The sequence below is a fragment of the Guopingia tenuis genome (assembly GCF_014384805.1).
Classification (GTDB): Bacteria; Bacillota; Clostridia; order Christensenellales; family Christensenellaceae; genus Guopingia; species Guopingia tenuis.
On the sequence record NZ_JACRSS010000004.1, the window covers coordinates 113,840 to 171,510 of the forward strand.

Here is a 57,671-nt window from a genome sequence, read left to right on the forward strand (position 1 = left end):
CCGCGGCATTGCCCATGAATCCCAGGGGGAAGGAGCAGAGGTCCGGGCGCTCCCCGGCGGCCAGCTTTTTTTCCGCCTCTTCGGGCGTCAGGGGAACAAGATCGATAAAGACATAGGGATGCTGTTTTTCAAAGGAGCGGATCTGGGAGCGGAGGAAGGAGACGCCGCTGGTCCCGCCGGTTTTGAAGGAAACGATATGCCAGAGAGTGAGGGAGCCGCGATACTGCTCCCTCTGCTTCTGCTCCCGGATGGTATAGGTATTTTTATGAACGCCGCCCACGATAAAGGCGGGAGACAGCACGAGGAATGCCAGACAGGCAAAGCATAAAAAAAGAGTAAAAGCTTTTTTCACGAGGACTCACTCCCAAGAATCAGACTTTTACTCTAAATATATTGGCTGGTTCTGTTTTTTAGACGCGTCAGCCCAAAAGCTCCAGCATCTTCTGGTCGAGATTGGCCGTGGCGTCGTGGCCCAGGCTCTTCAGGCGGAAGTTCATGGCCGCCACTTCCAAAATGATGGCGATATTCCGGCCCGGCCGCACGGGGATGGTGATTTTGGGCACCTTGACCCCGAGAAGGGTCACATAATCTTCTGCCATGCCGATCCGGTCGATATCTTTCACATCGCCCAGCTCCAGATGCACGCAGAGACTGATGGTTTTGTCAACCATGACGGCGCCCATGCCATAGAGCACGGAAACATCGATGAGGCCGATTCCGCGGATTTCCATGAGATGCCGGATGACATCCGGCGAGCTTCCCACCAGATGATTGTCGGAAATTTTGCGGATTTCCACCACGTCGTCCGCCACCAGACGGTGGCCGCGCTTGACCAGCTCCAGGGCGGTTTCGCTCTTGCCCACGCCGGATTCGCCGGTGATGAAAATGCCGATGCCGTATACGTCCATCAGGCCGCCGTGGCGGGCGATGCTGGGAGCCAGCTCATTATCCAGAAACAGCGTCGTCATATGCGAGAGCTTTGTGGTGGTGAGGCCGGACATAAGAACAGGAACGTCATAGGTTTCCGCGATCTCGAGAAAATCGTCGGGCGGCGTCAGGTTCCGGGCAATGAGCACGCCGGGAATGGGATAGCTGAAATACGTTTCCAGACGCTCTCGCCGCACTTCGGGGGAGAGATCCTGCAAATAGGTCATCTCGGCCATGCCAAAAAGCTGGATCCGCTCGACGGCGAAATATTCAAAGAAGCCGCACATCTGCAGGCCCGGCCGGTTCAGATCGCTGGTGTCGATCTCCATATGCTCCCGGTCGCCCAGATAGAGGGGCGTGAGGCCCAGCTCATCGATGAGTTTTTGAATTTTGATGGATCGCTTCATGATTGGCACTCCCTATTTTTCAAAGATGAATTTGTCGATGATTTCCTTGATGGCGTCGTGGTCGTTGTCTGCCGCGGCGACATAATCGGAAATTTCCTTGATCTCGTCGATGGCGTTGCCCACCGCCGCACCTACGCCGGCATATTTGATCATGCTGGCGTCGATCTGGTTATCGCCCACGGCGATCATCTGGCTTTTATCGATGCCATAGTATTCCGAAAGGGCCTTCAAAGCTCCGCCTTTGGTGGCCGCCGGGTTGTTGAACTCCAAAAAGATGGGTTTGGAACGCCCAATGTTCAGATGCGGGAACCGTTCCCTGAAGATCGGCTGAATGCGGGCGGTTGTGGCCTCGTCGTTGATCATGAGGATTTTGGGAGTATAGATGTCTTTCATCTCCCGCAGGTTGGGAACCAGACGGTCGCCAAAGCCGCAGACGCTCTTGTAGTAATCCGAATATTCCGTGTGCTTTTCGTAGCAGAAGTGGTTGTCGATATAGACGTGCACATACACGCCCAGCTCATGGGCCAGCTCCAAGATTGCGGAGGTATCCTCTGGCTCGATGGGGCAGGAGGAAATCTCCCTTCCCTGATGATCCACCACCTGGGCGCCGCTGCAGCAGATGCTGGCGTCCTGAAGGGCCAGCTCGTCATAAAGCCGTTTCAGGCTGATAAACAGCCGCCCGGAGGCCAGGATTACCTTCACGCCCGCCTTCATGGCCCGAGCGATGGCCTCGGCATTGCCCGGCGTGATCTTGCGGTCGTTGTTCAGTAAAGTGTCGTCGATATCCAATGCAATGAGTTTATAATCCATAGGTTCCTTCCATCCATATATCCTTGTTCATTGATGCTTTCATTATAAACGCGGGGGGCAGGGAATGCAAATACTTTTTCGCGGGGGGCTGGAAAAAAAACTGGTTTCCGATATAATAGAAAATAGAGAAATATGGAGGAGACGAATTTGAAGGATTTTGTGCATCTGCATGTTCATAGCGAATACAGCCTGCTGGACGGCGCATCCCGCATCAGCGACCTGATCTCCCGGGCGAAGGAGCTGGGGCAGAAGGCCATTGCCATCACGGATCACGGCGCCATGTACGGTGTGGTGGATTTTTACCTGGAGGCAAAGAAGCAGGGCGTGAAGCCGCTTCTGGGATGCGAGCTTTATATCGTCCAGGGGGATCTCCATGAAAAGTCGACGGCGGCCCGGGAATATGCCCATCTGGTGGTTCTGGCAAAAGATAACGAGGGGTATAAAAACCTGATGCGCCTCTGCTCCATCGGATTTGTGGAGGGCTATTACTATAAGCCCCGGGTGGATTACGACACGCTCCGCAAATATGCGGGAGGGCTGGTCTGCCTTTCCGCCTGCATTGCGGGCGATGTGCCCGCGCATCTGCTGCGGGGGGAGAAAAACGAGGCATACCGCATTGCCGGCGAACTGAAGGACATGTTCGGCGAGGATTTCTATATTGAGCTTCAGGATCACGGCCTGGCCGAACAGAAGCGGGTGAACCCGCTGCTGATCGAGTTGGCGCGGGATCTGGGCATCAAGATGGTTGTCACCAACGACCTGCACTATGTCCGCAAAGAGGACGCCAAGGCGCAGGATATCCTCATGTGCCTGCAAATGGGGCGGACGCTGGACGAGGGCGGCCTGTTCGAAACCCAGGAATTTTATCTGAAATCGGCGGACGAGATGGAGGCGCTGTTCCCCCATATGCCCGAGCTGATGGAAAACACCCTGGAGGTGGCGGAAAAGTGCAATGTGGAGCTGGAACTGGGCAAAACCCACCTGCCGAATTTTGATGTTCCGCCGGAGTTTCCCTCCCATGAAAGCTATCTGGAGCATCTCACCCGGCAGGGCATTGCCGAGCGGTACGCCGATCCGGCGGCGGTGGAGGAACGGCTGCGCTTCGAGTTGGATACCATCAACAACATGGGGTTCACGGATTATTTTCTCATCGTCTGGGACTATGTCCATTTTGCCAAGACCCATGGCATCGTCGTGGGCCCGGGTCGGGGCAGCGCGGCGGGAAGCATCGTCGCCTATGCCCTCAAAATCACGGATATTGACCCCATTGAATATAACCTGCTGTTTGAACGGTTCCTGAATCCGGGGCGTGTGAGCATGCCGGATATCGATATTGACTTCTGCATTGAACGCCGCGGCGAGGTCATTGACTATGTCGTATCCAAATATGGGGAGGACCATGTGGCCCAGATCATCACTTTCGGCACGCTCGGGGCCAAGCAGGTGGTGCGGGACGTGGCGCGGGTCATGCGCATCCCGATCCCCGAGGCCAACCGGATCGCCAAGATGATTCCCTTTGCCCTCAAAATGACCATCGCCCGGGCGATGAAGGAAAATCCCAAATTAAAACAGGAATATGACAACAATCCCGAAGTCCGGGAATGGCTGGATATGGCTATGAAATTGGAGGGGCTGCCCCGCCAGAGCTCGACGCATGCGGCAGGCGTGGTGATCTCCAAGGATCCCATCACGGAATATGCGCCGCTTTCCCGCAACAAAAAGGATGAGTCCATTACCACCCAGTATACCATGAACAACATTTCCGATCTGGGCCTTTTAAAGATGGATTTTCTGGGGCTTCGGACGCTGACGGTGATCCGGGATACCGTTGCGATGGTGAAGGAAAACCGGGGCGTTGTATTGGACATGCAGAATCTGCCCATGGACGACCCGAAGGTATATGAGCTGATTTCCTCGGGAGAGACGGACGGCATTTTCCAGCTGGAAAGCGACGGCATGCGCTCCCTCATGACCCGGCTCAAGCCGGAAAACCTGGGGGATATCATGGTGGGGATTTCCCTGTTCCGGCCGGGCCCGATGTCCAAGATTCCGGATTATATCGAATATAAAAACCACCCGGAGCGGGTGAAATATGCCCATCCCATGCTGGAAAAATCCCTGAAGGATACCTATGGCTGCATGGTATATCAGGAGCAGGTCATGGAGATCGTCCGGGATATGGCGGGATATTCCCTCGCCCGAAGCGACGATGTCCGCCGCACCATGTCCAAAAAGAAGGTGGAGGCCATGGAGCGGGAACGGAAAATCTTTATCTATGGCGGCGACGGCGTGGACGGCGCCATCAAACGGGGCGTCAGCGAAAAGGTGGCGACGGAAATTTTCGACCAGATGATGGATTTCGCCCAATATGCCTTCAACAAGTCCCATGCCTGCGCCTATGCCGTGGTGGCCTATCAGACGGCTTTTTTGAAATGCTATTATGAGGCCGAGTTCATGACGGCGCTTCTCAACAGCTTTATCTCCAATTCGGATAAGCTGGCCCACTATATGCGCTATATCAAGCAGACGGGCATTAAAATTCTTCTGCCGGATATCAACCGCTCAAAAAAGCTGTTTTCCGTCGAGGGGGAAAATATCCGTTTTGGTCTTTCGGCGCTGACCAATGTGGGGGATTCCATCGGTGCGGTCTATGAGGAGCGGGAGAAAAACGGGGATTATGCGGATTTCGAGGACTTTGTCCGCCGCAATACCCACGCGGTCAACAAATCCCAACTGGAATCCCTGATCCTCTCGGGCTGCTTTGACAGCACGGGGGCGCGCCGCTCCCAGCTGATGGCGGTGTATGAGACGATTTATAAAAACGCCCAGGCGGACAGCCGGCTGGCGGAAAGCGGGCAAATGAGTCTGTTTGCCTTTGGGGATGAGCCGGTGCAGGCGGCCAAAACGGCGCTGCCGGATATCCCGGAATACGACATGAAAACCAAGCTCACCCTGGAAAAGAACAAGGCGGGGCTGTATCTGAGCGGCCATCCTCTGGAGGAATATGCCGGGGCGCTCAAGGGCCGGCGGGGAATCGGCGATATCCTGGAGGCTCGAAACAGCGAGGAAAAGGCGGAATACTACGACGGGCGCAGCGTGGAGGTGCTGGGGATTTTTACCAGCCTGCGGGTGCGTTCCACCAAGCAGACCCGCCAGCAGATGGCCAGCGGGAACCTGGAGGACATGGAAGGAACCATCGGCGTCACGATTTTCCCGCGGATCTATGCCAAATATGAGGAGCTAGTGCGCACGGACGAGCCACTCATTGTCCGCGGACATGTGGCGATCAGCGAGAGCGTTCCCGAGATTGTGGCGGATGAAATTCTGGAATACGAGGAAGGAAGCCTTTCCGGCGGCGAAACCGGCGAAAAATGCTTCTACCTGCGGGTGTGGGAGGAGGACCCGGCGCTTCTGGCAGTGATCCGCCGCTGGGCCGAGCGGTATCCCGGGGAGCAGGAGATCCGCATTTTTGCAAAAAAGAGCGGGAAGCTCTATGCCCTGGGCCGGGAATACCTGGCGGCCAACACCCGGGGCGCCTTGGAGGAGATGCGCACGCTGCTGGGCGGGGAGAACGTCCTGGTTGTGTGAAATGTAAAGCAGTTTTCTGTTGCGCGAAAAAAAGCGATATGATAGAATGAAAAAAACAGGATAAAAAGGAAGGAGTGTGGTTGCCATGGGGCCTGAAAATGGGGAGTTCATCGTCGTGAAGGCATTGGAAGACGGCGTGAACTTTATCGGCATGACCCGGGGGCGCGACACTCGCCTGCAGCATACGGAAAAGCTGGACGCGGGGGAAGTGATTCTCGCCCAGTTTACGGAAAACATTTCTGCAATCAAAATCAAGGGACGCGCTATGATCTTGACCAAACATGGCTCCCTGCTTGCAGGGAGAGAGGAGGAAGGAGAATAACGAAGTCCCGCCGAGGAAAAATAGAAGAGGGGGCGTCGTTTATGTGGATCGTTATTCATATGGCCAAAACCAGCGCGGTGACCGATGGGATCCGGGCGCTGCTGGAAAATGAAGGGATTCTGGTGAAGGTGAAACCCGTCTATAAAAAGATGAGCAGGGAAGAGAATTACTATGAAATTCTCGTTCTGGAAAGCGAAGCGGAAGAAGCCCGGGAGATTATCATTGAAAACGGGCTTTGAGATAAATTTTTAAGTTAGGGAGAAAATAGGTATGAGAAGAATTGCAATATTGACAAGCGGCGGCGACGCCCCGGGCATGAACGCGGCCATCCATGCCGCCGTGCTCACGGCCAAGGCCAACGGTTTGCAGGTCATTGGCGTGTATAAGGGCTATGCGGGCCTGATCGAGGGCCGTTTGGCGGAGATTCGCTCCAAGCAGGTCCGGGGGATCGTCAATCAGGGCGGAACGATTCTGAAAACCGCACGCTGCGCCGCGATGAAAACAGAAGAAGGACAGAAGCAGGCTGTCAAAGTATTGGAGGCCTTTGGAGTGGATGGGCTGATCGTCATCGGCGGCGACGGCAGCTTCAAGGGCGCGCAGATTCTTTCCCATATGGGAATCCCTGCCATCGGCCTGCCGGGAACCATCGACAACGACCTGGCCTATACGGAATTTACCATCGGTTTTGATACGGCGGTCAATGGGGTTACGGATGAGATCGCCAAAATCCGTGAGACCATGCTTTCCCATGAGCGTATCGGTGTAATTGAGGTCATGGGCAATAAATGCGGCGATATCGCCCTGCATGCCGGTGTAGCCGGCGAGGCGGAATATATCCTGCTGCCGGAGGTGGAATTCGATGTGGACGCCATCTGCGAGAGCTTGCAGCACCGCCGGATCAAGGGCAACATGACCAGCATCATCGTTATTTCCGAGGGCGCCGGCAAGGGCGAAGCCCTCTCCAACTATATCCGTGCGAAGACGGGATTTGACGTGAAAGCCATCGTCCTGGGCTATGTGCAGCGGGGCGGGACGCCTTCCGCTTTTGACCGCTATATCGCCACCAAGATGGGCACAAGAGCGGTGCATTTGCTGATGGACGGTGTGGGCGGCCGCGTCGTGGGCATCCGCCAAAATCAGATCGTGGATATGGATATCGACGAGGCTCTGTCCATGGAGAACCAGTTCGACCAGCAGATGTATGACGAACATAGTGTCATCTATAACTATTGATCTCAGCTTATAAAGACAGAGGGAGGAAGCGGCATGGCGACATTTGATCTGCGCGTCCGGTATAGTGAAACAGGGGCGGAGGGCTTTGCCTATCACGCCAATTACTATAGCTGGTTTGACATGGTGCAGACCCAGTTTCTGGAGGAGAACGGACTTTCTTACCAGGAGATCGCAGAAAAAGGGGTGCATTTTCTGCCCATCGATGTGAAAAGCCGCTATCACGCGCCGGCCTATTTCGGCGATACGCTGACGGTGGAAATGAAGGTGGAGGCGCTCTCCAATGTAAAGACTACCCTCAGCTACCGGGTTACCCGCAAGAGCGACCAGGCGCCCATCGTGCAATGTCGGATTACCTATGCCTGCATGAGCCGGGATTTCCGGCCGCTGGTGCTGAAAAATGCACTTCCCGCCTTATACCGGGCGCTACAAAGCGAACTGGATAAAGCATAAGCCATGAAAAGTAAAAAGCCCGCTGCGCAAAAAAGCGCGCGGGTTTTTTTCGTAAAAATTATATTATTTGTGAAACGAAACCGGAAGCTGCGGCGAATATAAGGAAAACGATGCGAGGACGGGCGGGCATGGCCGACGATACCAGATGGATAGAAAAAGCAAAGAGGGGGAGCCGGGCGGCAGCGGAGGAGCTGATTCGCCGGTACTATGATGAGATCTACCGCTATGCCTTTCGGCAGACTGGGCAGAAGGAGACGGCGATGGACATAACGCAGGAAATCTTCATCGCCGTGCTGCAAAGCCTTCCCTATTATGACGAGAAAAAAGCCGGAGTCCGCACCTGGATCTACCGTATTGCCACCCACAAGATCATCGATTCCCGGCGGCGGGCGCCGATCCCCGCCCTCGATATCGGGGAAATGGTGCTGGCGGATGAAATGGATGTGGCGAAACTGGCGCAGGATCGGTTTTTGCTGGAAAAAATACTGCGTTATATTGAAAGCCAGCCGGTTGTCCTTCAGAAAATTGCGCGGATGCGGCTCTATGGCGGGTGCAGCTTTCCCGAGATCGCCCAGGCCCTGGGGGAGCCGGAAGCCGCGGTGAAATCCAGATATTACCGCCTTCGCGCGGCGCTTAGAAAGGAGTTTTGGGATGAATATACCCATGCCGGAGGAAAATGAGAAACGGGCGGCGGTGGCGGCCATTCTGAAAGAGGGATGGCGTCCGCGGCGGATGCTTCCCGAGCTTTGGCGGATGCTGCGGCGCATGGGGCTGCGCTATATGTTCTATGGGGCCCAGGACGTGCTGTTCCTGGCGGCCTGCGGGGTTTTGGCCGTGTTCCTCCTGCTCCGGGAGCAGGGAGATGTGGCCTATGCGGCCCTGTTTGCCGGAGCACCTCTCTGTTATATGCTGTTTTGTGGGATTGCGGCATGGAAGGAGCGGCAGATTGGAGTGATGCAGTGGAAAATGGCGTGTACTTATGACTTGCGCCAGCTTACGGCCTGCCGGATGCTGCTTCTGGGCGGTCTGGGGGCGGCCCTGGAGGCGCTGCTGGGCCTGTTCCTGTCGGCGGGAACCGGCGGGGAAGTGGAGGTTCTCCGGGCGGTTGGTGTGTCGCTCTGCGGCCTTTTTGCCTATGGCTGGGCACAGCTGCTCCTTCTGCGCAGCGCCAAATGGGCGCGGAACGGATGGCTCCTGCCCTGCGCCTGGATTATGGCACAGGCGGCGCTGCTGGCAGCGGTCGATCCCCGCCGGCTCAACGGATTTTTCGTGCAGGTTCCTCTGGCTGTTTTGGGGACCGGGGTACTGCTGCTGCTGGCGGCGTTCTTATGGGCGCTGCGGGGTTACTATTTCTATGGAAACCGGGGAGGGATACGCTTTGCTGCAAATCGATAATGTCACCAAGCAATATGGAAAATTTACGGCTCTTTCAGAAATCGATCTTTCTCTGGAAAACGGGGTATACGGCCTGCTGGCGCCCAATGGGGCGGGAAAGACGACACTGCTGAAAATGCTGGCGACGCTGCTCTTTCCCACCTCCGGGCAGATCCGCCTGGACGGCGAGGATATTTTCCAGATGGAGAGCCGCTACCGGGAAAAAATCGGCTATCTGCCCCAGGAGTTCGGCTATTATAAAAACAATACGCCGCGCCAGTTTCTGCGCTATATTGCCGCGCTGAAAGGGATTCCTGCGAAGCGGGCAAAACTGCGCATCGAGGAGCTTTTGGAAACCGTGTCTATGACCGAACATGGGGATAAAAAGATGAAAAAGTTTTCCGGGGGGATGATCCAGCGGATCGGCATTGCCCAGGCGATGCTCAATGACCCCGAGATTCTCATTCTCGATGAGCCGACGGCGGGATTGGACCCCAAGGAGCGGGCACGGTTCCGCAATCTTCTGCACGGTTTGGCGGAAAACCGGATTGTACTGCTCTCCACACATATCGTTTCGGATGTTGAAACCATCGCCCATCAGGTGATTCTGCTGCGGGGGCACCGGCTCCATGCCTGCCAGCCGCCTGGCGAAATCTGCCGGACGCTTTCGGACAGGGTATTTGAACTGCCTCTCGGCGAGGCATTGCCGGAAGGGGCTGTATTCCTGTCCGAACGGCAGACCGGGGCCGGCGCCGTGCAGCGCGTGGCCTGTGAAACCGCTCCGGAAGGGGGCATGCCGGTTCCCGCCGGCCTGGAGGACGTGTTCCTATATCTATACCGGGAAGAGGGGGTATAGGGACATGCGCTGCCTGGGGTGGGAATTGAAAAAAATTTTCTCGATGCCCATGCTCTGGATCTTTCTGGCGGGGTGTATCCTGGTCAATGGCTGGATGGCCGGCAGCGGAGTCTCTCAGGAGGAGAGGGAACGACTTGTCTACCGGCAGACCGTGCAGGAAAAAAACGGCGGGCAAATGGTGCCGGATTTTTGGGAATCGCTGGCGAAAGAGCCGCCATCTGCCCTTCGGGAGCAGCTTCTGGAGGAGACGGCAGGGGCGGAGAATACCTTGGAAGACCTGAACACGGCGGAACTGGCCCGACTCTATCTCGGGCTTTACCAGCCGGGCGGCGGCCTCGTGGGATTGCTGGAGAAAAAATACGCTGCATTGCAGGACGCGGTGGATGCGTTGGGAGGGGAAGGAGCGGCTCTCAGCGTCTATGCGGCCCGCGATACAGACCGGCAGTTTCAAAGGCTATATGACGGCCTGCATGCGGCACTGACGGAAAGCGCTTTTCTCGCCCTGCTCCTCGGCATCTATACCATGGGCATGGAGCGGCTTTGCCGGACGGAAAGTCTTCTCCTGAGCGCCAAACGCGGCAGAAAAACCGCCCTGGAAAAGGGGGCGGCGGCCTGGATTGCGGCGGCGGGAAGCTATCTTCTGTTTGTTGGTTTTTTTCTTGCGGTTTATGGGATTTTCTGGGAGGGGACATTTTTCTGGAATGCCAACGTGGCCAGCCAGTTTCATACCGTGCAGGAGGCGGTGTTTACCAAGCCGTTTCTCACATGGGGTTCCTTCACTCTGGGAGAATATTTCGCGGCGCAGATGGGCCTGAGCCTGGGACTTTTGCTGGTGTTTTCCCTCATGGGGAGCGCAGCGGGCCTTTGGCTGAAAAACAGCTATATCGCGTTCCTGGCGGTCTTTGCGTTTCTTTTCGCCCAATTTGCGGCGCCCATGTTGCTTTCGGATGCAGGATGCTGGAACGGGTATATCGCGGCGACCTTCTTCCCGGCGGTGCTTTGGCATACCCAGCCCCTCTGGTTTACCGATGGAGGCATCAGCACGGTCATCCCCTGGCAGGAGAGCTGGGGAATCTGCCTGAACCTGGTGCTGTGGGCGGGAATTTTTCTCCTGGCCTATCGGCGTTTTCGAAGAAAGGATGTGGCCTGATGCGGGTTTTTGGATGGGAATTGAAAAAGATGGCGGATTTCCGCATTCTGGGGATCCTGACTGTGGCAGGGCTTCTCCTGTACCTGATGTTTATGGAATTTTATACAGTGTTTGGCGGCTATCCCAACGGCCATCCTCTGGAGGAATACAATAACACTGCGATTCAGTGGGTAAAAACCTATGGAAACACCATGGAGCCGGGGGAATATGAGCAGGCAAAAGTGGAAATGGATGATCTCCTTATGGAAGCCGATGCGTTTATTGCCTCCCATCCTGCCTTTGCCGCGGCGGGAATCCAGTCCTATGCGCAGTTTATAGAAAAATATGATCGCTGGGCTGGGGAAAATTCAAGCGAAGAGGATGCGCGGTTTTGGGCGGCGGAGTCCCTGCTTTTTGGGGAGGAGAGCGGTTGGCTGGGATATCGGATACAGGCGCTGGAGTTTTGCCTGGGGGCATATGAGCTGGACCCTGCGCACCCGGATATACTGTCTGACGAATTGTTAGAAGCTGGCTACCATTACTTTGCCTATGGCACGGGCCTGCTGATTCTGGGGGTGTTTCTGGTGACGGCGCCCTTTGCCGTCCGGGATTCCATGAACCGGATGCGCCCGATCCAATGGAGCGGCAGGATGGGCCGGCGGATGGAGGGCCTGCGGTTTCTCGCCTGCCTGGCGGGAGCGGTTCTTCTGGCGATGATAGGGTTGTGGATTTTTGCCGCCATATTCTCGCAAAACGGGGTTCGGGTTTTCTGGAACAGCCGCCTGGATTCCTTTCTGACTGGTCTAGACGCCGTTTTCCCTATGACCTATGGCCAGTATTTTTTGAGCAATATGGGTCTGTCGCTTTTGCTGGCGGCAGGGGCGTGCCCGCTGTTTTTCTGCCTGTCTCAAGCCAGCGAGCACTATATTGCCATGCTCCTGAAGGGTGTTCCGGTGCTGATCGTCTATGAGGCGCTGTCGGCCGCCGTCATGTTTCAGGCATTTTATAGGGAAAATACCGCATACCGGCTGTTTCGGATTCCGGGAGCGGAATGGCTGGCGGCGGGCCTGCTGCTGGCCGCGGGGCTGGCGGCGCTGCTGATCCTTCAAATGCGGATGCGGAAAAAGGACCTCTTGGATTAGCAAAATGAAAGGAATGCGGGAAAGCCCTTGTGAGAAAAATTGCAGGGGCTTTTGCCGTTTTGGGAAAAAAACCAGTTGACTTTGCTATTCGTCTGCGGTAAAGTGATAGTAGCCAAGGAAAGTCATTTCAATAGGAACAGAACTGCGGCAAATTTTTTTCGGATAAAATGTAAGGGCTTACATTTCAAAAAAGGAGAGTGGAAAAACGATGGAAACGATGAAAGGTGTAGTTGTAACGGCGCCGGGCCAGGTCTGCATCCGGGACGATATCCCAAAGCCGGTCTGCGGGGATTATGAGGCGCTGGTCCATGTGAAATACTGTGGTTTCTGCAACGGAACCGACCTGCATATCATCGACGGGACCATGACCAAAGAGGCGGGACTGGGGGAATACCCTACGGTTCTTGGGCATGAAAGCTCGGGCGTCGTCGTGGAAGTGGGAAAAAAGGTAAGGAACATCAAAATCGGCGACCACTATGTGCATATCAATCTCTATCCCGAGGTGGGCGGCGGCTATACCCGCACCTATGGCGGCATGGCAGATTATGGCCTGGTGGCCGACTATGAGGCCATGCGGGAGGACGGCATTCCCGAAGAGGAATTTCCCTTCTTAAATCCACAGCTTCCCCACTATGGGAAATTCGGCAAGATCCCGGAAGATATCGACCTGGAAGGCGCGGGCGCACTGCTCTCCATGAGCGAATGCCTGAGCGCGGCCAAGAACGTGGGCGTGGATGAAACCAAAAAGGTTCTGATCTATGGCGCCGGTCCCATGGGCCTGGGCGTAGCCCTCTATTGCAAGGCTCTGGGCGCCAAAAAAGTGGTTGTGGGCGATTTGCAGCCCGGCCGGCTGGAGCTGGCAAAGAAGATCGCCAAGGTAGACCAGGTGGTTGACCTTTCCAAAGCCACCATGAAGGAGGCTCTGAACGGCGAGCTCTTTGATATCGTCATGGACATTGTCGGCCTCACCAGCATCCTTCTGGAGGGCTCCCAGTTCCTGCTGCCCTTCGGGCGCGTGTGCTCCATGGGCGTGCTGCGGTCCAACGACTTACAGATGAACATTCAGGCCCTCAAGAACAACACCATGCTGCAGATGCTCAATCTGCCCTATCAGGAATATAAAGCCATGGATGAAAACGTGGAGCTGATCCGGGCGGGAAAAATCAGCATGAAGGATTTCTATTCCCATGTGGTAGACCGGGAAAACATCCAGGAAGCCATCGACCTGGTGCGCCGCAAGGAGGCGCTGAAGGTCATCATCAAGGTGAACGATTGAGAAATGCCATGAGCGCGGAACGGGAAGGAGGGAAGCGCGTTGACGACCATATATGACATTGCCGTGGCGGCTAAGGTGTCGACGGCGACTGTTTCCCGGGTGATCAACACCCCTGAGCTGGTTTCGGAAAAGACGCGGGCCAAGGTGGAAGAGGCCATTGAAAAGCTGCACTATGCTCCCAACGCTCTGGCGCGCGAGCTGGTGACCAAAAGCACCAACCTCATTGGCCTGCTGATTCCAGACATCGCCAATTCCTTTTCGCCGGCGGTGGTGGACAGCTTTGTGGGCGAGATGGAGCGCAACGGCTATAACATCTTCGTGAGCATCACGGACGCAGACCCGGAAAAGGAAAACAAGTGCATCGATATCATGCTGAAAAAGCGGGTAGAGGGCATTGTTCTTTTGGGAACACGGCGGATGGACCGGCTGGCCAATGAACGCATCGGCATTCTGGCGCGGCGCATCCCCATCGTGGCCATCGATTATATGCCCGGCGCGGAAGGCGTCTGCTGTGTGCGGTGCGACGAAATTTTGGGCGCCTTTTATGCCACGGAATATCTGATTCAGCTGGGCCATAAGCGAATCGCCCTGCTGAACGGAAACGAGGAATACACGACCTATTACTATAAGCGCAAGGGTTATCGGCAGGCAATGGAGAAATACGGCCTGCCGGTGCGGGAGGAATACTGCATTGCGACAACCCCCTATTTCCGAGGCGGATATGAAGCCTGCATGCAGCTCCTGTCCCTTCCGGAGCCGCCCACGGCCATGTTCATTTCCGGCGACCAGATGGCGGTCGGCGCCTATAACGCGATTCTGTCCTCGGGCCTGAAAATCCCGGACGATATGTCCGTGGTGGGATTCAGCGGTTCGCCGCTTTCCAAAGCGGTCTATCCGCCGCTTTCGACTGTTTCCCAATATGCCCGGGAAACCGGCAGCGCGGCGGCGGGAATCATGCTGCAAAAGCTCCGGGGAGAAGAGACAAAAGAGCGTGTGGTTTTTCAGCCCACGCTTGTGAAACGGGCCTCATGCGGCCCGGCAAAACAATAGAAAAATTTTTTTAGGAGGAAACAAACATGAAATTTGTAGTTGGTTCGGACAAAATGGGTCTGAAAATCAAGGATGCCTGCGTGGCGATGCTCAAGGAACAGGGACACGAGATCGAGGATGTGGGAACGCTGAGCGAAGATAAGCCCATGCCGCATACCCTGGTGGGCGCCGCGGTTGCGAGGAAAATTCAGAGCAAGGAAGCCGATCTGGGCCTGCTGTTCTGCGGCACGGGAATGGGCGTTTCCCTGACGGCCAACAAATTCAAGGGCGTCTATGCCGGCGTTGTGGAAAGCGTCTATGCGGCGCGGATGTGCCGCCAGATCAACAACTGCAATGTGCTGGCCATGGGCGGATATATCATCGGCGAGACGATGGCCAAGGAAATGGTGGAAGCCTTCGTGAACACGGATTTCCACCCAGGCTTCGCTCCTGCGCGGGTTGAGCTGCTGGAAGGCCAGTTCAAGATCATGCAGGATATTGAAAACGAAAACTTCAAATAAACCAGACCGGCGCCGCCCGGAAGGGCGGCCCTGCCATACATAAGGAGGACCAGTCAATGATGCTTCGGGCAGATGCGGATACCAAGCTGTTTTTTCTGGCAGGTGATCCCATGGATTTCAGTTGCGGCGCGGCAGTCAGCAACGCAGTTTTCGATTTTGCGAATGTCAATGCGGTAAATTTAAGCCTTACCGTGAAAAAAGGCGAACTCGGCCCGTTTGTCAAGGCGGTGCGCACGTTGGGGCTGGCGGGATTTTTCGTCACCATGCCCCATAAGAGCGACATCATTCCCTACCTGGATGAGGTGGACCCGCTTTCCCGGGCATTTCATTGTGTCAACCATATCAAAAACGACCATGGCAAATTGATCGGAACAGCTCTTGACGGCGTGGGCATGCGCATGGCCATTGAAGGGGCGGGCGTGAGCCTGCCGGGAAAGAGCGTTCTCATCCTGGGCGCGGGAGGCGTCGCAGGCCCCATTGCGGCGGAGCTGGCAAAACAGGGGGCCAGGCGGTTCGCCATTTTGAACCGGACGGTGGAAAAGGCAAAATTTATCGAGCAGGTTCTTCATGAGCATTTCGATGTGGAAACCGCCGTTGCGGAGATGACCCCGGAAAACCTGCATATATATGCAAAGGACATGGATCTGGCCGTTCAATGCACCAGTCTTGGGATGAACGGCGGTCCGGCAGACTATGCGGATGTGACCTTTGTGGATGAAATGAAGGATGGCGCTCTGGTGGCGGATGTATTGTATATCCCGGACCGCACCAAACTTCTCAGCTATGCAGAGCGGCAGGGGCATCCGGTGGTCAACGGCATGGGAATGATGATCAGCCAGCAGAAGGCCTGCCTGAAATTTATGCTGGATATAGATATGGACGAGGATTTGACAGAAGCGGCCGAAGAGGGCCTCATGGTTGCGGTGGCGCGGCGGCAGGCGCGCAGAAACCGGATGGAACGGAAAAAGAATCAAACGAATCATGGAGGAAAAGAATGAATTTAAGAGCGGATGCGGATACACAGTTATATTTTCAGATTGGATATCCCCTGGATTTCAGCTGCGCGGCGTCGCTGCATAACGCCATGTTTGAATATGCCAATGTTAACGCGGTGAGCCTGAACATCGAGGTGGAACCCGGCCATCTGGGCGAGTTCTGCGAGGCGGTCAAGGCGCTGAAAATCGGCGGCTTTGATATCACTATGCCCCATAAGAGCGCCGTCATCCCCTTCCTGGATGAAGTGGACGACATCAGCCGGGATTTCAACTGCGTCAACCATGTCAACCTGCGGGACGGCAAGCTCATCGGGATCTGCCTGGACGGCACTGGCATGTGCATGTCCATCGAGGATGATGCCGGCGTGAAGATCGCGGGCAAAACGGCACTTATTCTGGGCGCGGGCGGCGTGGCCGGACCGATCTCTGCGGAGCTGGCGCGGCGCGGGGCGAAAAAGATTATCATCTTGAACCGCACGGTTTCCAAGGCTGAGTATATCGAAAAGGTTCTGCATAAATATTATGAAATTGAAACTGAATCCGGCGAGATGAACATTGAGAATCTGAAAAAATATGCCAGCGAGTCTCAGATTGTTGTGCAGTGCACCTGCTTGGGCATGGATGGGCACGATGGCGACTATGAGGACGTCACCTTTGTCGACAATCTCCCCAAGGGAGCGGCCATTGCCGACGTGCTGTATACGCCGGACCGCACAAAGCTCCTGGCTTATGCGGAATCCAAGGGATACACGGTCATCAACGGGCTGGGGATGCTCATCAACCAGCAGAAGGCCATGCTGAAATTCCACTTTGATATTGACGCGGGCGACGACGCCTATGATTTCGGCGAAGAGGGCCTGATGGTAGCCCGGGCCATGCGGGAAGCGCGGGCCAACCGCCGCAAACGCGCCGCGGAGAAAAAATAAAGGGAATCACAACAAAATAAAAGGCGGGGGAAAAGACATATGGTATTTCGAGCGGACAGCGACACGCAGATCTATTTCCAGATTGGCGATCCGTTGCGCTTTGCGACAGCGGCAGTGCTCCATAACGCCATGTTCGCCTATGCCAACGTGAATGCGGTCAGCATCAACAAGGTTGTGAAAAAAGGGGAGCTGGGCCGGTTTATCGAGGGCGTGAAGGATCTGGACATCGATGGCTTTGACATCACCATGCCCCATAAGCAGGATGTTATCCCCTTTTTAGACGAGATGGACGACATCAGCCGGGAATTTCAAAGCGTCAACCATGTCAATTACCGGAATGGGAAACTCATTGGAACGACGCTGGATGGCATCGGCATGCGCCTGGCCATCGAAGCAGAGGGCGTCGATCTCCGGGGAAAGAATGTTTTGATTTTGGGCGCCGGAGGCGTAACCGGCCCGGTGGCGGCGGAAATATGCAAAGCAGGCGCATCGCGCATGGCGGTTTTGAACCGGACGCCCGAGAAAGCGGAGACGCTTGCGGGTCAGCTGGAAAAGCATTTTGCGGCAGAGTTTATGCCGGATGCCATGACGCCGGAAACGCTTTGCCGGTATGCCCGGGAAGCAGATGTCGTCGTCCAGTGCACCTGTCTGGGAATGCTGGATAAGCATGTGGACTTCGAGGATCTGTCCTTTGTGGGGCAGCTTCCGCCGCATGCGTTTGTGGCGGACTGCGTGATCTTCCCGGAGCGGACGAGTCTGCTTCGCGCGGCGGAGAGCCGGGGGATCCGGGGCATCAACGGCTTTGGAATGCTGATCTGGCAGCAAAAGGCCATGTTGAAGTTTCACTGCGGCGTGGACGTTGACGACGGGTTTTATGACGCGGGAGAAGAGGCAATTTACACGGCCCTGGCCCTGCGGGCCGCCCGGGACCAGCGGGATGCACGCCGCGCGGCAGGAAAATGAAGGAAGATAAAGGAACAGCGTCTTTCATAAGACGCTGTTTTTCCATGGCAGGAAGCGGGTATATATAGTTAGAAAAATGCAGGTTTTATGAAAAACGCATGCAAAATTTTCGAATATTTGAAAAAATCCTCACTCTCCAAGGGGCGTTTGCCTTGCAAATGGAAGAGGCGTTCTATATAATGGGGAAGAGGAAAAATATTGGCAAGGAGAGAATGGCATGTATCGGATTTTAGAGAAAAAGGTTTTGGGGCCGCAGGTGACCAAAATGGTGATCGATGCTCCGGCCGTTGCAAAAAAGGCGGAGCCTGGCCAATTCATCATCTTCCGGATCGATGAAAAGGGAGAGCGCGTTCCCCTGACTATCGCAGATTATGACCGGGAGGCCGGAACCGTCACGATTATTTTCCAGATCGTCGGCAAGACGACAACGCAGCTGAACGAGCTGAATGCGGGCGACAGCCTGCTGGATTTTGTGGGGCCGCTGGGAACTGCCTCGCATTTTGATGAAAACGTGAAAAAGGTTGCCGTCATCGGCGGCGGGCTGGGAACGGCGATCGCCTATCCCCAGGCAAAAAAACTGTTTCATATGGGCAAAGAGGTGGATGCCATCATCGGCTTCCGCAACAAGGATCTGATCATTCTGGAAGACGAGATGCGGCAGAACTCCACCAACCTGTTTGTGGTTACGGATGACGGCAGCAACGGAAACCAGGGCTTTGTCACCGACGCGCTGAAAAAGCAGATTGAAGCGGGGGCGAATTACGATCTGGTTATCGCCATCGGTCCCCTCATTATGATGAAGTTTGTATGTCAGCTCACCAAACAATATGGCATCAAAACCATCGTCAGCATGAACCCGGTTATGATCGATGGAACCGGGATGTGCGGCGGATGCCGTGTAACCGTGGGCGGAAAAACCAAGTTTGCCTGCGTGGATGGCCCGGATTTTGACGGCCATGAAGTGGATTTTGACGAGGCGATGCGGCGCCAGCAGATGTATAAAACCGAGGAAGCCGAGAGCCTGCGGGATCATAAGTGCAGATTGGAGGGCATGGCGAACAATGGCTAAGAATATGGCGAAAGAAAAGGTGAAAATGCCGGAGTTGGACCCCAACGTCCGCAATAAAAACTTTGAAGAGGTAGCCCAGGGCTACACGGAAGCGATGGCCCTGGAAGAGGCGGCCCGCTGCCTGAACTGCAAGAACAAGCCCTGCGTGTCCGGATGTCCAGTGAACGTCCGCATCCCGGAGTTCATCGAAAAGGCAGCGGCGGGGGACTTCATCGGCGCCTATGAGATCATTAAGACGACCAACGCCCTTCCGGCGGTCTGCGGGCGGGTCTGCCCCCAGGAAACCCAGTGCGAGCAGAAATGTGTGCGCGGGATCAAGGGGGAGCCGGTGGGAATCGGCCGGCTGGAGCGGTTCTGCGCGGATTATGCCATGCAGCATGGCTATAAGCAGAATACCGACGTGACCAAAAACGGCAAAAAGGTCGCCATTGTGGGCTCCGGCCCGGCGGGTCTTTCCTGCGCGGGTACGCTGGCGCGGATGGGATATGATGTGACCATCTTTGAGGCATTCCATGTGGCGGGCGGTGTGCTGCAATACGGCATTCCCCAGTTCCGGCTCCCCAAAGAGCTGGTGAAGGCCGAGATCGACGGCTTGAAGGAACTGGGCGTAAAAATCGAAACCAACATGGTCATCGGCAAGGTAGATACCATCGATGAGCTGAAAGAGATGGGATATGAGGCCATCTTTATCGGAACCGGCGCGGGCCTGCCCAAATTCATGGGCATCCCTGGTGAAAACCTGAACGGCGTTTATTCCGCCAACGAGTTTTTGACCCGGATTAACTTGATGAAGGCCTATAAGTTCCCGGAATTTGACACCCCCATGAAGCACTATAAAAAGGTGGCGGTCATCGGCGGCGGCAACGTGGCTATGGACGCGGCCCGCTGCGCCAAACGGCTGGGCGCGGAAAAGGTATATATCGTCTATCGTCGGGGCGAGGAAGAAATGCCCGCCCGGAACGAGGAAATTCATCATGCCAAGGAAGAGGGCATCGAGTTCCATCTGCTGACGGCGCCCCTGGAGGTTGTCGGAGATGAAAACGGATGGGTTACCGGCCTCAAAAACATCAAGATGGAGCTGGGCGAGCCGGATGCCTCCGGGCGGCGGCGGCCTGTGCAGATTCCGGGCAGCGAATACATCATGGATGTGGATGCGGTGGTCGTGGCCATCGGCCAGAGCCCGAATCCTCTCATCAAGAGCGTAACGCCGGATCTGAAAACCCAGCCCTGGGGCGGCATTGTGGCGGAAGAGCCTTCCGGAAAGACCAGCATTGAAGGCGTATATGCCGGAGGCGACGCGGTCACCGGCGCGGCAACAGTCATTCTGGCCATGGGCGCGGGCAAAAACGCGGCGGCGGCCATTGACGAATATTTGCAGAACAAATAAAGAAGAATAATAAAAAAGGACGGGGGCATCCCGTCCTTTTTGCGTGAAAAAGTGTTTTTTCGGGCGAAACAGCGGTTATATTGCAATTTAAGGGGTTGTATAGTACAATCAAATAGCCCTGAAATTTAGGAAATGGGGAATGAAAAATGAAACCGACAAAAAATCAACAGGAAATTCTGCGGCGCATGGAGCAGGTCTATGCGGACGCCAAGCCGGCGCTGCATTTTCAAAACGCCTATGAGCTTCTGGTGGCGACGATTCTTTCCGCCCAGTGTACGGATGTGCGGGTAAATAAGGTTACAAAAGATTTATTTGTGCATTATAAGAATGCAGAGGAGCTGTCCCGGGCGGATTATTCCGAGCTGTGCGACGAGATCCATAGCTGCGGATGCTATGCCGTGAAGGCGAAAAACCTCATCAACACAGCCAAACTTCTTATGGAGCAGTTTGGCGGCGAGGTGCCGCAGACCATGGAAGAACTGACGACGCTGCCCGGCGTGGGGCGGAAAACCGCCAATGTGGTGCTATCCAACGCCTTTGGGATTCCGGGATTTGCCGTGGATACCCATGTATTCCGGGTTTCCAACCGGCTGGGGCTGGCCCATGCCAAGGATGTGGCCAAAACGGAAGAACAGCTCTGCGCTCTGGTGCCCCGGGAAAAATGGGGCAATGCCCATCATTGGCTGATCTATCACGGGCGGCAGATCTGCAGCGCCCGCAAGCCCAAGTGCGGCGAATGTTTTTTGAAGGATATCTGCCCTTCCAGCGAGGCGGAAATACAGGATAAGGCAAAAGAAGCATGATTGTAGATAAGGTCAAAATTTATATCAAAGCCGGCAACGGCGGCAACGGAGCCGTTTCCTTCCGGCGGGAAAAATATGTGAATGCCGGCGGCCCGGACGGCGGAGACGGCGGCAACGGCGGAAACCTGGTATTCCAGGCCAGCGAGGACCTGCGCACGCTGATGGATTTCCGGTTCTCCAAAAAGTTTATTGCGCAGAACGGGGAAAACGGCCAGAAGCGGAATATGCGGGGCAAGACCGGGGAAGATCTTGTCATCAGGGTTCCCATGGGAACGGTGATTATCGACGAGGAAACCGGCCGCGTTGTGGCGGATCTGCATGACGATGCGCCGCGGGTAATCCTGCGGGGTGGGCGCGGCGGAAAGGGGAATACCCGGTTTGCCACCCCCACCCGCAAGACCCCCCGGTTCGCTACGCCCGGGCGGAAAACTCTGGGGCGGAATGTGATTCTGGAGCTGAAATCCATTGCGGATGTGGGCCTGGTGGGCTTCCCCAATGTGGGAAAATCCACGCTGCTTTCTGTCGTATCCTCCGCAAAACCCAAAATCGCCGACTATCATTTCACTACGCTTCGGCCCAATCTGGGCGTGGTAAACGCAGGCGACCAGAGTTTTATCATGGCGGATATTCCCGGGCTGATCGAAGGCGCCAGCGAAGGCGTGGGTCTGGGTCATGATTTTCTCCGGCATATTGAGCGGACGCGCATGCTGGTGCATGTGGTGGATGTTTCAGGAACCGAGGGCCGCGACCCGGCGGAGGACTATGAAAAAATCCGCGGGGAGCTGGAAAAATACAGCCAGGAATTGACAAAGCGGCCGGAAATTGTCGCCGCCAACAAGACGGATATTCCCGGCGCGGAGGAAGGCCTTGCCCGGCTGCGGGCGGCGCTGGAGCCCAAGGGAATCCCGGTCTATGCTATCTCCGCCGCTGCGCACCAGGGTATCACGGAGCTGCTGCGGGCCGTGGCTGCCCAGCTGGAGACGCTGCCCAAGGCCCAGCCCATCGAGGAAGAAGGCGTTATCGAGGAATGGGAGCTTGCGTCGGAGGACATGTCCTTTGAAACCAGCCGGGGCGAGGACGGCATTGCCGAAGTCAACGGCCGGGTCATCGATGAGATTTTTGCCCGGATCGATCCAAACGACCCGGATTCCATGCGGCATTTTGAAAAGCTGCTGAACGATTTTGGAATTATCAAGGCCCTGCGGAACATGGGCGTAAAGGATGGAGAGGAAGTCCGCCTGAACGGCGAGACATTTGACTTTGTGGATTAAAAGAGAGGAAAAACCATGACAAGTGCAACGCGGGCAAAGCTGCGGGGAATGGCCAATACATTGGAGCCCATTCTCCATATTGGAAAAGAGGGCATCACGGAAAATATTGTGACCCAGGCGGATGAGGCGCTGGAAGCCAGAGAGCTGATTAAGGGAACCGTGCAGAAAAACTGCGACGATCCCGTGCGGGAGGTATGCCACGCCCTGGCGGCCGAACTGGGGGCGGAGCCTATCCAGGTGATCGGGCGCAAATTCGTCCTCTATCGCCCTTCCGAGAAAAATCCCAGAATTGGATTATAGGGGCTGAGTGAAAAAGAAACCAGCGACGGAGATGCGGACGAGTTAAAAAAGCAAAAAGCGCCGGGACAGGCTGTCCGGCGCTTTTTACATGGGAGAATAGACAGAAAAGGCGCTTTTGAGGAAAAGGATTATGCGGCGCTGTTCTTTTCCTTTTTTTCACTGATATACGAATAGAAGGAGAGGAACACGCAGAGCGCCGCCAAAATGGGATAGAGGAGATTGAAACCGATAAAGAAAGACCAGGCGATGAGAAGGAGAGCGCAGAGAAGATATGCCCGCTGTTTGTTTTCCGCGAGAAAGGAGCGCTTGACCTTTTCCCGGGTCAGTTGCGCAGACATCCGGGCATGAAGGGCATCCATCACCTGTTCATCGCTGATAGACTGGGGCGGGACAGCCTCCAGCAGGGCCTCTTGGCCCAATATATGGACCGGAATCCCCAGCCGTTCGGGCATGGCGCTGGCATCCTCCTCAAAAGGGGCGGCGGAAAGCAGCAGGGCGGAGCGGGCATGCAGCCGCTTGATTTTGCGGTAGAGCAGCAGGATCTGCTGGATGCCGACGGGGTTCTGGGGATGGTTGGGAAAGGCATAGCAGAAAATTTTCTCTTCAGGGAGAAACAGTCCGCCCAAAACACTCTGAAACTGGGAACGGCCTGTCTCCTCCGCAAAAATTTCCCGGCTCAGGGAGCGGAACTCCCCTTTGGAGAGAAGCAGAATCTTTTCCAGGGCGCATTCCCTGCGGATTTCTTCCAGCTGGGCGGAAATAAACCGTTCCCGGCGGTATTTCGCCACCATCAGCCATAGGATCTCCAGCGTGAGGGAAGCTGTCAGCGCAAGGATCAGAGAAGAGATCAGCCGCAGATGCAGACTCCAAAATACGGAAAATAAAAAGACGGTCAGGGCTGCGCAGCCCAAAACGCGGTCCAGGATCCGGGCAAAGCAGTTTTTGCCGTGGTGGAATTTGCCGATGAGATAGCTTCGTGCTTTTTTATCCAGTGTCATATCGAATTTCCTCCTGTTTCCAAAAAGTATGGGCAGAATTTACAATTCTCATACGCCGCCGGGGTTTGGAATCCGGAAAAAATGTAGTATAATATGGATAAATCATATCGTGAGGAATGCTATGCAACTTGGCAAACTGCCCCAAACCGGCCGCCCGGTGATGGATTTTGAGAGAAACAAGAAAATAGGGATTTTTGGGGGGACTTTCAACCCGCCCCATAACGGCCATTACTATCTGGCAAAAAAGGCATTGGAGGAATTTTCCCTGGATGAAGTCCTGCTCCTTCCCGTGGGTCTGCCGCCGCATAAGATGCAGGACCCTGTCCTGGGGCGGGAGCTGCGCAGGAGGATGGTGGAGCTGCTGGCAGAGATGGATCCGCGTTTCCGCCTCTGCACTATGGAGCTGGAGAGGGATGGCTATACCTACACCATCGACACGCTGCGGGCCATGCGCAGGCAGCTGGGCCCCGGAACCGAGCTGTATTATATCATCGGGACGGACACGCTCTTTGAGCTCCCCACCTGGAAGGAATATGAACAGGTGTTTTCCTATACAACCTTCCTATGCTTTCCCCGCCCCGGGGATTCCATGGCGCGGGTGCGGCGGCAGATCGCCTATTATCAGGAGAAGTTTCAAAAGACGGTTTTGCTGTCCCGGCATTTGGGGCCGGAGATCTCTTCGACGGAGATCCGGGAAATGTTTGTAAACGGCGAGCCATTGGATGGGCTGGTTCCGGATGCCATACTGGAATTTATGGAGAAAAATCATGTGTTTAGATGAAAAAAAGCGGCAGGCCTATCTGGCCCTTATTGAGTCTCGGCTGGACCGCAAGCGGGTGCAGCATACGCTGGGGGTGGAAAAAGAGGCGATGCGTCTCGTCCGCCGCTATGGCGGGGATATGGAAAAGGCACAGATTGCGGCTTTGCTGCATGACGTTGCAAAAAAGATAAAAAAGAAGGAAAAATTGAATTTAGCGCAAATATATAATATAGAGATAGATCCTGTTTCCCGGCAGGATCCCGGCCTGCTTCACGGCCCGCTGGCCGCGGAGATGATGCGGCGGGAGCTGGGGATCAGCGATCCGGATATTTTAAACGCCGTGCGCTATCATACCACCGGGCGGGAAAATATGAGCCGCCTGGAAAAGATCATCTATCTGGCGGATCTGATCGAAGAAGGCCGGGATTTTCCGGGCGTCGAGGAGCTCCGGGAACTGGCGGAGGAGGATTTGGATACGGCGTTATTGGAGGGGATGCGGCATGTGCTTCTATATCTTGTGGAAAACCGGTCGCCGGTGCAGCTGCTGTCGATTGAGGCGTATAACGATCTATTAAAAAAGAAGGAGAAATAGCGTGGAGAAAGATACGAGATTTGATCCGGTTGTGTTTGAAATGGCGAAGGTGCTGGATCGGCGAAAAGCCGAGGATATCATCCTCCTGGATGTAAAAAAGGCGACCATTCTGGCAGATACCTTTATCGTATGCAGCGGGCGGTCGACGCCGCATGTGAAAACCCTGGCCGACGAGCTGGATGAGGCCATGGGCAGGGCGGGCGTAGAGCGCAGGCGCATGGAAGGCTATGCCGCCGGGCGATGGATCGTTATGGACTTTGGGGACATCCTTGTGCATATTTTCCATAAGGAGGAGCGGGAGTTTTATAACATCGAGCGCCTTTGGAAAGACGAGGGGAACTTCCTGGAATACGAAGGAACGCCGGAAACCGACGCGGAATAACAGGAAGGGGCAGAGGCGGTCTCTGCCCCTTTTTCTATGGAAAAATAAAAGAATGGGGGAGAAGCTATGCTGAAGCATTGGATCGCGGCTGAACGGCCGCAGGAGGACGACCTGAAAGCACGGCTGGAGGCGGCGAAGCAAAAGCTGGCCAGCCTTCAGATGCAGCTCAAGGAACATAAGGTTCCCGTGCTGGTTCTGGTGGAGGGATGGGGCGCCGCCGGGAAGGGGAGCACCATCGGGCGGATCATCCGCAATATTGATCCGCGGTTTTTCAAGGTGGCGACTATGGCGGCGCCCAGCGAGGAAGAACGTCGCAAACCTTTTTTATACCGCTATTTCGCCCAGCTGCCGGAAGCCGGGAAGTTCACATTGCTGGATTCGGGATGGATGGACGAGATCACGCGCAGCCGCCTTCATGGAAAAATGGACGACCAGGAATATACCGCGCGCATCGACAGCGTCAAACGCTTTGAGCGGCAGCTCACGGACAACGGCTACGTTGTTGCCAAATTTTTCTTCACCATCAGCCGGAAGGAGCAGGCCGCCCGCATGAAGAAGCTCCAGAGAAAGAAGGACACAGCATGGCGGGTGAGCGAAAATGATATCTGGCAGAGCACCCACTATGAAAAATGCCGGGATGTGTTCTCCCAGTATATGTCGGATACCAACACTTCCAACGCGCCGTGGTATATCGTGGACGCGGAGGATAAAAAGTGGGCCGAGCTGCAGGTGCTGGAAACGCTGGTGAGCGGCATCGAGGTGGCTCTGCAAAACCAGAGCCTGGCGGTCCCCATCCTGCAAAACGTCTTTCCCCTGGTGCGCATGCCCAAACTGGCGGAAATTCCTCTGGATAAGCAGGTAGACGAGGCGGAATATAAGGAAAAGCTCAAAGGACTGCAAAGCCGGCTGGGGGCGCTGCACAACCGGCTTTACCGCAAGCGCGTGCCGGTGGTCATCGCCTATGAGGGCTGGGACGCTGCGGGCAAGGGCGGAAACATCAAGCGGGTCACGGGGGCGCTGGATCCCCGGGGTTTTGAGGTGCATCCCATCGCCAGCCCCGAGCCCTATGAAAAGGCCCGCCATTACCTCTGGCGCTTTTGGACGCGCCTGCCCAAAACCGGGCATATCGCCATTTTTGACCGCAGCTGGTATGGCCGGGTGATGGTGGAGCGGCTGGAAGGTTTCTGTTCGGAAAATGACTGGCGGCGGGCCTATAACGAGATCAACGAATTTGAAAAGGAGCTGGCGGACTGGGGTGCGGTCATCATCAAATTCTGGGTGCAGATCGACAAGGATACCCAGCTGGCCCGGTTCACGGAACGGCAGAACACGCCGGAAAAGCAATGGAAAATCACCGACGAGGACTGGCGCAACCGGGAAAAATGGGATGCCTATGAGCAGGCCGTGGATGAAATGCTGCAAAAGACCAGCACGGTCTATGCGCCCTGGCATATCCTGGAATCTGTGGATAAGAAATATGCCCGGCTGAAGGCGTTGGAAATCATCATTGCCGCATTGGAAAAGGCGCTGGATTGATATGGAAAGCACGCGAAGGAAAGACAAATGAAACGGGAAATCATCATTGGAGCATGTGAGGGAAGATGCGCGGATGCCGAAAAAGGGCAGACCATCACAATAGTAGATATGGAGGGAGGACAGGTTCTTGATTTTTTTGCGGAATCGAGGAAAGACCCGGATGAGTTCCTGTCCCCAGGCGTCACGATAGACTGCAACGATTCCCTGCGGCTGAAAGTGGGAGACAGGATATATAGCAATTTATACCAACCCATGTTTTTGCTGGCAGCGGACGATGTGGGGGAACATGACCTGCTGCATCCCTGCTGCCGGCCGGAGATGTATGACTTTTTCTATCAAAACGGTGAAGGGCACCCCAACTGCCTGCAAAATATCAATGTTGCTTTGGGCCGCCGGCGGCCGATGATCCATCCTGTCAATTTCTTTATGCACACGGAAATCCGGCCGGATGGGAGTATATCCGTAAAGGCGCCGCTTTCTAAACCGGGCGACAGCGTCACGCTGCGGGCACTGATGGATGTGCGCTTGGGCATGGCGGCATGCAGCGTGAAAGAGAGCGAATGCAACAGCGGAAAATGCTCCCCGATCAAGGTGATTATTTCCGAATGAGGCTATGGCGCAAAGCAAACAACACCGGCAATATTGCCGGTGTTATTTATTTCTGTAAAAATCGCCAACAGAGCCAATGAAAGTTTCCCGAAAATGACGGATGGATTGTTAAAAAAACACCATCATCCGGGGGATTTTTCCGTGTGTCTTTGGATGCCCGCTGTTGTCTGCACTTTTGGATTATGATTTTATAGATTGACAGACTGCAAGAATCCCTGCAAATCCTTTCCATAGGGTTCCGGCAGGACCGATAAACTGCCTGTCAGGGACTCTCTGGCATAGCGGCAGCCGCGGAACGCCTTTTCTATGGCAGCGGGCAGCTCGGGGTCCAGGGCATCGGAATAGACGCGGACGGCTTCGATATAGCCTTCCCGCAGGGATAGATGAATTTCCACACCGCCCCAGGGAAAGCGGGCCTCCCATTCCAGGGAAAAGCGCGGCGCCTGCCCGAGCCGCCATTCCCAGGACGCATGTTTCTCTTCAAGGGCGGAAACCTCCTGTTCCCAGGAGGAAGGGAAGGGATAGGGGGCCAGCGGTTCTTCATAGGTCTCCTGGAGCGATTCCCGCAGAAGATGGAGCATTGTCTCCCCGGCATCCTCCCGGGAAAGGGCAGGGGTCCATTCACTGAGGTTGCAGACCCGCGCCCGCACGGAATCGATGCCCTTGGATTGGATTTTCTGAGGGGAGACATGGAGATAGCGGGAGAGGCGGGAAAGATCCGAATGGAGGAGCAGCGTGCCATGGTGCATGCGGTTATCCCCCCGGGCACAGAAGGCGTTGCCCGAAAATTTCTTTTCTTCCACGGTGATATCGTTGCGCCCGCTGAACTGCGCATCGATCCCCAGCTTTTTTACTGCTTGGAGAATCACATTCATCTGCTTTTCCAAACAATAGACATCCTTTGCGGCGAGAAAGGAGAAGTTCAGGTTCCCCAGGTCGTGATAGACGGCGCCGCCGCCGGAAACGCGCCGGGCCAGCCGGACGCCGTCCCGTTCCATGGCGGGAAGGTCGCATTCCTTCCAGGCATTCTGGTTTTTTCCGATGATAACGCTGGGCGCATTGACATAGCAATAGAATAGCAGGGTATCCGCGGGAAGATTCGCAAGAAGCCACTCATCCTGAGCCATGTTGCGCCAGGCATTGTTGGAAGGGGAAAGATAGAAATAGATATGCATGGAAGGAAATACCTCTCTGATAAATGTATGCCGCGCGCTATGCGAACAGGCGGAGAATCGTCTGAATCACGGCCTCTATAGCGCCGCTGTCAGCATATGTGTCGCTTTCGCTGCGATAGGCGCCGATGGAATAACCGATGGGACTTTTCCCGACGCAGGAAAAACGCAGAAGAGCGAGATCCGCCGGACGTTTCCGCTCCCAGAAGACGGGCGCCGGTTCCTGGGACTCAGATTCCAAAAGCTGGGCCATGGGGGCCGCCTTTTTGGTATATTCCACAAACACCGTGTCTCCCCGCCCGGAAAAATCGAGATATATCATGTTCTTTTCCGCGAGAAGCGAACCGTATTCCTTGAAAAAGGCACGCCGGCCCAAAGAGAATAGATCGCTGTTATCCAGAAGGACGACGGCAATTCCGGGATTTTGGGGCATGCGCTCCAGGCAGGCGTTCAGAACCAGAAGGGGCGAGGAGGCGTTATAGTTATTTTTGTTGTTTACCAGATAATAAAGGGCGAATGCGGACCCTAATAAGAGCAGTTCAGCCGCAAGAACGGGCAGGCGCAGAAAAACCACCAGAAGGGCGGCGATTCCCGCCAGAAGCAGCATGGGAAGAAGATTCAGGAAAAATTGAAGGCCGGGCCGCCCGGGCAGCCGGAACTGAGGAACGAAACGAGTTTTGGGCGTGTCATAAGAAAGAAGAAATACGGTTTTGCAATGCCGGAGGCTGCCGCCGATAAGGTTGTTGCTTTCCACGCCCATTATCCGGGCGGACTGCACAATAGGCTCATATCCATAGGACTGCAGAACCTTGCTGAAATAAAAGCGGAAGGAACGCTTTTCTGCATAGGTATTCCGGACGAGATATTGCGTATAGACGGCGTCTCTGATTTCCATAGCCCATTCCCCTTTTTGTTAAAATCATATCATTTTTAACTTTTTTTTGCAAGATATATGGGAAAAGGGAATATCGGCCTCCCGGCGCACATAGATTAGACAAAAGGAGGATAGAATATGGACAAGAGCATTGTGAATCCCCTGGTTCCCTATGCCTATGAGAATTTGATGCGGGAAGCCCTGCTGCTGCGGGAACGGTATCCGGAGCTGATCCAGCTGGGGAGTATCGGAAAATCCTCCGAAGGAAGGGAGCTGACAGTTCTCCGGCTGGGAGAAGGAGAGCGGCATGTGCTGCTGGTGGGGGCGCATCATGGCCGGGAATATATTTCGAGCGCCCTGCTCATGCGTATGTGTGAGGAATATGCCGGGCGCGCCGGTCTCCGGCCGCTTTGGAGGCGGGTTTCCCTATGGTTTGTGCCCATGCTGAATCCCGACGGCGTGGAAATTTCCATTTATGGGAAATCGGCGCTTACGGAAGAAAACAGGGATTTTGTCTGCATTTTGGGGGACTATGCCACATGGAAGGCCAATGCCCGGGGGGTGGATCTGAACCGCAACTATCCCTGTCTGTTTGAAGAAAAGCGCAGCACTGTGCTGGTTCCGGCTTCCGAGATGTATAAAGGGGAAAGACCGGCCAGCGAATGCGAAGTGCAGGCTCTCATGGCATTTACCCGACAGATTCCTTTTTGTTTTGCCGCGACCTTTCATGCCAAGGGAGAGGAAATCTTTTACGGCGACAGCAATACGCCCGAGACGACGGACATTTCTTTTGAGATCGCAAAAACCCTTCAAAGTGAATGCGGCTATGCCCTGGCCCCGATTTCCCAGGACCCCGGGATCTTCGCCGCCGGCTTTGAAAACTGGTTCCGGCAGGAATATAAACGGCCGTGCCTGCTGCTGGAGCTGGCGCCTTTTGACGGATATATCCCCCATAATATGAAAAATTTCGACCGGCTGGTTTGGCAGAAGATGCGGGAAACGGGGAAAATTTTGGCAGAATGGGTCGATAATAAATGAATACATTTTGTTAAATTTTACAAAATTGTTGCAATTCTGGGAAAATATCTTTTTTTTTGCCATCCCGTATGCTATAATAGCTTTCATGTATGCGGCTTGGTGGAGCCGTTGCTTTATGATATATATTGGGAGGAAATTTCTCTTGAAAAATAAAGTCCTGCTGCGTGTTATTGCCGTCGCATTTGTCGTTGTGTTGATTGTATCCTGTATTTGTTCTGTGGTCCTTGCGGCGGCTCCGGCCATGGATGAATCTCTTATAACGGCACCGGCGGCCATGCTTTTGGACCGCGATACGGGAAGAGTTCTCTATGCCAAAAATATTGACAAGCAGCTTGCCCCCGCCAGCACGACAAAGCTCATGACGGCGGTTTTGGCGCTGGAGCACTGCCAGCTGACCGACGAGGTGACCGTGGGCAATGAAGTACAGCTTTCCGGAACGTGCATGGGGTTGAAGCCGGGAGATACAGTGACAGTGGAAACTTTGCTTTACGGCATGTTCCTGGTGTCGGGAAACGATGCGGCAGAGGCGCTTGGTGTGCATATTTCAGGTTCCAGGGAAAAATTTGCCGAGCTTATGAACCAGAAGGCACAGGAGCTGGGAATGGAAAATTCCCATTTTGTCAACGCCTGCGGGAAGGATGCGGAAGGGCACATGGTCACTGTGCGGGATATGGCGGCTCTGGCGCGCTATGCCTGCCAATATGACCTGCTGTTTACCATTGCGCAGATCGGCAAGACCACGCGGACTACGGTAAACGGCGAAAAGACATATGAATTGGAAAACACTAACCGGCTGATTTATAAGGGCGCGGAAAAAGAGGGCGTCACGCTGCCGGATTATACCTATGCCTATGCGACCGGGCTCAAGACGGGTTCTACCCCCAACGCCGGCAAGTGCATCGTCGCCACGGCGGAAAAGGACGGCCAGCGCCTTATCGCCCTTGTTTTTGGGGATACTTCCAACGAGGGAGTCGAGCGATGGAAGATGGCGGCCAATCTGTTTGATTATGGCTTTGCGAATTATAAAAATGTGGAAGCGTCCAGCCTGGTGGATGCAGCGCAGATGCGGATGGAAGTGCCTGGAGCGGCGGTTTCTGCGCAGGAGGGCCTGGATGGAACCGTGGAATGCGTGCCTGCCACGGGCAATGGCCAGCAGCTGATTACCGTAGACCGGAATATGCCGGAGGATCAGCAGGTTCAGGCAACCCTGACGCCGAAAGAGGGTCTGGCGGCGCCTGTTCAAAAGGGAGATGTGATCGGAACCGTAACATATACTTTGGGGGAAGAGACGCTGTATACCAGTGAGGTGACGGCCGCTTCGGAAGTGATGAGCCAGGAGGAATACGATAAGCTGATCGTAAAACCCCTGGATCCGGTGGACTTGGAAGAACAGAACAGCCAGAAGCTCCCCTCAAAATATCTTTGGATCTGGCTGATCGTTCCTGTTGGCCTGATCGTGTTTCTAATTCTGCGGGCGATAGTTGTCCGGCGCCGCCGGCACCGCTATATACGCGGCCGCCGGAGAGGAAATTCGCGGGCCGCGGTTTATCGGCGGAGAAGAAGACGGCGCCGGTATTGAGAATTTATGCCGGAGAAGTAAATATTGTCTTGTAATTGCAGGGGATTTTTGATACAATAACTCTTGTGATTGCGGGGAGGAGTATCGAAGAGGTCATAACGAGCTCGACTCGAAATCGAGTTGGCGTGATGAGCGCCACGTGGGTTCGAATCCCACCTCCTCCGCCACGTCGCGAAGGACTTCGCGATCACAATCCCGTCCGGGAATCCGGGCGGGATTTTCTATTGCTCCGTCATCGCTCCTTTCCGCAAAAAGTCACGCTTGCTGCACTTGCTCGCTTGTAAACGCGCGCGACGGCTTCGCAGCGCGCTATCAACTTCGCGGGTGCGCGCGACTATAGCACGCTTTGTAGCGTGCGAGAAGGGGTAAATTTGGCAGGTTACTCCATGCCGGAGCAAAGTTCGCTTTGCTCCGGCTTTTTTTGTCTGCGGCGGGAAATAGTTGTTTTCACAGAGGAAGAGCATGGGAAAAACGCCTCCCTTGTATTTGAACATTCAAATAGAAAGGAATGATAAATGAAATACATCTGAATAAATTTTCGGCCAAAGCAGCGAAAAATGCGGCATGAAAATAAAAATATGCAAAGCAGCTTATTCTTTTTGCATAATCACAGAATGAACATTGGTACGTCCGGAAATCGAGAGATAAGGCAGAAAAGAGAAAGGGAATGGATACATATTTCCCGGTTTTTTGCGGAAGCTAAAGGGGAAAGGAGATGACGAAAATGTTTAAACACGAAAAGCAATTATTCCATCCCGTTTCTGTGGAGCGGCCTAACCCGCAATATGCGGCCCTTTTGCAGGAACAACTGGGCGGCGGCAACGGCGAATTAAAGGCGGCTATGCAATATATGTCACAAAGCTTCCGCATCAAAGATCCAGAGATCAAAGATCTGTTTTTGGATATCGCGGCGGAGGAGCTGGGACACATGGAAATGGTGGCGCAGACAATCAACCTGCTCAATGGGCATGATGTAGATGCGGGCGCAGTTGTGGCGGGAGAGATCGAATCTCATGTGCTGTTGGGGCTGAATCCCGGCCTGATCAATGCCTCGGGTTATTCCTGGACGGCAGACTATGTGACAGTGACAGGGGATCTTTGCGCGGATCTGCTCTCGAATATCGCATCGGAACAGCGGGCAAAGGTGGTCTATGAATATCTATACCGGCAGATTCAGGATAAAAAGGTCAAAGAAACCATAGACTTTTTGCTCAACCGGGAAGAGGCTCACAATGCCATGTTCCGTGAGGCCTTTAACCGGGTGCAGGATACGGGTTCCAATCGGGATTTTGGGACGACAAAGGCGGCGCGGATGTATTTCAGCATGTCCAACCCCTCTCCGGGAGGCAACAGCTTTGCGGATACGCCGGTTGCCCCGCCGGCATTTCGTCAATAGCCTTTTGGGGAACCCCACAGGGATAGCCCCAACCGCCGGAATAGTTCCGGCGGTTTTTTCTGCCATTTTTTCTTATGCTGCGATTACAGATTGCGCGAAAGGCAAATGCAGGATATAATAGATAAAAACGCTGTGAAATGAACATATGGTATGACAACGGAGGAAAAGTGATGAAACTGTATGTATTGAACACGGGATATTTGGAAACGGATAAAAACGGGGTGGTGGCTTGCGCGACGATTGGAACCAAAAGCCGGCCGCATGTTTCCAACGAATGGATCAAGCTGCCGGTAATGGCGTTTTTGCTGGAGACAGAGGGGGGCTATATTCTCTTTGACACCGGCAGCCATCCGGACGCCATGAAGGGATATTGGCAGGAGACGATGCAGGAGACCTATCCTCTCTATCAGAAAGAAGAGGAGCGTTTGGAAAACCAGCTGGCTCTCTGCGGTGTGAAGCCCGAGGATATCCATACGGTGGTCATGTCGCATATGCATCTGGATCACGCCGGCAATCTGCATTTGTTCCCCCATGCGGACGTCTATGTTCCCAAGGCGGATTTCATGTATGGACAGACGATGGTTCGCCTGAATCCCGATCCCAATACCCATGGCGGATATATCAAGGGGGATATGGACTGCCAGGTGAAGCAATATCACCTGGTGGAAGAAGATTTCACTTTGGCGCCGGGCGTCGAGGTCGTCAATCTGCCCGGGCATACGCCGGGGCTTTTGGGCCTGGTGGTGCATTTAAAGGGTGGCACGGTGATCCTGCCCCAGGACTGCGTCTATACGAAAGAAAACTATGGCCCGCCGGCCAAGGCTTCGGGATTTTTATACGACAGCCTTTCCTTTTTCTCCTCCATTGAGAAAGTGCGGCGGCTGGAAGAGAAATATCAGGCAAAGGTGATTTTTGCGCATGACTATGAATTCTTTCAGACCCTGAAGCTGGCGCCTGCGTATTACGAGTAAAACCCGGGCGGCCTTCGGGAAACTGTTTTTCAGAAAAAGGAAATGAGAAGGGAGAGATTGTTTTGCACATAAGGGAATCGGCGGAGAATTACCTGGAACGGATTTTGATGCTGCAAAGGTCAAAGGGCTATGCCCGGTCTATCGATATCGCCCGGGAACTGGGTGTGAGCAAGCCCAGTGTGAGCGTTGCTATGAAGAACCTGCGGGAGAATGGCTATATTGAAATGGATCCGGAAGGGTTGCTGTCCCTGACGGACAAAGGGATGGAGATTGCGGAAAAGATGCTGGAGCGGCATACATCCCTTTCCCGGTTTCTCATCGCGCTGGGAGTGGAGGAAGAGACGGCCTATGAGGACGCCTGCAAAATCGAGCACGATATTTCCGAAGAGAGCTTCCAGGCAATCTGCGCGCATATTGAGAAAAACGGCGGGCTGAAATAGGAGCAGGAAACGCATTCGGCAAGTTATTGAAAAAATACTATCAAAACAGGACAGGCTTGGGCGCTGTTCTGTTTTTGATTTTCAGGATATGGGCGTGAATTTCCCTGGCCGCTATTTCTGGCCATGCAGCGTTGTGGTGTCATAAAGAAAAATCAAAAGATGCGTATTCAAAGCATAAAAAATCAACGCCTGAATATCACAATATCTGCGATATTCGGGCGTTGTTCATTTATATATGCTAATGCAACAGCGGCGGATTTCACTGCATGTCTAAAAGACCCCGTCCCGTTTCGGACAGACATAATTTCTTGATGCAGATTTCTTCCTGATTCCGGTTTTATCGAATGCCTTCTTCTGGCTGTCATACACCGCTTTCCGCATTGCCTCAGAATTGCCTGCATGGATGGCCCAAGCCGACGGAAAGCAATTCTCGGTTCTCTTTACTAATTTAAACGAAAGATTCGCCGGATGCATAGAACAGGCCGTTGTATTCCTTTCTGCGGAGGAATGTCATGCCGGGAGCGTGTTATAGACTGCCCCCGGAAAAACACCCCGCGAGCCATAGGGAATCAATCGCCAAACTGGCTGTTATACAACTTCGCATAGAACCCATTCTTTGCCATCAGGGTTTCATGGCTGCCCTGCTCAATGATATGGCCGTCCTTCATGACAAGGATCACATCCGCTTCCCGGATGGTAGAGAGCCGGTGCGCCACGATAAAGCTGGTTCGCCCCTCCATCATGCGGGCAAAGGCCGCCTGGATCTTGATTTCCGTCCGGGTATCAATGCTGCTGGTAGCCTCATCCAAAATCAGCATCGGGGGAAGGCAGAGGATCACACGGGCAATGCAGAGAAGCTGCTTCTGGCCCTGGCTGATATTGCCGCCGTTTTCCGTGATGACCGTGTCATAGCCCTGGGGCATGCGGCGGATAAAGCCATGGGCATGAGCGGCCTTTGCCGCCGCGACGATTTCCTCCTCCGTGGCGTCGGGTCTGCCATAGGCGATGTTGTCTCGGATAGTTCCGGCTTTGAGCCAAGTATCCTGGAGCACCATGCCATAATTTCCCCGCAGGGAATGTCGGGTCATATGCCGGATATCCGTGCCGTCGACGGCAATGCTGCCTTCGTTGACGTCGTAAAAGCGCATGAGAAGGTTAATCAGCGTGGTTTTTCCGCAGCCTGTCGGGCCGACGATGGCAATACGCTGCCCGGGCTTGACATCGAGGTTGAGATGATCGATCAGCGGTTTATCCGGAACATAGCGGAAGGCCACGTCCTTAAGCTGCACATGCCCGGAGCTGGAAAAGGAAACGGCATCCTCCGCATCCGGCACCTGGTCGGGTTCATCAAGGAGATCAAAAATACGGGCCGCACACGCCAAAGCATTCTGAAGCTCGGTGACAACGCCGGAAATTTCGTTGAACGGCTTGGCATATTGGCTGGCATAGCTGAGAAAAACGCTCAGCTGGCCGATGGTGATTCCGCCGGAGACGGCAGATAACGCGCTGATCAGGCCAACGGCGGCATAGACGATATTATTGACAAGACGGGTGCTGGGATTTGTGAGGCTGGAGAAAAACACGGCTTTGAGGCTGACCTTTCCCAGTTTTTCGTTCACTTCATCAAAATCCCGGAGGCTCTGCTCCTCGTGCCCATAAGCCTGGACGACCTTTTGCCCCTCAATCAGCTCGTTAATAAGGGCGGTTTCCTGACCGCGGACCTCGGTCTGTTCGCGGAAATACCGATAGGTACGTTTGGCGATGAAGGCTGCCAAAAATAGGCTGAGAGGCGTGAGAACAACCACCACCATCGTGATGGCAAGGTTCAGATAGAGCATGATCCCCAGAGTTCCCAGAATAGTGAGAATCCCGCTGAACAGCTGAGTAAATCCCATAAGCAGGCCATCGGCAAAAACATCCACATCCGCAATGATGCGGCTGACCAGATCACCGGAGGGATGAGAATCCAGATAAGAGAGAGGGAGCTTTTGGATCTTCCGGATGGCGGCATTCCGCAGATCTCGGGATACGCAGAAGGTGATGCGATTGTTGCATGCGGCGAGAATCCATTGGGCGACGGCAGAAACCGCAACGACGACCGCAATGGCAATGGCAAGCCGCAGGACGGAGGCAAAATCCACCTGTCCCCGGCCGATCATATAGTCGATGGCATCCCCGCAGAAGATGGGGACGATCAACTGGGCGGCCACGCTGATGGCGGCGCAGAGAAGGCTGGAAAAGACGAAGAGGCCATAGGGCTTGATATAGAGGAGAACACGCTTGAATGTCCGGCTCTGGAGGGCTCTTGCCGCTTTTTTATCCGATTTTTTCATTGTCTCGCATCTCCTTTCTGGAACTGGCTCTCATAGATTTCCCGATAAATTTCGCAGGAGTCCAGCAGCTCTCCATGGGTTCCGCGCCCGACAAGCCGCCCGTCATCCAAAACCAGAATCTGGTCGGCATGCTGGATGCTGGAGGTGCGCTGGGACACAATAAACACCGTGACGGAATCCGGAAGAGACTTCAGGGATTTTCGCAGAGCGGCGTCGGTCGCATAGTCCAGTGCGCTGGCACTGTCGTCCAGAATCAGGATTTCGGGCTTTTTGACCAGGGCACGGGCGATGGTCAGGCGCTGGCGCTGCCCGCCGGAAAGATTTCTTCCGCCCTGTTCCACGATCTCATCCAGTCCATCCTTTTTGGCGAGGACAAATTCCTTGGCCTGGGCAGTTTGGAGAGCCGCCCAAAGTTCCTCGTCCGTTGCCTCGGAATTGCCCCAAAGGAGATTGGAGCGGATGGTTCCGGCAAAGAGCTGCGCCTTCTGCATCACGATGCCGACCTTGTTGCGCAGCGCGGCGCGCTCCCATTCCTGAACCGGCTTTCCCATCAGGGAAACACTGCCGGAAGTGGCGTCATAGAAGCGCGGGATCAAATGGACAAGGCTGGATTTTCCGCTCCCTGTCCCCCCGATAACGCCGATGGTTTGGCCTTTTTTTGCGCAAAAGGAGATATCCGTCAGGCTCTCAGCTCCGGCGCCCGCATAAACAAGGCCAACGTGGTCAAAGCGCACGGCTTCGCTGCTTTGGGCAGTTTCCGCAGAAACTTCGGGGAAGGCCATGGAGGGCTTTGTATCCAAAACCTGCTCCACCCGGTTCAGGCTCGCCAGGGCACGGCTGATGCTGACGATAAGGTTGGCCAGCTTGACCAGCTCCAGGAGAATCTGGGTCATATAATTGACCAGGGCGATGATATCTCCGCTCAAAAGTGTTCCGCCGTTTACCTTGTTGGCTCCCATATACAGAATGGCTATGATGCCGATATTCACCACCACATAGGTGAGCGGGTTCATCAGTGCAGAGATATGCCCCACATGAAGCTGTTTTTTCACGAGGGAATCATTGGCCTGGGAAAACCCTTGGACTTCGGCTTCCTCTTTTCCAAAGGCCCGGATCACCCGGACGCCCGAGAGGTTTTCCCGGGTGGCGCCAGTCACACCGTCCAGCTTGGCTTGGATCTGCTTATAGCGCGGCGACGTCCAACGCATGATCCCAAAGATGATGATGGAAAGAATGGGAATGGCGACGACAAAAATCAGCGCCATCTGCGTGTTGATGGTGAAGGCCATCACGATGGCCCCTAACACGATAAATGGACTGCGGAGAAACAGGCGCAGGAAAAGGTTCAGCCCGTTCTGAACCTGGTTCAGGTCGCTGGTCATGCGCGTGATGAGCGTGCTGGAACCGATGGTATCCATCTCAGAAAACCCCAGGGTCTGGATATGCTTGAAAAGCAGGTGCCGCAGGCCGGTTGTGCTGGCGATGGCGGCTTTGGCGGCAAAATACTGGGCCGTGAAACTGCAGGCCAGCCCCACAAGGGCCATGAGGATGAGCAGGCCGCAGCTGCGGAGAATATAGCCCATATCCTTGCCCGCAATTCCTATATTGATGATATTGGCGACAACGATGGGAACCAGAAGGTCAAAGGTCGCCTCCAGCATTTTGAAAAGGGGCGCGAGAATACTGGCCGCTTTATGATCTTTCAGATAGATTTTTAAATATTTCAAAGATATCTACCTCCCTCTTTCTACATCATCCAGTATATACGATGCCTTACCATTTGAAAAATATTGATTTTATAATGAAATTATATAAAAAACATATAAATTCAACTGGACCATGCGAAGAGGGGACGGCGTCGCAGAATATATAACGGAATGGAGCTGGCGCGGCGGCTGCGGAGAAAAAATTCCGGCTGATCCGGAAAAACAGCGGAATTTCCGCTTTCGTATATCTTTGCCGAAACTCTGCGGTTTTAGTCGGCTGGGCATCCATGGAAACCGGGAGCCGGAAAATGGAGACGGCCCGGCGAAATGGGGCCCTTAAGAGGTCCGGATATTTGCTGCCTGCCTTTGGAAAAACGAAAAACAAAAGAAACAGCCGCAGGAAGCGGCTGTCAAAAACAATAGAATATGCCTCTTGTTTTTAAGAGAGGAAACGGGAAGGGAAAAACTAAAAACTTGCCCGTCCCGGGATTTTGCGGTTAGAGCGCCTGGGCAATATATCTCCAGACGGCGGGGAACAGCGGGCGTCCCTCCAAAGCCTGCACACACACGACAGCGTTCTTTTTGGGCAGAACCAGGATATACTGTCCCAGCTTTCCATCCGCCCGATAGGACTCCCGGTCAGGATTGATCCAAAACTGATAGCCATATCCGTCCACCGGCCCGGAGGACGGAAGGTGGGGGAGATGGTTGCAGGTGGCCTCACGGACATAGGCAGAGGACAGGACGCGCCGCCCGCGGAACTCTCCCTCATGAAGCAGGAGCTCGCCGAAATTGCCCATCTCGTCGATGGTGAGGAAAAGGCCGTTGGCGGCATAGACATGCCCCTTGGGGCAGAGCGTCCAATCCGGGTTATGAATGCCGATCGGGGCGAAAAGCCGCTCCCGCAGGTATTCCAAAAGATTGCAACCCGCCCGCTTTTCGATGAGGCAGCTCACCATATAGGTGTTGAAATTGCAGTATAGAAATTCCTGCCCAGGCTCCCGGCAGAAGTTTTGGGAGAAGAAATAGGCGATCCAGTCTTTTACGCGGTACCGCTCCGGGTCATCGGCGAAAAAGAGGGCGTTTTCCAATCCGGTGGTCATGGTAAGCATATGGCGCACTGTGAGCGCCGTCAGATACGGGCTGGGCTGCGCCGGAAGTGCCTCGGGAAACGCATCGGCAATATGCTCATCCAAGTCGATCAGCCCCTCTTCTCTGGCGATGCCCACCGCAGCAGAAACCACGCTTTTACAGGCTGACCATGTGTTGAGGCGGGTTTTAGTGGGAAGCCGCTGGTATTCCGCCAAAATTTCATCGTTATGACGCACCTGCACATAGTTTACCACCAGGGATTTTTTCTCCGTGTAGGCTAGAAAATCGCCCAAAATATCCTTCTGCATCGGTTTGCTCCTGTTTTATTCGTTTTTCCCGGATTTCCATGCCTGCTCCACCGCGTCTGCCACTCGGTCGGCAATGCCGGGGTCAAAGACGCTAGGGATGATATGGTCGGGCGTGAGCTCGCTTTCCTGAACCGCTCCGGCAATAGCATGGGCGGCGGCCACCTTCATAGCCGGCGTGATGTCCCGTGCCTTTGCCCGCAGGGCTCCCTTGAAAATGCCGGGAAAGGCCAGAACGTTGTTGATCTGGTTGGGAAAATCGCTTCGGCCCGTGCCCATGACCTTGACGCCCGCTGCCATGGCGTCCTCATACAAAATTTCCGGCGTGGGATTGGCCAGGGCGAAAACAATGGGATCCTTTGCCATGGTCTGTACCATGGCAGGGGTCAAAAGCCCGCCGACGGAAACCCCCACAAAGACGTCCGCACCTGCCAGCGCATCCTCCAGACCACCCCGTAGGCCCTCGGGATTGGTGATCTGCGCCAATTCCTTCTTGTGGCCTGCCAGGCCTTCCCGGCCGGGATAGAGGATACCCCTGCGGTCGCAGGCAATGACATTTTTTGCACCAGCCGCCAGCATCATTTTTATGATGGCAGTTCCCGCGGCTCCCGGCCCCATGAGGACGATGCGGCAGTCCGCGATCCTGCGTCCTGTGAGCTTTAGGGCATTGAGGAGAGCGGCGGTCACCACGATACCGGTTCCATGCTGGTCATCATGAAAGACGGGAATATCCAGCTCCCGCTCCAAGCGCTGTTCGATTTCAAAGCATTTGGGGGAGGCGATATCCTCCAGATTGACGCCGCCAAAGCAGGGCGCGATGGCCTTGACTGTGCGGATGATCTCCTCCGGATCTTTGGTATCCAGGCAGATGGGAACGGCGTCTACATCTGCAAATTTCTTGAACAGAACAGCCTTTCCTTCCATCACGGGAATCGCAGCTTTGGGGCCAATATCGCCAAGGCCAAGGACTGCCGTGCCGTCCGAGACGATGGCAACCATATGGCCTTTGGCTGTGTAGGTATAGGCGTCGTCTGGATTTTCATGGATTTTACGGCAAGGCTCGGCGACACCCGGTGTATAGGCTACGCAGAGATCATCTTTGGTTTCCAGGGGCATGCGGCTGGAGATCGAAACCTTTCCCTTATATTTTTTGTGGCGCAGCAGCGCTTCTTCATTATAATTCATAACCATTCCTCCTGTTCGTCGGTTTGTTTTTTCTAATCTATAGTATACCGCGAAATGGAAAGGGATAAACAGGCGAATCCAGGGGAAAGCGGACATGCTGCGGAAATTTTTTGCCATGGGAGCAGTGCTTCGGATGATGGGAGATTTTTCGGCAATGGAATAGGACGCCGTTTAGGAAAAGAGCAGCATCGGCAACTTCCCTGGCATTGGGAAGATGGAAGGCGAAGGCGATATCTGAAATTCTGCCTGCGTTCCAGAGGGATGCCCGGAGCTAAAAAAGCGGATCTTGGTTTCTCCAAGGCGATGGCGGGATTGTTATATGGAAAATTCAAAAGTCATGGGGAGGGCGAAGGAAATGGGAATGATTTTGCAATAGGACAATAGAAAGGATGGCGCTCAGCAAACGGGCGGGGAGGGAAACTGTCTGGATAAGTTTGCTGCCGGCTATCGGATCGGCAGGGGAGCGGAAGAGGATTTCAGTTCCGCAATGAAAAACAAAGCAAGCTGCCCTTGGGGTTGCTCCAAACAGAAGAAAAGGAAAAGAACGGCAGACCACTTTCTTTCAAAGGATTCTTTGCAGGAAGGAGAAAATAAAAATAGGGGTTGCATTTTGGGTGAGGGATATTGTATAATAAATCTCGTGGAATCCAGAGGATGGAGGCATAGCTCAGCTGGGAGAGCACTTGCTTCACACGCAAGGGGTCACTGGTTCGAGTCCAGCTGTCTCCACCAAACACCCCAAAAACCCGCTATTTAAGCGGGTTTTTGTTTTGCCTTATACGTATTTTACACGAATAGTATAAAAAACGCGAATCCGGCTCTTTCATGCCGCCGAAAAATAAAGGCCGCATGCGATTGCGCTTTTTTTGAGATACTATTATAATTTTTTCGTATATTTTTTTGAACGGCAAGAGATCATAAGTTTTTATAAAATGAGAGGAGAAAGATTATGCAGAGGACGCAAAAAAAATGGGGATGCCTGTTGCTCGCGGGCATTCTGCTGTTGAGCTGTTTTGCCGGTTGCGCCCCCAAAGCGGAGGAGAATCTGGAAACTGGAATTGTATCGGGCACGGTTTCGCCGGATTCCATCGCCATCGTTCGGGGAGAAAATAAGCTGACACTGACAACCAGCGAAGCAGAGTTTTCCAAAGAGATTGGGGAGCATCTGGATGCGGTAATCGTCAATTATGGATGGGGAGAATGCAATCCATCCGATATTACCCGGCGGGATGACCATACGCTGGAGATTTCCTTCCAGGCGGAAGCGGCGGCGGATGATATGGACAGAGAAAACATAGGCTATACGGGATATCTCATGGTGAGCGGGGAATATTCCCAGGAAGGAACAGCGGTTTCGGCGTCCTTTCCCATTGCGATGCCGGTTCTGACTGCGCTGGGAACGGCGGCACGGGATGCTTCTTCCATAAATCTGGAGCTGGAGCTGGAAAACGCCCGGCTGGCGGATGAGGTGCAGAAAGGGGATATTGAGCTTTCAAAGGCATTTGAAGGAATGGAAGTGGCAAATATTCAGCGGCAGAGCGAAACGCGGCTGGCGCTTACGCTGAACGGCGAAATGAAAAGCGAGGGAGAAGATCTGGTTCCCTATATGGAGGGAGGCCTTGCGATCAAACCCCAGGCCACCAATGCGGCTGTCCGCGCCTATGGGGAGGTGCCTTTAGTAACGGCTACCGCCTATCTGGCAGGAACGCCGGCATTCACGGATTCCGCCACCCTTCGTGTGAGTGCAGCGGCAGAAAACTGCCAGTGGAGCCAGGTGCCCGCGTCGTCCCAGATCACTCTGTCGGGCGCATTTGCGGGAGCGACGGTGAAAAAGGTGGAAAAGTGCACCAAGAACCCGGATACCATGGATGTATATATCGCCGTTTCCCAGAAGGACTGCGAAGGCGTTGGCTCCATCGTGTTTGCCAGCGAGGCAACAAATGCGGGAAAGCCGGTAGGCGTGGATGTGAATTTCGATAATATCGGATTCTATGCGGGAGTGAAATCCCTGGAAAAGACGGCGGAGAAGGTGACGCTGACCATTTCGGCGGCCTCTCACGGCCTGCAGTTCAACCGGAAGCTGACGCCGGAGGATCTGACGCCGGCGGGCGATTTTGAACAGGCGAAGGTGGAGAACGTTTTGCAGGGCGAGGACAATTCCCTGGAGATTACACTCACTTTCTCCACAAGCGTGTTCGATGCGGTCGACGGGTATGAAGGAATCATTCTGGTGCCCATTGAGAGCCTGGAAAGCAAATTGGGCAATTTGGAGGATATGGACGCAGTCATCAGCGTCGGTTCTTTTAAGGAAGAAGAAACGGCGGCTGTGGCCAGCGACAGCTCCCAGAAAACCGGGAACGAGATTCAGCTGCTTTCGGCGGGAGAAACTACGCTTCTGGCGCTGGATGGAGACGCAGCTGCCAACGCTCTTTGCGGCTTTGTAAAAGATGGACTTTTGAGCATGGCAAAGGCCGGGCTGGGCAAGGTTGGAGAAATCGTCTCAGGGAAGCTCTTAAGCTGGCTGGGATTTGAGAGCAGCGAAGAACAGATCAACAAGAAGCTGGATGAGATCATTGGGCAGTTAAATTCCCTCACAGCTCGAATCAATAATATCGAACAGAGCATCAACAAGCTTATCGATGCCGTGGAAACTTCGGCCTTTAAGGAGCAGATGCGGGATATCCAGGCCAGCGTGCTCAAGCTGAAATCCCGGGTTTCGGGATATCAGGCCGCCCTGGGAGAGGTGAGCAAGCTGGAGGCCGGCTCCGATGAATATAAAAAAGAGATGAAGATTCTGGCCGATAAGATCAATAATACCAACGGCCTGGATTTCCATGGCGAGACGTATGCCCTGGGCGAGAAAATCCTGTCGGACGCGGCGGGAACAGCAGACGGCGCGCTGAAAGCGCATTATGACCGGATCACCACCAAAAACAACTGGGAACAGCAGACATATGATGAACGGGAGCGGTTCTATCTCTACTCTGTGGGAACCTATCTCCAGTCCGCTATGCTGGACAGCATCGCCCTCGGATATGTCGCAGATACATCGGACAGCGCCGTGGAGCGGAGCGAGGCCCAGAACAACTTAAAAGAGCTGAAAGCCCAGGTGACCCGGGTATCTTCCATGGCGGAAAAATACCAGGTCAAGCGGCTGAAATCCGATTATAACCGCAATCTGCGGACGGGAATCATCCTGTCTACCAAAGTGGAAAAAGTGACCTATGATGCGAATAACCGCCTGGTTTCCCATGCAGATACCTATCGGCTCATTAAGCAGAAGCTCATTGACGATACGCCAAAGGGCAAATATACGGCTATCAACGGAAGCGGGAATTTTACACTGCCGGAGTCCCTGGGACTTTTGACGGAAAAACAGGCCCAGGACATCATGAAATACAGCAGCAAGGGAAGCCTTGTGGAAGAACTGAAAAGCGCGGGATTTTCCATCCCCTCCGGCTGCCCGGATTCGGTGATGCTGCGGGATGTGCGGATTGAAAAGTCCCTGATCCGGACGGGAACCAGCGCCACACGCTATTGCTTTGCAGTCCACTATAAGCCCTTTAAAAAGAGTGTGAACGAGTATTTCTTCTCCAATATGTTTGTGCTTGCGGGCGGTTCCGAGAAAACCGAAAATACAGACTACAATAAAGTGCAGAAATGGAGGGAATACGACTGGGTCACTAAGCCTATTACGGCGGCTTCGGTGAAACAGGTTAAGGAATCAAAAGATCTATATGTGAACTAAAAAAACGGAGGCTTCGGCCTCCGTTTTTTCCTTGGAATCCGCCGGGATCAGCCGTCGCCCCGAAGGAGGTTCTGCGCATAATCCTTGAGGCTGGCCATGGAATTTACATGGTCTGCCCGCTGACAGATACTTTCGCGGACATAGTCCGGCAGGGTATTGAAAAAAGATTTTGCCGCCGGAGATTTGTCCAGAAGGGTGTGTAGGTCCTGATATTTCTGCATTTGTTTATCACCTCCCCTATAGGATGGCCGGGAGCGGGGGAAATATGCAGGGGCTGTCCCATTTGCGAAAAAGCAGAAAAAAGCGTATACTAAATAAAAAAACGCAAAAAGGCTGGAAGGATATCTATGAAGCGGGAAATTCTGAAAAAATTCAACAACAGCAAATTGTGCCTGGTCTGCGGAATGGAGAACGAACTGGGCCTCAAGGCGCGCTTTTATGCGATGGATCACGATGAGATCCTGGCGGTCTGCATGCCTATGGAGGAGCATCAGAGCTATCCGGGGCGGCTGCACGGCGGCATTTCGGCGGCTCTTCTGGATGAAACGCTGGGGCGGGCCATCAACCTGACCGAGCCGGATGCCTTTGGCGTGACCATCGGGCTGAACCTGACATACCGGCTGCCGGTGCCGCTGGACAGGGAAATTCATGCCGTGGCCCGGATCACCAAAAATACCCACCGCATTTTTGAAGCGGAAGGCGAGATTCTTTTGGAGGATGGTCGGGTGGCCGTGGAGGCTAAGGGCCGGTATGTGCGGATGCCGGCGGAAAAGATCACGGACGCTAGTCCGGAGGAGATGGGATATCATCTCTACGAGGGCGGTGACCTAAAGGAATTTGACCTGTAGCCTGTGCATTTTGCAAAAATTCTGTTTGACGGATTGTGTGTGTGGTATATATAAGGCATACTACGATTTACGATGAATCGGAAAAAACAGGAGGGTTATGGAAATGAAAAAGTTTGTATGCACGGTTTGCGGATACGTTCACGAAGGCAATGAGGCTCCGGATAAATGTCCGCAGTGCGGCGCTTCCAAAGAGAAGTTCATTGAAAAGGCTGAGGGCAAAAAGGAATATGCCTGCGAACATGAAGTTGGCGTTGCCAAGGGCTTGGATGAAGAGGTTGTGCAGGGCCTGCGGGATAACTTCAACGGCGAGTGCTGCGAAGTCGGCATGTATCTGGCCATGAGCCGCGTTGCGGAGCGCGAAGGCTATCCGGAAATCGCCGAAGCCTATAAGAGATATGCTTTTGAGGAAGCGGAGCATGCTGCGAAGTTTGCAGAACTGCTGGGCGAGGTTGTCACCTCCAGCACCAAGAAAAATCTGGAAATGCGCGCTGAAGCTGAACAGGGCGCCTGCGCTGGCAAGCTGATGCTGGCGAAGCGGGCAAAAGAGCTCAACTATGATGCAATTCATGACACCGTGCATGAGATGGCGAAAGACGAAGCCCGCCATGGCTGCGGTTTCGATGGCCTTCTGAAGAGATATTTCTAAAAAGTATTGCAAAATGCAGTAAAAAGGGCAGCGGCAGCTGCCCTTTTTTTGTTGATTGCGAAAACCAATCCCTGCGCCGCAGGAAAAGGATGCTGAATCAGGAATGAATATACAGGGAAAGAAAACCTTCGGCGCATAATAACAAAAAAGGAGGAAAGAACATGACAGAATTGGCGCTGCGGCCCTGGAGAGAAGAGGATATCTGCGCGCTCCCGGCGTTGGCCGGAGATTGGGAGGTCGCTAAGAACCTGCGGGATGTGTTTCCCCATCCTTATGGAGAAAAGGATGCAGTGAATTATATCCGCTCAGTGCAAGCGGCGCCCTCCCAGGAGGCCCTTATGTACGCTATTGCGGTTGATGGGCAGCTGGCCGGTTCCATCGGCATTTTTCGGGAAAAGGATGTATACCAGAAAAGCGCGGAGCTGGGTTATTGGCTGGGCCGGGACTATTGGGGCCGGGGGATTATGACTTGGAGCGTGGGGAAAATCTGCGCCGAGGCTCTGGAACAGTGGGATATTGTCCGAATTTTTGCTGAGCCCTTTGCCAGAAATCTGGGTTCGCGGCGGGTTTTGGAGAAAAACGGGTTCCGGCTGGAGGGCATCAAGAAAAAAAGCGTCTATAAAGCGGGGGAGCTTCTGGACTCCTGTATGTATGCCCTGGTTATCGGGGAAGATGGAAAAAGATAAAAAATCGCCCGAATGTTGCGGCATAGGAGAAACTATGCCGCTTTTTTGCAGAAAAAAAGAGATGGGCGGAGCCGCAGGAACGCGGGGGAAATTTGCAAGGGGGTGCCGGAAGGAAATGCGCCGGCGGGAAGAGAAAATAGCAGAAAATGCCGGACCGGAGATGCATTTCCGGCGCAAAAGTGCAGAATTACGAAAAAATCTGCATCCGGAATGGAAACGGAAAGGGATTGTCGGATTCGCGCTGGCGTGGCTGACCGGAGAGGCCGAGAATTGTGTTTTTAAACATACACGGTTCCTGACCAAAAGATTTTTAGAGCCCAGTCATTGCTTTTCTATTGCTCTTGGCCAATTTTTGTGTTAATATATATCCATAAGTAACAAAACTGCATAGAATTTCCCGGAACAGCCGGGAGGATTGGAAATTAGGAGGAAAAAAAGATGAAAGCGTATGGCTACATTGATGCGGATCATGTGGGCATGATTGATTATGCCCCCATGCCCAAGGTGACGCCCTATGGCGCGCTGCTGCGCCCGGTGGCGATGGCTCCCTGCACGTCCGACGTGCATAACGTGTTCGACAAGTTTTCCCCGACCCGCAAGCCCTCGGGCTGGGTGCTGGGCCATGAGGCCGTGGGGGAGATTGTGGAAGTGGGAGAGATGGTGCAGGATTTCCATGTGGGCGAAATCGTTGCCGTTCCGGCCATCACGCCAGACTGGCGGGATCGCGGGATCCAGGAACACAATTTCACCCATCCCAAGGGCACGCCTTTCTCAGGGCAGCGCCTCTGCAAGTCATATCCCGGTGTGTTTGGGGAATTTTTTCTGATGGAGGATGCAGATACCTCCCTGGCAAAAATTCCGGAAGGGGTCACCATTGAGCAGGCGCTTATGTGCGTGGATATGGTTTCCACGGGCTTCACGGGCGTGAACAACGCCAATATTCAGTTTGGCGATTGGGTCTGCGTCATCGGCATCGGCCCGGTGGGTCTGATGGCTGTGGCGGGGGCCAAGCTCAAGGGAGCGGCCCGGATCATCGCCGTGGGGACCCGGAGCAACTGCGTAAAGCTGGCTCGGGAATATGGGGCGACAGATATCGTCAGCTATAAAGAAGGGGATATCGTGGAGCAGGTTCTGGCTCTCACCGACGGCCGCGGCGTGGACAGCACGATCATTGCCGGGGGAAGCGACGAGGTCTTTGGCCAGGCCATTGCCATGACCTGCTTTGGCAAAGGAACCATTTCCAACGTTAACTATTTCGGCAAGGCCGACTGCTTGGAGATTCCCAAGCTGGCGTTGGGCCGGGGGATGGGCGGTAAGACCATCCATACCGAGCTGACCCAGGGCGGCCGCGTCTGGGTGGAGCGTCTCATGGCTATGGTGGCCTGCGGGCGGTTCGATCCCGGCAAGCTGATTACCCACCGCTTCTATGGTTTTGACCATATTGAGGAGGCCATGTTCCTCATGCGGGATAAGCCGGACGATCTCATCAAAACAGTTGTGCATGTAGATTGGGAAAAAGAAAAGTAAAGAAAGGAAAGGCCCGCTATATAGGCGGGCCTTTTTTGCTGGGAACACTATGGGCCCGATGGAAATTGGAATTTCCCGGGAGATATAGTATATTCCTGCAAATGGGCAGAATTGGCACTTTTTTAGGATTTTTCTGTGCTTTCTATATGTACTGGACTGCGTTCCAGCCGGTTGAAAAATCCGTTTGGAATCTGCTACGTGCAAACATGGTTTTACAGATGCGCAGGGGCCAAAGCGCTGGTGCGGCTGTCCGCACCATATGGGCGGGTATGGATCCATTAGGTTTTTGTGCGCGCTTCCAGCAGGCATGAAATCATTTTCCTCCGGAAGATTTCCGCAGAAAAATTTGCCACAAAAAAGAAAAGCCCCCAGGTCGGGGGCTTTTGCCTCTTCTTATCGGTTTAAGATTTCCATAAATTCCTCGCCGGTAATCGTCTCCTTTTCCAGCAGGTAATGGGCCAGCTCATGGAGCTTTTCCATATTTTCCTTGAGGATGCCGATGGCCTTTTCATGGGCGCTCCGGATGAGGGCGAGAACTTCGTCGTCGATCTTTGTCGCCGTTTCCGGGGAGCAGAGAAGCTGGGTATCGCCGCCCAAATACTGACTGCCCGAGGTTTCCAGAGCCATCATATCGAAATTGGTGCTCATGCCCAGCCGCGTCACCATGGCCCGGGCCAGCTTGGTGGCCTGTTCAATATCGTTGGAAGCGCCGGAGGTATAACTGCCGAAAATCAATTCCTCCGCTGCGCGGCCTCCTGTATATGTGGCGATCTTGTTATAGGCCTCATCCCGGCTCATGAGAAGATGCTCGCCCTCCTCTACCTGCATGGTATAGCCAAGGGCGCCGGAGGTGCGGGGAATGATGGTGATTTTGTGGACTGGCGCGGAATCCGACTGCCGCGCCGCCACCAGGGCATGCCCAATCTCATGATAGGCGACGATCTCCTTTTCCTTTTGGGAAACAACCGCGTTCTTCCGCTGATATCCCGCGATGACGACCTCGACGCTCTCTTCCAAATCGCTCTGGTTGACGGCGGAACGTCCCGCGCGGACGGCATGCAACGCCGCCTCGTTGATCATATTGGCCAGCTCGGCGCCGGATGCGCCAGCCGTGGCCCGAGCGATGGCGTTAAAGTCAACGGAAGGCTCCACCTTGATTTTTTTGGCATGTACCTTTAAAATAGCCTCCCGGCCCGCCAGATCCGGCAGCTCCACCGGAACGCGCCGGTCAAAGCGCCCGGGGCGGAGCAGCGCCTTATCTAAAATTTCCGGGCGGTTGGTGGCGGCCAGGATGACGACGCCTTTCTTTCCATCAAAGCCATCCATCTCGGTCAAAAGCTGGTTAAGCGTCTGTTCTCGCTCGTCGTTGCTGCCCATGCCGTTGTCCCGGCGTTTGCCGATGGTGTCGATTTCGTCGATAAAGACAATACAGGGGGCTTTTTCATTTGCCTGCTTGAATAGATCGCGCACCTTGGCCGCGCCCATGCCCACAAACATCTCCACAAATTCTGAACCGGAAATGGAGAAGAAGGGAACCTTTGCCTCCCCGGCGACCGCCTGAGCCAGCAGCGTCTTGCCGGTTCCGGGAGGGCCGACGAGAAGCGCACCCTTGGGCATGTTGGCGCCGATCTGGGCATATTTCTGGGGGTGATGGAGGAAATCCACAATCTCCTGAAGGGCTTCCTTTGCCTCATCCTGCCCGGCCACATCGGCGAAGGTCTTGCCCGTTTGGGCTTCCACATAGATTTTGGCATTGGATTTGCCAAAAGCCATGGCGTTGGGGCCGCCCATCCGTTTTTGCATCTGGCGCATGAGCAGCTGACCCAACAGCACAAAGAACAGAATGGGAACTACCCAGGAGAGCAGGAAGCTCAGCAGGGGGGAGCTTTCCTGGGGAATGACGGCGCCAAATTCCACGCCTGCATCGTCAAGACGCTCCACCAATTTGTCGTCCTCTGCAATCCGGCCAGTGAGATAGACGGCGTCCTTGCCGTTTTCATCCTGGGCGATGAATCCAATTTTCGTGTCCTCCAGCTCTACCTGAGAAATTTCACCTTTTTCCAACCGGGAGAGGAAAGTATTATAACTGACCTCCGTAACCCGGGGCTGCAAAAACAGCGGAAACACCAGCGAATTGAGCAAAAGGAGCACAACCGCCGCGATGACATAATAATAGATCATCGGCTTCTTTGGGGCTTTTCGTTCTTTCATTTGAATAACCTCCCTGGGGCAAACTTATTGCTGTTCGCGATATTCACACATTTGCTGCATGAATCCGCGGATTTTTTTCATGCTTTCCATAATTTCTTCCAGCTCTTCGCCGGATTTCTCCTGCAGAAACGGGCCGTATTTTTCTTCTAGGGAACAAATGGCGTCCTGGGCCGCCTGCCTGCCGGCGTCTGTCAATGTGAGAGTGACATAGCGCTCGTCCTCCGGCCGGCGGAAGCGGCGGAGCAGGCCTTGCCGTTCCATTTTTTTGCAGAGGACGGAAGCGTTGGCGGGGAGTATCTCCACACATTCGGCCAGAGAGCCGATGGTCAGGTCATGGAAGGTGAGCTCGCCGAGAATCCGTGCCTGCATCATGGTAAGCCCATACTGTTCCAGAATGGAATGAAAAGTCCGGTCTGTATAATCATGAAGGAACCGGAGAAAATCCCATACCTCATTTTTAAACGCGACACTGTCCATAATGCCTCCTAAAAAACTATACAACATAATATTTATATCACATATATAATATGACGCAAAAATAAACGCACTATAAATATAATATGAACAAATAGTGAACAAATTGGAGGCTCTGCGGCGGCGAATATTTTGTCCTGTCGGCAAGTCACTCAAGCCATGACACCGCAAGGTTCCCTGCTATGGAGGGAAAAGGAGACAAAATCCTGAAAACAGCGAAAAAGTGGATTGCGTCTGCAATCCACTTTCTGTAATGCCAAGGTCAATCGTTCCGGTGTGCAAGCTTGGAATAGAAAGAGATGCACCAGAGGCCTGCCAAACCAACCAAGGAATAAATGATTCTGCTCACAATGGCTGCCTGGCCGCCGAAGATCGCGGCGACGACATCAAATTGGAAAATTCCGATGAGCAGCCAGTTTATTGCGCCGATAATAACGAGTGTTAATGCTGCAATATTCATGGTTTTCAACTCCTTTCAGGAAAGTAGTATGCCCAGAAATATCCCAGCTTACGAATGCAATTATTGGATTTGGTATTCCACTTCAAAATAATCGAAGGATACAGGCTCGATGAAATCCGAAGGATAAAATTTAGTCGTTCCGAAACGCGATAGCTCTTTGGCATGCTTTGTCACCCAGACGGGTTCCGCGATATCCAGCTCTTTGTAAATTTTTTCCAGACATGCCAGCAGGGCTTCGGAAATATCTTCCAAATCGCTTTCTTCCGAGCAGCGGGCGATGACTTTGTTATTTTTATGGATGCTGGCCCAAACCTTCATGAAAAAACTCCTTTGGGATGTAGTATGTCCTTCATTATATTCTATATGCAAAGAAAAAAGCAAGGGTTCCCTTGCTTTTTTGCGTGTTTGCCAGTACAATTTATATGATATGCAAAAATAAATTTTTTGCGGACTTCTTTGTTTGTTATTTGTTGAAATATATCACGACGTTTGGAGGCAAAACAGATGGGAAAGACACTAACCTATAAGATTCTGGAACAGCACCTGAAATCCGGCAACATGGTTCCCGGAGAGGAAATCTCCATCGGGATCGACTATACGCTGACGCAGGATTCCACGGGCACGATGGCATATCTGCAGTTTGAGGCTATGGGAGTGGACCGGGTGAAGACCAAAAAGTCTGTGGCGTATATCGATCACAACACGCTGCAGTCGGGAAGCGAAAATGCGGACGACCATAAATACATCGGAACCGTGGCCAAAAAGCACGGGATCTATTTTTCCCGGCCGGGCAACGGCATCTGCCATCAGGTGAATCTGGAACGGTTCGGCGTTCCGGGGGCGACGCTTTTGGGCTCGGACAGCCATACCCCTACGGGCGGCGGCATCGGCATGATTGCCATTGGCGCGGGCGGCCTGGATGTGGCCGTGGCTATGGGCGGCGGCGCGTATTATCTCAATATGCCCAAGGTTGTGAATGTGGAACTGACCGGGCAGCTCCGGCCGGGCGTGGCGGCAAAGGATATCATTCTGGAAGTTCTGCGGCGCATGACCGTCAAGGGCGGCGTCGGAAAAGTCATTGAATACAGCGGTGAAGCGCTGAAAACCCTGACGGTGCCGGATCGGGCCACCATCACCAACATGGGCGCAGAGCTGGGGGCGACTACTTCGATTTTCCCCAGCGACGAGATCACCCGGGCATTTTTGAAGGCGCAGGACCGGGAAGAGGATTATACCGAGCTGAAAGCGGATGCGGACGCAGTATACGACGAAAAAATTACCATCGATCTGAGCGCCCTGGAGCCGCTGGCAGCCTGCCCGCATATGCCGGATAACGTCAAAACTTTGGATGAAATCGGCCCCATCAAGGTGGACCAGGTATGTATCGGAAGCTGCACCAACTCTTCCTATACGGATATGATGAAAGCGGCGGCGATTTTGAAGGGCAAGCAGGTGGCGGAGAACGTCAGCCTGGTTATCGCTCCGGGCTCCAAGCAGGTGTTCAACATGCTGGCGGAAAACGGCGCTCTTTCGGATATGATTGCGGCGGGCGCCCGGATCCTGGAATGCGCCTGCGGGCCGTGCATCGGCATGGGCCAGTCCCCGGCGACGAACGCCGTTTCCCTGCGGACGAATAACCGCAACTTCTTTGGCCGCAGCGGGACCAAGAGCGCGGATATCTATCTGGTGAGCCCGGAGGTGGCGGCGGTCAGCGCCATCACCGGCGTTCTTACCTCGCCTCTGACGCTCCCGGCGGAAAAGCTGGAGGAACTGAAGATCGAGATGCCCAGCCATTTCATGATTAACGACAATATGGTGGTGCCCCCGGCGGAAAACAGTGCAGATGTGGAAGTGGTGCGCGGGCCCAACATCCAGCCGTTCCCGATTAACGTGGAGCTGCCGGAGGAAGTGAAAGGCGAAGCGCTTTTGAAGATGGAGGACAACATCACCACCGACCATATCATGCCCTCCACGGCCAAACTGCTGCCCTATCGTTCGAATATCCCGTATCTGTCGGATTACTGCCTGTCTCCCGTAGACGAGACTTTCCCGGCCCGGGCCAAGGCGGCGGGCGGCGGCTTCCTGGTGGCCGGCCAGAACTATGGCCAGGGTTCTTCCCGGGAGCATGCGGCGCTGGTTCCGCTCTATCTGGGAATTAAGGGCGTTATAGCCAAGAGCTTTGCCCGCATTCATATGGCAAACCTGATCAACTCCGGAATTTTGCCCCTGGTGTTTGTCAACGAGGCGGATTATGATGCAGTGGCCCAGGGCGACCAGCTGGCGATCCGCGACGCCCGGGAGAAAGTGATGGGCGACGGGGAATTTGTTGTGGAAAACGTGACCCGGGGGACGTCCTTCCCGGTGCGTCTGGAGGTTTCCGGACGGTTGAAGGATATTCTGCTGGCAGGCGGCCTTTTGAACTATACCAAAAAACAGAACGCGTGAGGCTGCGTCTCTCCAGCGGATGGAAAGACGGCCGCAAACCCTGATTGAAGGAAAGGAACGGATGAATAAAGAGAGAATACCTGAGGCGGTGATTCGGCGCCTGCCCAAATATTTCCGCTATTTGAAGGAGATGGAGGAGAGGGGCGCAGTACGCGTCTCCTCCTCCAAAATGAGCCGGGATCTGGGCTTCAACGCCTCCCAGATCCGGCGCGATCTCAACTGCTTCGGCGGCTTTGGGCAGCAGGGGTATGGCTACAGCGTTCCCAAGCTGCGCTCGGAAATTGCCCGCATCATGGGCCTGAACCGGGAACATACCGTTGCCGTCATCGGCGCGGGAAACATTGGCCAGGCGCTGGTGAGCTATGACCGGTTTGCCCGCGAGGGTTTCAAGGTTGCCGCAATTTTCGATGTGGCTCCGGGGCGGATTGGCCAGGAGGCGGGCGGACAGCGCATTCGCCCATTGAGCGAGCTGGAGGAATTTGTAAAAAAGACGCCGGTGGAAATCGGCGTGATCTGCACGCCCCAGTCCGCCGCCCAGGATACGGCGGATCTGCTGGTGCGCCTGGGATTCCGGGGCATATGGAATTTTGCGCCTATTGATGTGCAGGTGCCGGCAGGGGTCTCTTTGGAAAACGTGCATCTCAACGACAGCCTCTATGTCCTGGCCTACCGGCTGCGGGCAGAGAGCAGTGAAATATAATATAGCGGGCGCTTTCTTCGGGAAAGCGCGGCCACAAGATGTGTCAGGCGGCTGCGGATGCGCAGCCGCTTTTATGTTCCCAAATAGGGAAGGCATATCCGGGGAAACACTTTTGCGGCCCCGGCATAAAATGGAGGGAGGGCAAAGGAGGAAACCATTTTATGATATGTTCAAAATTCAGCCTGGAGACAAGGCGCTATTTATGCCGGTTTTATCAGATTTTGGATGAGATGATAGCAAAAATGAACGGCGCAGAGCTTACATGCAGCATATCACGTAACTTTATCGTGCAGATGACCCCGCATCACGAGGCGGCGATTCAAATGTCGTGCAATCTTTTGGAATATTCGGACTGTGCTCCTGTGAGGGAGATTGCCCAGAATATCATTGAAGAGCAGACAAAGAGCATTGAAAATATGCGGGATATCCTGGAATGCTGCAGCATGTGCAGCAATTCCCAAAGGGAATGGAACGGATATCAGGAATGCTTCTGCCAGATCTCTCAGAGGATGTTCCGGCAGATGCGTGCGGCGGTATCCACCGATCAAATCGACGTAAATTTTATGCGGGAGATGATCCCGCATCATGAAGGGGCTGTCCGCATGTCGGAAAATGCCCTGCGCTATCCTGTCTGCCCGGAGCTGATCCCGATTCTTCAGGCGATCATCACTTCGCAGAGGCGGGGCGTCCGGCAAATGGAGCAGCTGCTCCGCTGTTTTGGCGCATAGGAATATCCTGGGGCGGCGCGAAGCGAGGGCATGCGCCGCTCATTTATGGGAAGGGCGCGGATATGCCCGCCCTTTGTATACATAGGACAAGCGGGAGAATCCCTTGCTGCTTTGCCCGAATGCCCCGGCGGGCAAATTTATTTTTTTGTAAGGAAATTTGTTTATTCAAGGGGAAAAGGTGGAAAATATACAAAAGGAAGAAATAGTTTCTTGTTTACTTTTAGGGTGTTTTACAGTATAGTAGATTAAGAACGCCAAACGGGAGGTTTGCAGAGTACAGATGGCTGGAAAGCAAAAGAAAGTGGTTCGGAAAAAGAATGCGTTCGGAGCGGATAAGGCAAAAAACATTCGGGTTTTACTGATCTGCGCTCTGGCGGTTTTGATAGTAGTTGCCGGCGTTTTGGCCTGGATCTTCATTGCCAAGGGAAACGAAGAGGCCAATATGAGCCGGGATGAGATTCTGGCGAAAGGGACGTATTTTGAAGGGGTTTCGATTGCCAATATCGATGTTTCGGGCATGACGCTTGCAGAGGCCAAGCCGCAGATTGAGGAAAAGGCGAGCCAGACGCTCATGGATCTCAAGATCACCTATTCGGCGATGGGAAACACCTATCCGCTGACGGCGGAGGAGCTGGGGGCGACCATCGACGTCCAGGCGGTGATGGAGAAGGCCCTGTTCTATGGCCGGGAAGGGGATGCAACCCAGCGGACGGCGGAAATTAACAAGGCCAAGGAGGAAGGCGTAAACTTCCCGCTGGAAGCCAAGGCGGATGAGGAGATTCTGGCGGCTTCCCTGGAGACGCAGGGAGAGGCCTATAATATTGAGATGCAGAATGCAACGGTCTCCGTCAAGAAAAACGAGGATGAGAAGAATCTTCAGGTTTCCGGCGAGCTGGAATTTATTGAGGAAGTGGCCGGCAAGGAGATTGACACGGCAAAGCTGATCGCAGACATTCAGACCAATCTGCAAAACGGGGATTTCACCTCTGTCATCCCTACGACGGTTGTGGATACACAGCCGGAGATCACATTGGAAGAGCTCAAGGAAAATTGCCAGCTCATGGCGTCGTTCAGCACGTCTTTCAAATCCTCTGCCTATGGCCGGCGGTATAATATCTGGAAGATGTCGACGGTGGTAAACGGTGTCGTGCTGCAGCCGGGCGAGAGCTGGTCCATCAACGAGGCGGCGGGGCCGCGGACGACGGCAAACGGTTGGGAAGACGCGGCGGGCATCAAAAACGGCGCCTATGTGGATGAGCCGGGCGGCGGGATCTGCCAGGTGAGCAGCACGCTCTATAACGCGCTGTTAAAGGCGGAAGTCGAGATTACCGACCGTTCACACCATTCCTGGCCGCTCAGCTATGTGGATCCCGGCCTGGATGCAACAATCTCGACAGGTGCGCCGGACTTCCAGTTCAAAAATAATTATGACTATCCCATCACGATCATCGC

At 54.2% G+C, this 57,671-nt stretch carries 56 protein-coding genes and 2 tRNA genes (2 of these 58 running past the window's edge); 43 read left to right on the forward strand and 15 right to left on the reverse strand.

Features of this window, described 5'->3' with window-relative positions; genetic code table 11:
* The 3 genes from H8693_RS08790 to H8693_RS08800 all read right to left on the reverse strand — a co-directional run.
* A protein-coding gene (locus H8693_RS08790; RefSeq protein WP_249280658.1) for a hypothetical protein crosses the window boundary here: on the reverse strand, positions 1–352 show its 5' portion. 842 nt of this gene lie to the left of the window's left edge; only the first 352 of its 1,194 coding nucleotides appear in the window; its start codon is at positions 350–352; its stop codon lies off the left edge, out of view.
* Between the two features lie 67 nt (positions 353–419).
* On the reverse strand, positions 420–1,334 hold the full coding sequence (hprK, locus tag H8693_RS08795; RefSeq protein ID WP_178621671.1) for an HPr(Ser) kinase/phosphatase: 915 nt from the start codon (positions 1,332–1,334) through the stop codon (positions 420–422).
* Positions 1,335–1,346: 12 nt separating this feature from the next.
* Complete coding sequence (locus H8693_RS08800; RefSeq protein WP_249280659.1) at positions 1,347–2,144, reverse strand: Cof-type HAD-IIB family hydrolase; 798 nt, start codon at positions 2,142–2,144, stop codon at positions 1,347–1,349.
* A 147-nt stretch (positions 2,145–2,291) separates the two neighbouring features.
* Here H8693_RS08800 and H8693_RS08805 point away from each other — a divergent pair, with 147 nt between their 5' ends.
* From H8693_RS08805 to yhbY, 21 genes are all read left to right on the forward strand, one after another.
* Complete coding sequence (locus H8693_RS08805; RefSeq protein WP_249280660.1) at positions 2,292–5,732, forward strand: DNA polymerase III subunit alpha; 3,441 nt, start codon at positions 2,292–2,294, stop codon at positions 5,730–5,732.
* 85 nt (positions 5,733–5,817) lie between these two features.
* On the forward strand, positions 5,818–6,054 hold the full coding sequence (gene mtrB / locus H8693_RS08810) for a trp RNA-binding attenuation protein MtrB (RefSeq protein WP_178621754.1): 237 nt from the start codon (positions 5,818–5,820) through the stop codon (positions 6,052–6,054).
* A gap of 41 nt (positions 6,055–6,095) precedes the next feature.
* Positions 6,096–6,293, forward strand: coding sequence for a putative signal transducing protein (locus H8693_RS08815; protein ID WP_178621756.1), 198 nt, complete (start codon positions 6,096–6,098; stop codon positions 6,291–6,293).
* A 31-nt stretch (positions 6,294–6,324) separates the two neighbouring features.
* Positions 6,325–7,287 carry a 6-phosphofructokinase gene (gene pfkA / locus H8693_RS08820; RefSeq protein ID WP_178621757.1) on the forward strand — a complete coding sequence of 321 codons (963 nt, stop codon included), beginning with the start codon at positions 6,325–6,327 and terminating at the stop codon, positions 7,285–7,287.
* Between the two features lie 33 nt (positions 7,288–7,320).
* On the forward strand, positions 7,321–7,737 hold the full coding sequence (locus tag H8693_RS08825; RefSeq protein WP_178621759.1) for an acyl-CoA thioesterase: 417 nt from the start codon (positions 7,321–7,323) through the stop codon (positions 7,735–7,737).
* A gap of 110 nt (positions 7,738–7,847) precedes the next feature.
* Positions 7,848–8,417: an RNA polymerase sigma factor gene (locus tag H8693_RS08830; protein WP_249280661.1), complete on the forward strand. Its 570-nt coding sequence runs from the start codon at positions 7,848–7,850 to the stop codon at positions 8,415–8,417.
* Entirely contained in the window at positions 8,389–9,132 is a 744-nt protein-coding gene (locus tag H8693_RS08835) for a hypothetical protein (protein WP_249280662.1), read from the forward strand. Before H8693_RS08830 ends, H8693_RS08835 begins: the two co-directional genes overlap by 29 nt.
* Positions 9,116–9,967, forward strand: a complete 852-nt coding sequence (locus tag H8693_RS08840; protein WP_249280663.1) for an ABC transporter ATP-binding protein — start codon at positions 9,116–9,118, stop codon at positions 9,965–9,967. Before H8693_RS08835 ends, H8693_RS08840 begins: the two co-directional genes overlap by 17 nt.
* A gap of 25 nt (positions 9,968–9,992) precedes the next feature.
* The gene (locus H8693_RS08845) at positions 9,993–11,117 is read left to right on the forward strand and encodes a hypothetical protein (RefSeq protein ID WP_249280664.1); all 1,125 of its coding nucleotides are present in this window, start codon (positions 9,993–9,995) and stop codon (positions 11,115–11,117) included.
* The gene (locus H8693_RS08850; RefSeq protein ID WP_249280665.1) at positions 11,117–12,238 is read left to right on the forward strand and encodes a hypothetical protein; all 1,122 of its coding nucleotides are present in this window, start codon (positions 11,117–11,119) and stop codon (positions 12,236–12,238) included. Before H8693_RS08845 ends, H8693_RS08850 begins: the two co-directional genes overlap by 1 nt.
* 208 nt (positions 12,239–12,446) lie before the next feature.
* A complete protein-coding gene (locus tag H8693_RS08855) occupies positions 12,447–13,514 on the forward strand; it encodes a zinc-binding dehydrogenase (RefSeq protein ID WP_249280666.1) in 1,068 nt (355 codons plus the stop codon).
* A gap of 39 nt (positions 13,515–13,553) precedes the next feature.
* Positions 13,554–14,564 (forward strand): LacI family DNA-binding transcriptional regulator, encoded by a 1,011-nt coding sequence (locus H8693_RS08860; RefSeq protein ID WP_178620045.1) that lies wholly within the window; start codon positions 13,554–13,556, stop codon positions 14,562–14,564.
* Positions 14,565–14,590: 26 nt separating this feature from the next.
* Complete coding sequence (locus H8693_RS08865) at positions 14,591–15,064, forward strand: RpiB/LacA/LacB family sugar-phosphate isomerase (protein ID WP_249280667.1); 474 nt, start codon at positions 14,591–14,593, stop codon at positions 15,062–15,064.
* Positions 15,065–15,120: 56 nt separating this feature from the next.
* On the forward strand, positions 15,121–16,062 hold the full coding sequence (locus H8693_RS08870; RefSeq protein WP_249280668.1) for a shikimate dehydrogenase family protein: 942 nt from the start codon (positions 15,121–15,123) through the stop codon (positions 16,060–16,062).
* On the forward strand, positions 16,059–16,985 hold the full coding sequence (locus tag H8693_RS08875) for a shikimate dehydrogenase family protein (RefSeq protein ID WP_249280669.1): 927 nt from the start codon (positions 16,059–16,061) through the stop codon (positions 16,983–16,985). The genes H8693_RS08870 and H8693_RS08875 overlap by 4 nt, the downstream gene beginning before the upstream one ends.
* 39 nt (positions 16,986–17,024) lie before the next feature.
* The gene (locus H8693_RS08880; RefSeq protein WP_249280670.1) at positions 17,025–17,948 is read left to right on the forward strand and encodes a shikimate dehydrogenase family protein; all 924 of its coding nucleotides are present in this window, start codon (positions 17,025–17,027) and stop codon (positions 17,946–17,948) included.
* Positions 17,949–18,165: 217 nt separating this feature from the next.
* Positions 18,166–19,017, forward strand: a complete 852-nt coding sequence (locus H8693_RS08885) for a sulfide/dihydroorotate dehydrogenase-like FAD/NAD-binding protein (RefSeq protein ID WP_178620059.1) — start codon at positions 18,166–18,168, stop codon at positions 19,015–19,017.
* Entirely contained in the window at positions 19,010–20,404 is a 1,395-nt protein-coding gene (gltA, locus tag H8693_RS08890) for an NADPH-dependent glutamate synthase (RefSeq protein ID WP_178620062.1), read from the forward strand. The genes H8693_RS08885 and gltA overlap by 8 nt, the downstream gene beginning before the upstream one ends.
* 146 nt (positions 20,405–20,550) lie before the next feature.
* Complete coding sequence (gene nth, locus H8693_RS08895) at positions 20,551–21,207, forward strand: endonuclease III (protein WP_249280671.1); 657 nt, start codon at positions 20,551–20,553, stop codon at positions 21,205–21,207.
* Positions 21,204–22,478, forward strand: coding sequence for a GTPase ObgE (gene obgE / locus H8693_RS08900; RefSeq protein ID WP_249280672.1), 1,275 nt, complete (start codon positions 21,204–21,206; stop codon positions 22,476–22,478). Before nth ends, obgE begins: the two co-directional genes overlap by 4 nt.
* A 15-nt stretch (positions 22,479–22,493) precedes the next feature.
* On the forward strand, positions 22,494–22,778 hold the full coding sequence (gene yhbY / locus H8693_RS08905) for a ribosome assembly RNA-binding protein YhbY (RefSeq protein WP_178620070.1): 285 nt from the start codon (positions 22,494–22,496) through the stop codon (positions 22,776–22,778).
* Positions 22,779–22,906: 128 nt separating this feature from the next.
* Here the strand turns inward: yhbY and H8693_RS08910 are convergent, their stop codons facing one another.
* Complete coding sequence (locus H8693_RS08910) at positions 22,907–23,776, reverse strand: hypothetical protein (protein ID WP_249280673.1); 870 nt, start codon at positions 23,774–23,776, stop codon at positions 22,907–22,909.
* Positions 23,777–23,897: 121 nt separating this feature from the next.
* On the opposite strand from H8693_RS08910, the gene nadD reads away from it, so the two are divergent.
* The 5 genes from nadD (at position 23,898) to H8693_RS08935 (ending at position 27,655) form a co-directional block, all read left to right on the forward strand.
* Positions 23,898–24,557 (forward strand): nicotinate-nucleotide adenylyltransferase, encoded by a 660-nt coding sequence (gene nadD / locus H8693_RS08915; RefSeq protein WP_249280674.1) that lies wholly within the window; start codon positions 23,898–23,900, stop codon positions 24,555–24,557.
* Positions 24,544–25,128 carry a bis(5'-nucleosyl)-tetraphosphatase (symmetrical) YqeK gene (gene yqeK / locus H8693_RS08920; protein WP_249280675.1) on the forward strand — a complete coding sequence of 195 codons (585 nt, stop codon included), beginning with the start codon at positions 24,544–24,546 and terminating at the stop codon, positions 25,126–25,128. Before nadD ends, yqeK begins: the two co-directional genes overlap by 14 nt.
* A gap of 1 nt (position 25,129) precedes the next feature.
* Positions 25,130–25,510: a ribosome silencing factor gene (gene rsfS, locus H8693_RS08925; protein WP_249280676.1), complete on the forward strand. Its 381-nt coding sequence runs from the start codon at positions 25,130–25,132 to the stop codon at positions 25,508–25,510.
* Between the two features lie 66 nt (positions 25,511–25,576).
* The gene (pap, locus tag H8693_RS08930; protein ID WP_249280677.1) at positions 25,577–27,046 is read left to right on the forward strand and encodes a polyphosphate:AMP phosphotransferase; all 1,470 of its coding nucleotides are present in this window, start codon (positions 25,577–25,579) and stop codon (positions 27,044–27,046) included.
* Between the two features lie 27 nt (positions 27,047–27,073).
* Complete coding sequence (locus tag H8693_RS08935; protein ID WP_249280678.1) at positions 27,074–27,655, forward strand: urea carboxylase-associated family protein; 582 nt, start codon at positions 27,074–27,076, stop codon at positions 27,653–27,655.
* A gap of 188 nt (positions 27,656–27,843) precedes the next feature.
* Here H8693_RS08935 and H8693_RS08940 read toward each other — a convergent pair whose 3' ends face one another.
* Together H8693_RS08940 and H8693_RS08945 are read right to left on the reverse strand one after the other, a co-directional pair.
* Positions 27,844–28,830 (reverse strand): lipoate--protein ligase, encoded by a 987-nt coding sequence (locus tag H8693_RS08940; protein ID WP_249280679.1) that lies wholly within the window; start codon positions 28,828–28,830, stop codon positions 27,844–27,846.
* A gap of 37 nt (positions 28,831–28,867) precedes the next feature.
* Positions 28,868–29,722 carry a hypothetical protein gene (locus H8693_RS08945; protein ID WP_249280680.1) on the reverse strand — a complete coding sequence of 285 codons (855 nt, stop codon included), beginning with the start codon at positions 29,720–29,722 and terminating at the stop codon, positions 28,868–28,870.
* Positions 29,723–29,839: 117 nt separating this feature from the next.
* Between H8693_RS08945 and H8693_RS08950 the strand changes: the two genes are divergently transcribed.
* From H8693_RS08950 to H8693_RS08975, 6 genes are all read left to right on the forward strand, one after another.
* Complete coding sequence (locus tag H8693_RS08950; RefSeq protein WP_249280681.1) at positions 29,840–30,739, forward strand: M14 family zinc carboxypeptidase; 900 nt, start codon at positions 29,840–29,842, stop codon at positions 30,737–30,739.
* 142 nt (positions 30,740–30,881) lie between these two features.
* The gene (locus H8693_RS08955; protein WP_178621052.1) at positions 30,882–32,318 is read left to right on the forward strand and encodes a D-alanyl-D-alanine carboxypeptidase family protein; all 1,437 of its coding nucleotides are present in this window, start codon (positions 30,882–30,884) and stop codon (positions 32,316–32,318) included.
* Between the two features lie 75 nt (positions 32,319–32,393).
* Positions 32,394–32,485, forward strand: a tRNA-Ser gene (locus H8693_RS08960).
* Positions 32,486–33,042: 557 nt separating this feature from the next.
* Entirely contained in the window at positions 33,043–33,714 is a 672-nt protein-coding gene (locus H8693_RS08965; protein WP_178621054.1) for a manganese catalase family protein, read from the forward strand.
* A gap of 170 nt (positions 33,715–33,884) precedes the next feature.
* Complete coding sequence (locus H8693_RS08970; RefSeq protein WP_249280682.1) at positions 33,885–34,685, forward strand: N-acyl homoserine lactonase family protein; 801 nt, start codon at positions 33,885–33,887, stop codon at positions 34,683–34,685.
* A 62-nt stretch (positions 34,686–34,747) separates the two neighbouring features.
* Positions 34,748–35,125, forward strand: coding sequence for a metal-dependent transcriptional regulator (locus tag H8693_RS08975; protein WP_178621058.1), 378 nt, complete (start codon positions 34,748–34,750; stop codon positions 35,123–35,125).
* 569 nt (positions 35,126–35,694) lie between these two features.
* Here H8693_RS08975 and H8693_RS08980 read toward each other — a convergent pair.
* The 4 genes from H8693_RS08980 to H8693_RS08995 all read right to left on the reverse strand — a co-directional run bounded on the left by H8693_RS08980 (position 35,695) and on the right by H8693_RS08995 (position 41,746).
* The gene (locus H8693_RS08980) at positions 35,695–37,458 is read right to left on the reverse strand and encodes an ABC transporter ATP-binding protein (RefSeq protein WP_249280683.1); all 1,764 of its coding nucleotides are present in this window, start codon (positions 37,456–37,458) and stop codon (positions 35,695–35,697) included.
* A complete protein-coding gene (locus H8693_RS08985) occupies positions 37,455–39,185 on the reverse strand; it encodes an ABC transporter ATP-binding protein (protein WP_249280684.1) in 1,731 nt (576 codons plus the stop codon). Before H8693_RS08985 ends, H8693_RS08980 begins: the two co-directional genes overlap by 4 nt.
* Before the next feature lie 476 nt (positions 39,186–39,661).
* A complete protein-coding gene (locus H8693_RS08990; RefSeq protein WP_249280685.1) occupies positions 39,662–40,564 on the reverse strand; it encodes a serine hydrolase domain-containing protein in 903 nt (300 codons plus the stop codon).
* A 15-nt stretch (positions 40,565–40,579) separates the two neighbouring features.
* On the reverse strand, positions 40,580–41,746 hold the full coding sequence (locus H8693_RS08995; protein ID WP_249280686.1) for an NAD(P)-dependent malic enzyme: 1,167 nt from the start codon (positions 41,744–41,746) through the stop codon (positions 40,580–40,582).
* Between the two features lie 656 nt (positions 41,747–42,402).
* Here H8693_RS08995 and H8693_RS09000 point away from each other — a divergent pair.
* Together H8693_RS09000 and H8693_RS09005 are read left to right on the forward strand one after the other, a co-directional pair.
* Positions 42,403–42,478: transfer RNA gene (locus tag H8693_RS09000), tRNA-Val, on the forward strand.
* A 217-nt stretch (positions 42,479–42,695) separates the two neighbouring features.
* Positions 42,696–45,494: a hypothetical protein gene (locus tag H8693_RS09005; protein ID WP_249280687.1), complete on the forward strand. Its 2,799-nt coding sequence runs from the start codon at positions 42,696–42,698 to the stop codon at positions 45,492–45,494.
* 47 nt (positions 45,495–45,541) lie between these two features.
* On the opposite strand, the gene H8693_RS09010 is transcribed toward H8693_RS09005, so the two are convergent.
* Positions 45,542–45,715: a YdeI/OmpD-associated family protein gene (locus H8693_RS09010; RefSeq protein WP_249280688.1), complete on the reverse strand. Its 174-nt coding sequence runs from the start codon at positions 45,713–45,715 to the stop codon at positions 45,542–45,544.
* 126 nt (positions 45,716–45,841) lie between these two features.
* On the opposite strand from H8693_RS09010, the gene H8693_RS09015 reads away from it, so the two are divergent.
* From H8693_RS09015 to H8693_RS09035, 5 genes are all read left to right on the forward strand, one after another.
* Entirely contained in the window at positions 45,842–46,342 is a 501-nt protein-coding gene (locus H8693_RS09015) for a PaaI family thioesterase (RefSeq protein ID WP_178622121.1), read from the forward strand.
* A gap of 103 nt (positions 46,343–46,445) precedes the next feature.
* A complete protein-coding gene (locus H8693_RS09020; protein WP_249280689.1) occupies positions 46,446–46,988 on the forward strand; it encodes an NADH peroxidase in 543 nt (180 codons plus the stop codon).
* Between the two features lie 161 nt (positions 46,989–47,149).
* Positions 47,150–47,674, forward strand: coding sequence for a GNAT family N-acetyltransferase (locus tag H8693_RS09025; protein ID WP_249280690.1), 525 nt, complete (start codon positions 47,150–47,152; stop codon positions 47,672–47,674).
* Positions 47,661–48,035, forward strand: coding sequence for a hypothetical protein (locus tag H8693_RS09030; protein ID WP_249280691.1), 375 nt, complete (start codon positions 47,661–47,663; stop codon positions 48,033–48,035). The genes H8693_RS09025 and H8693_RS09030 overlap by 14 nt, the downstream gene beginning before the upstream one ends.
* A gap of 77 nt (positions 48,036–48,112) precedes the next feature.
* A complete protein-coding gene (locus H8693_RS09035; RefSeq protein ID WP_249280692.1) occupies positions 48,113–49,201 on the forward strand; it encodes a zinc-binding dehydrogenase in 1,089 nt (362 codons plus the stop codon).
* Positions 49,202–49,594: 393 nt separating this feature from the next.
* On the opposite strand, the gene ftsH is transcribed toward H8693_RS09035, so the two are convergent.
* The 4 genes from ftsH to H8693_RS09055 all read right to left on the reverse strand — a co-directional run bounded on the left by ftsH (position 49,595) and on the right by H8693_RS09055 (position 52,664).
* Entirely contained in the window at positions 49,595–51,412 is a 1,818-nt protein-coding gene (gene ftsH / locus H8693_RS09040) for an ATP-dependent zinc metalloprotease FtsH (protein ID WP_249280693.1), read from the reverse strand.
* 24 nt (positions 51,413–51,436) lie between these two features.
* Positions 51,437–51,889 (reverse strand): MarR family winged helix-turn-helix transcriptional regulator, encoded by a 453-nt coding sequence (locus H8693_RS09045; protein ID WP_249280694.1) that lies wholly within the window; start codon positions 51,887–51,889, stop codon positions 51,437–51,439.
* A 259-nt stretch (positions 51,890–52,148) separates the two neighbouring features.
* Positions 52,149–52,355, reverse strand: coding sequence for a DUF378 domain-containing protein (locus H8693_RS09050; protein WP_249280695.1), 207 nt, complete (start codon positions 52,353–52,355; stop codon positions 52,149–52,151).
* Positions 52,356–52,406: 51 nt separating this feature from the next.
* Complete coding sequence (locus H8693_RS09055) at positions 52,407–52,664, reverse strand: hypothetical protein (RefSeq protein ID WP_249280696.1); 258 nt, start codon at positions 52,662–52,664, stop codon at positions 52,407–52,409.
* Between the two features lie 186 nt (positions 52,665–52,850).
* Here H8693_RS09055 and H8693_RS09060 point away from each other — a divergent pair, with 186 nt between their 5' ends.
* The 4 genes from H8693_RS09060 to H8693_RS09075 form a co-directional block, all read left to right on the forward strand.
* Positions 52,851–54,791: an aconitate hydratase gene (locus H8693_RS09060; RefSeq protein ID WP_249280697.1), complete on the forward strand. Its 1,941-nt coding sequence runs from the start codon at positions 52,851–52,853 to the stop codon at positions 54,789–54,791.
* 61 nt (positions 54,792–54,852) lie between these two features.
* On the forward strand, positions 54,853–55,491 hold the full coding sequence (locus H8693_RS09065) for a redox-sensing transcriptional repressor Rex (protein ID WP_178618959.1): 639 nt from the start codon (positions 54,853–54,855) through the stop codon (positions 55,489–55,491).
* Between the two features lie 161 nt (positions 55,492–55,652).
* Positions 55,653–56,219: a DUF305 domain-containing protein gene (locus H8693_RS09070; protein WP_249280698.1), complete on the forward strand. Its 567-nt coding sequence runs from the start codon at positions 55,653–55,655 to the stop codon at positions 56,217–56,219.
* A 280-nt stretch (positions 56,220–56,499) separates the two neighbouring features.
* Positions 56,500–57,671, forward strand: partial view of a VanW family protein gene (locus H8693_RS09075; protein ID WP_249280699.1) — the 5' portion only. 436 nt of this gene lie beyond the right edge of the window; 1,172 of the gene's 1,608 nt are visible here — the first part of the coding sequence; its start codon is at positions 56,500–56,502; its stop codon lies off the right edge, out of view.

Bases quoted from the DNA above. Each gene is read 5' to 3' on its own strand.
- H8693_RS08830 (WP_249280661.1), top strand. From the start codon at position 7,848: ATGCGAGGACGGGCGGGCATGGCCGACGATACCAGATGGATAGAAAAA.
- H8693_RS08825 (WP_178621759.1), top strand. From the start codon at position 7,321: ATGGCGACATTTGATCTGCGCGTCCGGTATAGTGAAACAGGGGCGGAG.
- H8693_RS08835 (WP_249280662.1), top strand. From the start codon at position 8,389: ATGAATATACCCATGCCGGAGGAAAATGAGAAACGGGCGGCGGTGGCG.
- H8693_RS09015 (WP_178622121.1), top strand. From the start codon at position 45,842: ATGAAGCGGGAAATTCTGAAAAAATTCAACAACAGCAAATTGTGCCTG.
- pfkA (WP_178621757.1), top strand. From the start codon at position 6,325: ATGAGAAGAATTGCAATATTGACAAGCGGCGGCGACGCCCCGGGCATG.
- H8693_RS09030 (WP_249280691.1), top strand. From the start codon at position 47,661: ATGGAAAAAGATAAAAAATCGCCCGAATGTTGCGGCATAGGAGAAACT.
- obgE (WP_249280672.1), top strand. From the start codon at position 21,204: ATGATTGTAGATAAGGTCAAAATTTATATCAAAGCCGGCAACGGCGGC.
- H8693_RS09060 (WP_249280697.1), top strand. From the start codon at position 52,851: ATGGGAAAGACACTAACCTATAAGATTCTGGAACAGCACCTGAAATCC.
- H8693_RS08880 (WP_249280670.1), top strand. From the start codon at position 17,025: ATGGTATTTCGAGCGGACAGCGACACGCAGATCTATTTCCAGATTGGC.
- H8693_RS09055 (WP_249280696.1), bottom strand. From the start codon at position 52,664: ATGAAGGTTTGGGCCAGCATCCATAAAAATAACAAAGTCATCGCCCGC.
- H8693_RS08935 (WP_249280678.1), top strand. From the start codon at position 27,074: ATGAAACGGGAAATCATCATTGGAGCATGTGAGGGAAGATGCGCGGAT.
- H8693_RS09025 (WP_249280690.1), top strand. From the start codon at position 47,150: ATGACAGAATTGGCGCTGCGGCCCTGGAGAGAAGAGGATATCTGCGCG.
- H8693_RS08945 (WP_249280680.1), bottom strand. From the start codon at position 29,722: ATGGAAATCAGAGACGCCGTCTATACGCAATATCTCGTCCGGAATACC.
- H8693_RS08965 (WP_178621054.1), top strand. From the start codon at position 33,043: ATGTTTAAACACGAAAAGCAATTATTCCATCCCGTTTCTGTGGAGCGG.
- H8693_RS08855 (WP_249280666.1), top strand. From the start codon at position 12,447: ATGGAAACGATGAAAGGTGTAGTTGTAACGGCGCCGGGCCAGGTCTGC.
- H8693_RS09035 (WP_249280692.1), top strand. From the start codon at position 48,113: ATGAAAGCGTATGGCTACATTGATGCGGATCATGTGGGCATGATTGAT.
- nadD (WP_249280674.1), top strand. From the start codon at position 23,898: ATGCAACTTGGCAAACTGCCCCAAACCGGCCGCCCGGTGATGGATTTT.
- H8693_RS08995 (WP_249280686.1), bottom strand. From the start codon at position 41,746: ATGAATTATAATGAAGAAGCGCTGCTGCGCCACAAAAAATATAAGGGA.
- H8693_RS08815 (WP_178621756.1), top strand. From the start codon at position 6,096: ATGTGGATCGTTATTCATATGGCCAAAACCAGCGCGGTGACCGATGGG.
- H8693_RS09065 (WP_178618959.1), top strand. From the start codon at position 54,853: ATGAATAAAGAGAGAATACCTGAGGCGGTGATTCGGCGCCTGCCCAAA.
- H8693_RS08865 (WP_249280667.1), top strand. From the start codon at position 14,591: ATGAAATTTGTAGTTGGTTCGGACAAAATGGGTCTGAAAATCAAGGAT.
- yqeK (WP_249280675.1), top strand. From the start codon at position 24,544: ATGTGTTTAGATGAAAAAAAGCGGCAGGCCTATCTGGCCCTTATTGAG.
- H8693_RS08970 (WP_249280682.1), top strand. From the start codon at position 33,885: ATGAAACTGTATGTATTGAACACGGGATATTTGGAAACGGATAAAAAC.
- H8693_RS08980 (WP_249280683.1), bottom strand. From the start codon at position 37,458: ATGAAAAAATCGGATAAAAAAGCGGCAAGAGCCCTCCAGAGCCGGACA.
- gltA (WP_178620062.1), top strand. From the start codon at position 19,010: ATGGCTAAGAATATGGCGAAAGAAAAGGTGAAAATGCCGGAGTTGGAC.
- hprK (WP_178621671.1), bottom strand. From the start codon at position 1,334: ATGAAGCGATCCATCAAAATTCAAAAACTCATCGATGAGCTGGGCCTC.
- ftsH (WP_249280693.1), bottom strand. From the start codon at position 51,412: ATGAAAGAACGAAAAGCCCCAAAGAAGCCGATGATCTATTATTATGTC.
- H8693_RS08950 (WP_249280681.1), top strand. From the start codon at position 29,840: ATGGACAAGAGCATTGTGAATCCCCTGGTTCCCTATGCCTATGAGAAT.
- H8693_RS09020 (WP_249280689.1), top strand. From the start codon at position 46,446: ATGAAAAAGTTTGTATGCACGGTTTGCGGATACGTTCACGAAGGCAAT.
- yhbY (WP_178620070.1), top strand. From the start codon at position 22,494: ATGACAAGTGCAACGCGGGCAAAGCTGCGGGGAATGGCCAATACATTG.
- H8693_RS08885 (WP_178620059.1), top strand. From the start codon at position 18,166: ATGTATCGGATTTTAGAGAAAAAGGTTTTGGGGCCGCAGGTGACCAAA.
- H8693_RS08850 (WP_249280665.1), top strand. From the start codon at position 11,117: ATGCGGGTTTTTGGATGGGAATTGAAAAAGATGGCGGATTTCCGCATT.
- H8693_RS08940 (WP_249280679.1), bottom strand. From the start codon at position 28,830: ATGCATATCTATTTCTATCTTTCCCCTTCCAACAATGCCTGGCGCAAC.
- H8693_RS09005 (WP_249280687.1), top strand. From the start codon at position 42,696: ATGCAGAGGACGCAAAAAAAATGGGGATGCCTGTTGCTCGCGGGCATT.
- H8693_RS09045 (WP_249280694.1), bottom strand. From the start codon at position 51,889: ATGGACAGTGTCGCGTTTAAAAATGAGGTATGGGATTTTCTCCGGTTC.
- H8693_RS08800 (WP_249280659.1), bottom strand. From the start codon at position 2,144: ATGGATTATAAACTCATTGCATTGGATATCGACGACACTTTACTGAAC.
- pap (WP_249280677.1), top strand. From the start codon at position 25,577: ATGCTGAAGCATTGGATCGCGGCTGAACGGCCGCAGGAGGACGACCTG.
- nth (WP_249280671.1), top strand. From the start codon at position 20,551: ATGAAACCGACAAAAAATCAACAGGAAATTCTGCGGCGCATGGAGCAG.
- H8693_RS09070 (WP_249280698.1), top strand. From the start codon at position 55,653: ATGATATGTTCAAAATTCAGCCTGGAGACAAGGCGCTATTTATGCCGG.
- H8693_RS08875 (WP_249280669.1), top strand. From the start codon at position 16,059: ATGAATTTAAGAGCGGATGCGGATACACAGTTATATTTTCAGATTGGA.
- H8693_RS08990 (WP_249280685.1), bottom strand. From the start codon at position 40,564: ATGCAGAAGGATATTTTGGGCGATTTTCTAGCCTACACGGAGAAAAAA.
- H8693_RS08910 (WP_249280673.1), bottom strand. From the start codon at position 23,776: ATGACACTGGATAAAAAAGCACGAAGCTATCTCATCGGCAAATTCCAC.
- mtrB (WP_178621754.1), top strand. From the start codon at position 5,818: ATGGGGCCTGAAAATGGGGAGTTCATCGTCGTGAAGGCATTGGAAGAC.
- H8693_RS08870 (WP_249280668.1), top strand. From the start codon at position 15,121: ATGATGCTTCGGGCAGATGCGGATACCAAGCTGTTTTTTCTGGCAGGT.
- H8693_RS09010 (WP_249280688.1), bottom strand. From the start codon at position 45,715: ATGCAGAAATATCAGGACCTACACACCCTTCTGGACAAATCTCCGGCG.